39 protein-coding genes, 2 tRNA genes, 1 rRNA gene and 1 pseudogene are annotated in these 47,807 nt (G+C 71.0%); 22 read left to right on the forward strand and 21 right to left on the reverse strand.

Annotated features, from left to right (window positions below):
- Positions 1 to 8 precede the first annotated feature (8 nt).
- Positions 9 to 126, forward strand: a 5S ribosomal RNA gene (gene rrf, locus HQ603_RS16080).
- A gap of 50 nt (positions 127 to 176) precedes the next feature.
- Here the strand turns inward: rrf and HQ603_RS16085 are convergent.
- A complete protein-coding gene (locus HQ603_RS16085; RefSeq protein WP_222685792.1) occupies positions 177 to 995 on the reverse strand; it encodes an Fpg/Nei family DNA glycosylase in 819 nt (272 codons plus the stop codon).
- Positions 996 to 1,025: 30 nt separating this feature from the next.
- Positions 1,026 to 1,793, reverse strand: coding sequence for a hypothetical protein (locus tag HQ603_RS16090; RefSeq protein WP_222685793.1), 768 nt, complete (start codon positions 1,791 to 1,793; stop codon positions 1,026 to 1,028).
- Positions 1,794 to 1,892: 99 nt separating this feature from the next.
- On the opposite strand from HQ603_RS16090, the gene HQ603_RS16095 reads away from it, so the two are divergent.
- Genes HQ603_RS16095 through HQ603_RS16105 form a run of 3 tightly spaced genes read left to right on the forward strand, consistent with a single transcriptional unit; the run spans position 1,893 to position 4,492 of the window.
- Positions 1,893 to 3,443, forward strand: a complete 1,551-nt coding sequence (locus HQ603_RS16095) for an adenylate/guanylate cyclase domain-containing protein (RefSeq protein ID WP_222685794.1) — start codon at positions 1,893 to 1,895, stop codon at positions 3,441 to 3,443.
- Between the two features lie 9 nt (positions 3,444 to 3,452).
- Positions 3,453 to 4,157: an endonuclease NucS gene (gene nucS, locus HQ603_RS16100; protein WP_222685795.1), complete on the forward strand. Its 705-nt coding sequence runs from the start codon at positions 3,453 to 3,455 to the stop codon at positions 4,155 to 4,157.
- A 23-nt stretch (positions 4,158 to 4,180) separates the two neighbouring features.
- Entirely contained in the window at positions 4,181 to 4,492 is a 312-nt protein-coding gene (locus HQ603_RS16105; protein WP_222685796.1) for an ATP/GTP-binding protein, read from the forward strand.
- 12 nt (positions 4,493 to 4,504) lie between these two features.
- Here HQ603_RS16105 and HQ603_RS16110 read toward each other — a convergent pair whose 3' ends face one another.
- Positions 4,505 to 5,494, reverse strand: coding sequence for a hypothetical protein (locus HQ603_RS16110; protein ID WP_261773951.1), 990 nt, complete (start codon positions 5,492 to 5,494; stop codon positions 4,505 to 4,507).
- 57 nt (positions 5,495 to 5,551) lie between these two features.
- Positions 5,552 to 6,022 carry a methylmalonyl-CoA epimerase gene (gene mce / locus HQ603_RS16115; RefSeq protein WP_222685797.1) on the reverse strand — a complete coding sequence of 157 codons (471 nt, stop codon included), beginning with the start codon at positions 6,020 to 6,022 and terminating at the stop codon, positions 5,552 to 5,554.
- Positions 6,023 to 6,143: 121 nt separating this feature from the next.
- Between mce and HQ603_RS16120 the strand changes: the two genes are divergently transcribed.
- On the forward strand, positions 6,144 to 6,560 hold the full coding sequence (locus HQ603_RS16120) for a DUF3817 domain-containing protein (protein ID WP_222685798.1): 417 nt from the start codon (positions 6,144 to 6,146) through the stop codon (positions 6,558 to 6,560).
- 70 nt (positions 6,561 to 6,630) lie between these two features.
- On the forward strand, positions 6,631 to 7,512 hold the full coding sequence (locus tag HQ603_RS16125; RefSeq protein WP_222685819.1) for a tetratricopeptide repeat protein: 882 nt from the start codon (positions 6,631 to 6,633) through the stop codon (positions 7,510 to 7,512).
- A gap of 20 nt (positions 7,513 to 7,532) precedes the next feature.
- Here the strand turns inward: HQ603_RS16125 and HQ603_RS16130 are convergent, their stop codons facing one another.
- Genes HQ603_RS16130 through HQ603_RS16140 form a run of 3 tightly spaced genes read right to left on the reverse strand, consistent with a single transcriptional unit; the run spans position 7,533 to position 13,197 of the window.
- Complete coding sequence (locus tag HQ603_RS16130; RefSeq protein ID WP_222685820.1) at positions 7,533 to 8,984, reverse strand: metallopeptidase; 1,452 nt, start codon at positions 8,982 to 8,984, stop codon at positions 7,533 to 7,535.
- Entirely contained in the window at positions 8,984 to 11,194 is a 2,211-nt protein-coding gene (glgB, locus tag HQ603_RS16135) for a 1,4-alpha-glucan branching protein GlgB (RefSeq protein ID WP_222685799.1), read from the reverse strand. Before glgB ends, HQ603_RS16130 begins: the two co-directional genes overlap by 1 nt.
- Positions 11,191 to 13,197, reverse strand: a complete 2,007-nt coding sequence (locus HQ603_RS16140) for a maltotransferase domain-containing protein (RefSeq protein WP_222685800.1) — start codon at positions 13,195 to 13,197, stop codon at positions 11,191 to 11,193. The genes glgB and HQ603_RS16140 overlap by 4 nt, the downstream gene beginning before the upstream one ends.
- Positions 13,198 to 13,402: 205 nt before the next feature.
- On the opposite strand from HQ603_RS16140, the gene glgP reads away from it, so the two are divergent.
- Positions 13,403 to 15,979, forward strand: a complete 2,577-nt coding sequence (gene glgP, locus HQ603_RS16145; RefSeq protein ID WP_222685801.1) for an alpha-glucan family phosphorylase — start codon at positions 13,403 to 13,405, stop codon at positions 15,977 to 15,979.
- A 7-nt stretch (positions 15,980 to 15,986) separates the two neighbouring features.
- Here the strand turns inward: glgP and HQ603_RS16150 are convergent, their stop codons facing one another.
- From HQ603_RS16150 to HQ603_RS16160, 3 genes are read right to left on the reverse strand one after another with little or no spacing between them, the layout of a single operon-like run.
- Complete coding sequence (locus HQ603_RS16150) at positions 15,987 to 18,032, reverse strand: ATP-dependent DNA helicase (RefSeq protein ID WP_308126574.1); 2,046 nt, start codon at positions 18,030 to 18,032, stop codon at positions 15,987 to 15,989.
- 21 nt (positions 18,033 to 18,053) lie between these two features.
- Positions 18,054 to 18,611: an isochorismatase family protein gene (locus HQ603_RS16155; RefSeq protein WP_222685802.1), complete on the reverse strand. Its 558-nt coding sequence runs from the start codon at positions 18,609 to 18,611 to the stop codon at positions 18,054 to 18,056.
- Between the two features lie 3 nt (positions 18,612 to 18,614).
- Positions 18,615 to 19,916, reverse strand: coding sequence for a nicotinate phosphoribosyltransferase (locus HQ603_RS16160; protein ID WP_308126575.1), 1,302 nt, complete (start codon positions 19,914 to 19,916; stop codon positions 18,615 to 18,617).
- A gap of 89 nt (positions 19,917 to 20,005) precedes the next feature.
- On the opposite strand from HQ603_RS16160, the gene clpS reads away from it, so the two are divergent.
- From clpS to rdgB, 7 genes are all read left to right on the forward strand, one after another.
- On the forward strand, positions 20,006 to 20,341 hold the full coding sequence (gene clpS / locus HQ603_RS16165; protein WP_222685823.1) for an ATP-dependent Clp protease adapter ClpS: 336 nt from the start codon (positions 20,006 to 20,008) through the stop codon (positions 20,339 to 20,341).
- A gap of 102 nt (positions 20,342 to 20,443) precedes the next feature.
- Entirely contained in the window at positions 20,444 to 21,031 is a 588-nt protein-coding gene (gene aosR / locus HQ603_RS16170; protein WP_222685803.1) for an oxidative stress transcriptional regulator AosR, read from the forward strand.
- A complete protein-coding gene (locus HQ603_RS16175; RefSeq protein WP_222685804.1) occupies positions 21,031 to 22,083 on the forward strand; it encodes a P1 family peptidase in 1,053 nt (350 codons plus the stop codon). Before aosR ends, HQ603_RS16175 begins: the two co-directional genes overlap by 1 nt.
- A gap of 53 nt (positions 22,084 to 22,136) precedes the next feature.
- Entirely contained in the window at positions 22,137 to 22,775 is a 639-nt protein-coding gene (locus HQ603_RS16180; protein ID WP_222685805.1) for a rhomboid family intramembrane serine protease, read from the forward strand.
- A gap of 76 nt (positions 22,776 to 22,851) precedes the next feature.
- The gene (locus tag HQ603_RS16185; protein WP_222685824.1) at positions 22,852 to 23,610 is read left to right on the forward strand and encodes a cyclic nucleotide-degrading phosphodiesterase; all 759 of its coding nucleotides are present in this window, start codon (positions 22,852 to 22,854) and stop codon (positions 23,608 to 23,610) included.
- 29 nt (positions 23,611 to 23,639) lie between these two features.
- Positions 23,640 to 24,392, forward strand: a complete 753-nt coding sequence (rph, locus tag HQ603_RS16190) for a ribonuclease PH (protein WP_222685806.1) — start codon at positions 23,640 to 23,642, stop codon at positions 24,390 to 24,392.
- Complete coding sequence (gene rdgB, locus HQ603_RS16195) at positions 24,385 to 24,996, forward strand: RdgB/HAM1 family non-canonical purine NTP pyrophosphatase (protein WP_222685807.1); 612 nt, start codon at positions 24,385 to 24,387, stop codon at positions 24,994 to 24,996. Before rph ends, rdgB begins: the two co-directional genes overlap by 8 nt.
- A 75-nt stretch (positions 24,997 to 25,071) precedes the next feature.
- Here the strand turns inward: rdgB and HQ603_RS16200 are convergent, their stop codons facing one another.
- From HQ603_RS16200 to HQ603_RS16215, 4 genes are all read right to left on the reverse strand, one after another.
- A complete protein-coding gene (locus HQ603_RS16200) occupies positions 25,072 to 25,428 on the reverse strand; it encodes a DUF3817 domain-containing protein (protein WP_222685808.1) in 357 nt (118 codons plus the stop codon).
- Positions 25,425 to 25,826, reverse strand: coding sequence for a transcriptional regulator (locus HQ603_RS16205; RefSeq protein ID WP_222685809.1), 402 nt, complete (start codon positions 25,824 to 25,826; stop codon positions 25,425 to 25,427). The genes HQ603_RS16200 and HQ603_RS16205 overlap by 4 nt, the downstream gene beginning before the upstream one ends.
- Positions 25,827 to 25,891: 65 nt before the next feature.
- Positions 25,892 to 25,976, reverse strand: a tRNA-Leu gene (locus HQ603_RS16210).
- Between the two features lie 58 nt (positions 25,977 to 26,034).
- Complete coding sequence (locus tag HQ603_RS16215) at positions 26,035 to 26,748, reverse strand: hypothetical protein (protein WP_261773952.1); 714 nt, start codon at positions 26,746 to 26,748, stop codon at positions 26,035 to 26,037.
- Between the two features lie 485 nt (positions 26,749 to 27,233).
- Between HQ603_RS16215 and HQ603_RS16220 the strand changes: the two genes are divergently transcribed.
- The gene (locus HQ603_RS16220) at positions 27,234 to 36,443 is read left to right on the forward strand and encodes a polyketide synthase (protein WP_308126576.1); all 9,210 of its coding nucleotides are present in this window, start codon (positions 27,234 to 27,236) and stop codon (positions 36,441 to 36,443) included.
- The gene (gene acpS / locus HQ603_RS16225; protein ID WP_068148466.1) at positions 36,440 to 36,832 is read left to right on the forward strand and encodes a holo-ACP synthase AcpS; all 393 of its coding nucleotides are present in this window, start codon (positions 36,440 to 36,442) and stop codon (positions 36,830 to 36,832) included. The genes HQ603_RS16220 and acpS overlap by 4 nt, the downstream gene beginning before the upstream one ends.
- Before the next feature lie 34 nt (positions 36,833 to 36,866).
- Here acpS and HQ603_RS16230 read toward each other — a convergent pair whose 3' ends face one another.
- Positions 36,867 to 37,532, reverse strand: coding sequence for a TetR/AcrR family transcriptional regulator (locus HQ603_RS16230; RefSeq protein WP_222685826.1), 666 nt, complete (start codon positions 37,530 to 37,532; stop codon positions 36,867 to 36,869).
- 351 nt (positions 37,533 to 37,883) lie between these two features.
- On the opposite strand from HQ603_RS16230, the gene HQ603_RS16235 reads away from it, so the two are divergent.
- The gene (locus HQ603_RS16235) at positions 37,884 to 39,017 is read left to right on the forward strand and encodes a hypothetical protein (protein WP_222685811.1); all 1,134 of its coding nucleotides are present in this window, start codon (positions 37,884 to 37,886) and stop codon (positions 39,015 to 39,017) included.
- A gap of 24 nt (positions 39,018 to 39,041) precedes the next feature.
- Positions 39,042 to 40,400, forward strand: coding sequence for a dipeptidase (locus HQ603_RS16240; RefSeq protein ID WP_222685812.1), 1,359 nt, complete (start codon positions 39,042 to 39,044; stop codon positions 40,398 to 40,400).
- On the opposite strand, the gene bcp is transcribed toward HQ603_RS16240, so the two are convergent.
- Entirely contained in the window at positions 40,378 to 40,848 is a 471-nt protein-coding gene (bcp, locus tag HQ603_RS16245; protein WP_222685813.1) for a thioredoxin-dependent thiol peroxidase, read from the reverse strand. The two genes, HQ603_RS16240 and bcp, sit on opposite strands and share 23 nt — an antisense overlap.
- 85 nt (positions 40,849 to 40,933) lie before the next feature.
- Between bcp and HQ603_RS16250 the strand changes: the two genes are divergently transcribed.
- Both HQ603_RS16250 and HQ603_RS16255 read left to right on the forward strand, forming a co-directional pair.
- A complete protein-coding gene (locus tag HQ603_RS16250) occupies positions 40,934 to 41,155 on the forward strand; it encodes a DUF3618 domain-containing protein (RefSeq protein WP_068105176.1) in 222 nt (73 codons plus the stop codon).
- A 90-nt stretch (positions 41,156 to 41,245) separates the two neighbouring features.
- A tRNA-Lys gene (locus tag HQ603_RS16255) sits at positions 41,246 to 41,318 on the forward strand.
- A gap of 179 nt (positions 41,319 to 41,497) precedes the next feature.
- Here HQ603_RS16255 and HQ603_RS16260 read toward each other — a convergent pair.
- The 4 genes and pseudogenes from HQ603_RS16260 to HQ603_RS16275 all read right to left on the reverse strand — a co-directional run bounded on the left by HQ603_RS16260 (position 41,498) and on the right by HQ603_RS16275 (position 44,689).
- Positions 41,498 to 42,307: a hypothetical protein gene (locus HQ603_RS16260; RefSeq protein ID WP_222685814.1), complete on the reverse strand. Its 810-nt coding sequence runs from the start codon at positions 42,305 to 42,307 to the stop codon at positions 41,498 to 41,500.
- A gap of 145 nt (positions 42,308 to 42,452) precedes the next feature.
- A complete protein-coding gene (locus HQ603_RS16265; RefSeq protein WP_222685815.1) occupies positions 42,453 to 42,836 on the reverse strand; it encodes a hypothetical protein in 384 nt (127 codons plus the stop codon).
- A 145-nt stretch (positions 42,837 to 42,981) separates the two neighbouring features.
- Positions 42,982 to 43,779 carry an SDR family NAD(P)-dependent oxidoreductase gene (locus tag HQ603_RS16270; protein ID WP_222685816.1) on the reverse strand — a complete coding sequence of 266 codons (798 nt, stop codon included), beginning with the start codon at positions 43,777 to 43,779 and terminating at the stop codon, positions 42,982 to 42,984.
- Positions 43,776 to 44,689: pseudogene (locus HQ603_RS16275) on the reverse strand (alpha/beta hydrolase). The gene HQ603_RS16270 and the pseudogene HQ603_RS16275 overlap by 4 nt, the downstream one beginning before the upstream one ends.
- A gap of 94 nt (positions 44,690 to 44,783) precedes the next feature.
- Here HQ603_RS16275 and HQ603_RS16280 point away from each other — a divergent pair.
- Positions 44,784 to 45,329, forward strand: coding sequence for a TetR/AcrR family transcriptional regulator (locus tag HQ603_RS16280; RefSeq protein ID WP_222685817.1), 546 nt, complete (start codon positions 44,784 to 44,786; stop codon positions 45,327 to 45,329).
- A 321-nt stretch (positions 45,330 to 45,650) separates the two neighbouring features.
- On the opposite strand, the gene HQ603_RS19015 is transcribed toward HQ603_RS16280, so the two are convergent.
- Positions 45,651 to 46,259: a cold-shock protein gene (locus HQ603_RS19015; protein ID WP_261773953.1), complete on the reverse strand. Its 609-nt coding sequence runs from the start codon at positions 46,257 to 46,259 to the stop codon at positions 45,651 to 45,653.
- 356 nt (positions 46,260 to 46,615) lie between these two features.
- Between HQ603_RS19015 and HQ603_RS16290 the strand changes: the two genes are divergently transcribed.
- Entirely contained in the window at positions 46,616 to 47,401 is a 786-nt protein-coding gene (locus tag HQ603_RS16290; RefSeq protein ID WP_222685818.1) for a hypothetical protein, read from the forward strand.
- Positions 47,402 to 47,807 lie beyond the last annotated feature (406 nt).

Genomic DNA, 47,807 nt, shown 5'->3' on the forward strand with positions numbered 1-47,807 from the left:
CACAGAGTTACGGCGGCCATAGCGGAGCGGGAAACGCCCGGACCCATTCCGAACCCGGAAGCTAAGCCCTCCAGCGCCGATGGTACTGCACCCGACAGGGTGTGGGAGAGTAGGACACCGCCGAACAACCATTCCACGACACCCCCCGACCACCAGGTCGGGGGGTGTCGTGCGTTTCAGGCCTGTTCGTTCGAGCACCACCAGGTGGTGCGGCCGCCGACCGTTCCCCGCGCCATCGGCGCCCCGCACCGCGGACACGTGGCCTCGGCCTTGCGGAACGGAATGATCTCGCCGGTGTGCACGCCGCCTTTCGCGATCGCGGAGCGGATCGCGCGCCGCAACACCACCCGGAGTTCGTCGACGGTGTCGTCGTCGAGGGTCTTCGACCGTCGGGACGGGGAGATGCTCGCGCGCCACAGCACCTCGTCGGCCAGCAGATTGCCGATGCCGGCCACCACGGACTGGTCCAACAGGCGTGCCTTGATCGGCGCGGTGCTCGCCTGGATCCGCGCCCGGAACTCCTCGCGTCCGATCTCCGCGGCGTCGGGCCCGAGTGCGTGGACGTCGGGGTCGAGCCGGACGCGTCCCAACCGCCGCTTGTCGAACAGTCGCAACTGTCCGCCGTCCTCGAAGGTCAGGGAGAACCGAGTCCACTCGGGCTTGTCGGTCTCGCGCTCACCGACGTGCGGATCGCCGCCGCCGTAACGGGAGGTCGAGTCACCGTCGGGTGCGGTCACGATGATGCGGCCGCCCATGCCCAGGTGGATACCGAGCGCCGGCCCCGCGTTCCCGTCGGCGTCGACCGTGTCGCACCACATGGCCTTGCCACGCCGGTGCGCCGCGACGAGCTGCCCACCCTTCAGCGCGCCGGCGATGTCGCCGGGCAGGTGCGGACGGCACTCGAACTCGTCGCGGTCGTCGACGTCGGTGACGACGCGGTGCAGCGCTTTCTCGACGACCTGACGAGCGTTCTCGACTTCGGGGAGTTCCGGCATGGGGCGGGAGTACCCCGGAGCGGCCTTCCCCTACGCGACGTCGACCGGGCCCGAGCGGAACCAGTGACCGCACGTCCGGCACGCCATGTCCGGCCCCGTCGGGTCGACGACGCATCCGCCGATGGGGACGTCGTCCGGCACCGGACCGGGGGGCATGCCGTAGAGGATCTCGACCGCATCGCGACTTCCGCACCGGGGGCACACGGGTGCGTGGTGGGCCGCGAGCGCGGCGACGGTCGGTCCGAACGGATGATGCAGCGTGTCGTGGCAGCGGTCGCAGACGAAGGACAACGCCGCACCGTCGAGATGGGGGTGTGCAATGGTCGGCCGCCGCCGACAGCACGCGCACCGGCCGGTGTTCGCGACCCCGTCGTCCTCGAGCACCGCTCGCTGGACCCGAGCCGCGTCGGCGCACGCTGACGCGTCGAGAACGGGCCACGGTACGGCCACGAACCGGAGCCGCTCGATGTCGCCGAGCCACCGGTCACCGTCACGCAGGATCACCGACCGAGTGGGGAGGGCGCGACCGGTCGCTCGCCAGAACGCCACTTCCGGGACCGGCCGCGTCAGCAGGCTCTCCCCGGCGTAGTAGGCGGGCTCGCCCGGCCGACGGACGACCGTGGCCACGCTGACCACCGCCGTGCGACGGCCGCGTGCGGCGTGCACGACGACGTCGCCGTCCTCGAGCTGTGCCGGGAAGTGCCAGCCCATCCCGTCGTACGACAGCTCGCCGGTGGCGAGGTCCAGCACCGGCTCGCCCTCGGATGCGTGGGTCAGCAGAACGCGCGGGGTGGTCATGGACCGGATCATGACTCGGGGGTCCGACAACCGGAGATCACGACCGCGTGACTCGCCTGCAACCCCGCCGGGAGGGACTCGGGTTACTCTCACCCCACCATGCCGCAGAAACCCCGACGATCCATCGCCCCGCTAGGGAGCCCACTGTTGGGTCACACCGACGAATCCCCGCGTCGGCGCCGCATTCGGGTGCAGGTCCTGCTGACGGTGTTCCTGCTCGGCGCCAATGCCATCGGCGCCGTGATCGTCGCCGCGCTCATCAGCGTGGTCGTGCCGGGTCCGAACGTGGTGACGCCGCGGGAGTACTGGTGGGTAAACTTCATCCTCATCCCGGTGTATCTGCTCGTCGCGTTCCTCATCGGCGTCGGGTGGGGGACCAAACGCACCGTGCAGGGTCTGCGGTGGGCGATCGAGGACCGGCCGCCGACGCCGAAGGAGCAGCGCCGCACCCTGGCCATGCCGTGGCGGCTGACCCGTCTGCAGATCGGGTTGTGGATCGTCGGGCTGATCCTGGTGACGACGGCCGACGGCATCATCGACCCCAACTCCATTCCGAAGGTCGCGTTCACGATCGCCTTCGGTGGCGCGACCGTGTGCGCGTTCAGCTACCTGCTCACCGAGTTCGCGCTCCGGCCGGCGGCCGCCCGCGCGCTGGAGTACGGCGATCCGCGGCGTATCCGGATCGCCGGCGTCATGGGCCGATCGATTCTCACGTGGATGCTGGGCACGGGCGTTCCGGTGGCCGGCCTGATGGTCATCGCGATCGCGTCGTTCATCCGGCAGGACACGTCGGCCACGCAGTTCGCCGTAGCCATCCTGGCGCTCGGCGGCATCACGTTGGTATTCGGCTTCGCACTCTCGCTGCTCGGTGGTCTGGCGACCACCGCGCCGATCGACAACGTGCGGGCCGCGATGGCCGAGGTCGAACGCGGTGATCTCGATGCGCGCGTCGAGGTCTACGACGGCACCGAGCTCGGCGAGTTGCAGAGCGGGTTCAACCGAATGGCGGAGGGCCTGTCCGAGCGGGACCGTATCCGCGACCTGTTCGGCCGCCACGTGGGCATGGAGGTCGCGGAGGCCGCGTTGGCGAAGAACCCCGAGCTGGGCGGCGAGGAGCGGGACGTCGCCGTGTTCTTCATCGACCTCGTCGGGTCGACGGAGCTCGCGGCGTCGCAGCCACCGAAGCAGGTCGTCGACCTGCTGAACCGCTTCTTCGCCGTCGTGGTGGAGGAGGTCGACCGGCACCGCGGGTTCGTCAACAAGTTCGAGGGCGACGCGGCCCTGGCAGTGTTCGGGGCTCCGGGCGCCCTGGACGATCACTGCGGCGCCGCGTTGCGGGCGGCGCGGGCCATCATGGGCCGGCTCGAGACGGAGGTCCCCGACTGCACCGCGGCCATCGGGATCGCCTCGGGGCGGGCGGTGGCCGGCAACATCGGTGCGAAGGAGCGCTTCGAGTACACGGTGATCGGCGACCCGGTGAACGAGGCGGCCCGGCTGTCGGAGCTGGCCAAGTCCGCCGACGGGCGTCTGGTCGCGTCGGCACGCACGGTGGAGCACGCGACGAGCATCGACGGGGACGACTGGAGCTTCGGCGAGTCGGTGACGCTGCGCGGGCGGGCGGAGGAGACCCGGCTCGCCACCCCTCGATAGGGTGACCCGGTGCGTCTGGTCATTGCTCGGTGTCAGGTCGACTACGTCGGGCGGCTGACCGCCCACCTGCCGTGGGCGACGCGTCTGCTGCTGGTGAAGTCGGACGGGTCGGTCAGCGTCCACGCCGACGACCGTGCCTACAAGCCCCTCAACTGGATGAGCCCGCCCTGTTGGCTCGAGGAGCGCGCGCCGGACCCGTCCACCACCGACGAGGACCTGGTCCCGGCCGACCGCCGTCTGTGGGTGGTGACCAACAAGGCGGGCGAGGAGCTGCGCATCACGCTCGAGGAGATCGAGCTCGACACCAGTCACGACCTGGGGATCGATCCGGGTCTGGTCAAGGACGGGGTCGAGGCGCATCTGCAGGAGCTGCTGGCCGAGCACGTGCACACGTTGGGGGCCGGATGGTCGCTGGTGCGCCGGGAGTACCCGACGGCCATCGGACCGGTCGACCTGCTCTGCCGGGCCGACGACGGCGCCACCGTGGCCGTCGAGGTCAAGCGGCGCGGCGACATCGACGGTGTCGAGCAGCTGACGCGGTACCTCGAGCTGCTCAACCGCGATCCGCTGCTGGCCCCGGTGCACGGCGTCTTCGCCGCGCAGCAGATCAAGCCGCAGGCCAAAACGTTGGCCAATGATCGCGGAATCCGCTGTCTCACACTGGATTACGACGCCCTTCGCGGCGTGGAGACGAGCGAGTTCCGGCTGTTCTGACGCGCGGTCGCTACGCTGGCTCCATGCCTCGTCGCAACCATCACCGATCCGGCCGGCCGGCTCGCCCGTCGCCGACGTTCGGCGGTGCGACGGCGCGCACGGAATCGGGTCCGGCGACGGACGGCGACGAGGACTACGCGGTGCGCTCGATCCCCGGCGCGCGTGCGGTCAAGACCTACCGGTGCCCCGGGTGCGACCACGAGATCGTCCCGGGTGTCCCGCACCTGGTGGTGTGGCCGATCGACCGGCCGGGGGGTGCGGACGACCGGCGCCACTGGCACACCGGATGTTGGTCCGGTCGGCGCAGTCGAGGGCTCACGCGACGCTGGTCGTGACCCCGCGCGTGGTCACCGTCGCGTGTCGGCGGTGTCGCGGGCGGAACCGGTGGTCGCGGCCTCGTCGGCGGGATCGGCCGGCGTGTCCGTCGCGACGACGTTCTCCAGGGACTCGTCGATCTCGAGGTCGTCCGGCGCGAGGGGCGCGTCGAGCAATTCGCTCTCGCGATTGACCGACGCGAGCATGGCCGGCACCGAGTCGAGCTGTCCGCGGATCCCCAGCAACTGCGCGAGCACGCGGCCACGCAGGACGCGCAGTTCCTCGGCCAGTTCCTTGGCGTGGGCGATGCGCCGCTCGGACTGTTCCGTCGCGGCCTGCAGGCGGCGCTTCGCCTCGGCCGTCGCGTCCGCGAGCCGGCGCTCGGCCTCGGCCTTGGAGTCGGCCTCGAGGTCGTCGACCGCCTTCATCACCTTGCTGCGGCGATCGGTCATGGCGATCTCGAAGTCCTCCTGGACCGTGGTGCGCTTCTTCTCCGCTTCGGCGTCGAGGCGGTCCCGCTCGGCCTGCGCCGCTTCGACGATGCGGGCGGCCTCGGTGCGGGCCTCGGCCATGGTCTGCTCGTGCTCGGTCTCGAGCGCGGAGCGTCGATCCTTCAGTTCGGCGAGCAGTCCCTCGTACTCGCCGCGCATGCGCGTCGCGTCCTGCTCGGCGATCGAGACGATCTCGGCGGCGTCGGCCTCGGCCTTCGCGCGGACCTCGGACGCCTCGTCGGAGGCCAGCCGCAGCATCCGCGAGATGCGGTCGCTCATGCCCTCCGCGGTGGTCGGCGGCACGGACAGGCGGTCGATGTCCTTGCGGAGATCGTCGATCTCGTCGCGGGCGTCCTCGAGCTGCACCGCCAGGTCACGGGCCTGGGCGGCCGCGGCGTCACGGTCGGTGGCGATGACGCGCAGTTCGGCGTCGAACCGGTCGAAGTAGCGCTGGACCTCGTCCTTGTCGTAACCCTTGCGGACCACGCTGAACGGTAGGGAGTTGCTGCCGAAGGCGGTGTCGGGGGCCATGGCCGACAACTTACCGGCCGGGACCGCCGATCGAGCGGCAGGACGCCCGGACGCCGGTCAGCGTGCGGGCTCGACCAGTTCCACGAGTACGCCGCCGGCGTCCTTGGGGTGCACGAAGTTGATGCGGGAGTCCGCGGTGCCGCGTCGCGGGGTGTCGTAGAGCAGCCGGGCGCCGCGAGCGCGGAGGAAGTCCGCGACCTCCTCGACGTCGGCCACGCGGAACGCGAGCTGCTGCAGACCGGGACCGTTGCGGTCGAGGAACTTCGCGATGGTCGACGTCTCGTCCAGCGGGGCGAGCAGCTGGATCTGGGCGGCGCCCGCGTCGGCACCGGGGACGGCCAGCATGGCCTCGACGACGCCCTGACTGTCGTTGACCTCGCGGTGGGTGACCTCGAGGCCGAAGTGCGAGCGGTAGAAGTCGATCGCCTCGTCGAGATCGGCCACGGCCACGCCGACGTGATCGATCGCGGTCACGAGGCCGGCGGCCACGGCGTCGGACGTGGGGGTGGCGGCGGCAGCGGTGCTCATAGTTTGACGTTAGACCTTTTTCCGTCCCCGGACGATGGTGTCCTGTGTCACAACGAGCCCCGCCGGGCGTCGTGGTGAACGACACCCCGGGCGACGGCCGGGTGTCGGGCAGAATGCAGGCATGTCCGATTCTCGACCCGACGCAGGGATCGCCGCAGCCCCCGGAACCACCACCGCGCCCACCGCGCGCACCCCTCGACCGGCCATCGTGCGCTGGTTCCGCATCGTGGCCGTCGCCGAGGCCGTCACCTGGGTGGCCCTGCTCGTCGGTATGGCGATCAAGTACATCCCGGAACCGAACATCGACAGCGCGGTGCGCTACCCGGGCGCCGCGCACGGTGCGGTCTTCGTGCTGTACCTGCTCGTCACGGTGGCCACGGCGCTGGCGTTGCGGTGGAGCAAGGGACTGACGGTGATCGCCCTGCTCGCGAGCATCCCGCCGCTCGGCACCGTGGTGTTCGAGATCTGGGCGAACCGGACCGGTCGTCTCGACGTCCAGGACGCCCGGACCGCATCCACGCCGACTCTGCGCAAGTGACAAAATACGGGGCGTGACTCGACCCGGATCCCGCCCGCCTGCTCGTCCGTCCGCCGCCGCGGCTGCCGCCATGTCCGGAGCCGTCGATCTGTCCGCGCTCAAGGCCAAGGCCGAGGCCGCGGCCGCACCGCCCGCGCCCACCGGCGCCGGCGGCGTCCCCGTCGTCGTGACGGTGACCGAGCCCGACTTCGAAGCCGAGGTGCTGGTCCGGTCGAACCAGGTGCCCGTCATCGTGAACCTGCTCTCGCCGCGGTCGCCCGGCTCGCTGCAGCTCACGCGGACCCTCGAGGCGCTGGCCGCCGAGGGCAACGGCACCTGGATCCTGGCCAACGTCGACGTCGACGTCAGTCCGCGGATCGCGCAGGCCTTCGGCGTGCAGGCCGTACCCACCCTCGTGGCCGTCGCCGCGGGTCAGCCGCTGGCCGACCTGCAGGGGCCGCAGCCGGAGGAGAATCTCCGCCAGTGGCTCACGGCGATCGCGCAGGCGGTGGAGGGCAAGCTCACCGGCCCGGTCGGCGAGGCCGGCCCCGCTCCGGAACCCGAGGACCCGCGGTTCGACGCGGCCGAGAACGCCCTCGCCGAGGGCGACCTCGCCCGGGCGGAAGCGGCGTTCCAGGCGATCGTGGACGCCGAACCGCAGAACAAGCAGGCACTGAACGGGGTCCGCCAGGTGCGGTTCCTGGCGCGCACGCAGGCCCTTCCCGACGACGTCCTCGAGCGGGCCGACGCCGATCCGGCCGACGTCGATCTCGGCCTCCAGGCGGCCGACGCGTTGCTCTACCAGCAGCGCACCGAGGAATCCTTCGCGCGGCTGGTCGACCTGGTACGCCGGACCGCCGGCGACGACCGCGCTCGGGTGCGTGCCCGGCTGCTGGAGTTGTTCGAGCTCTTCGACGCGGCCGACCCCGTCGTCGTCGCGGCGCGGCGGAAGCTGGCCTCGGCCCTGTACTAGCGGCAACCCGCCGTGCCGGGTCAGCCGTAGCGGGCGTCGCACGCGGCGCGGCCGCCGAGCACACCCCAGCGGAACGAGTCCACTCGCGCGAATCCGCTGGGGACGGTGCGTCCGTCGACGTCGCTCGCGGCGAGCCCGTCGGTCAGCAGTCCCGACACCGCCTCGTCGAGGTCGCCGGGGGAGAGGGTCACCGCCGCGTTCGGAGTGCCGCCCGACGGGGCGAGTGCCGCGGTGACGACGCCGGCGAGACACGCGGATCGGAGCCCGGCGCGGGCGTCGGTCAGCATCTGCCCGGCCTGCTGCTGCACGGCCAGGACGTAGCGGGAGAGGAACACCACGTACGCGCCGTAGTCGCCGGTGACGTCGACGGGGACGACGCGATCCGCGTCGTCGACCGGTGGTCGGCCGCGCTCGGCGAGCGCGTCGACGGAGACGCCGATGGTGTTGGTGGCGGGGCAGTAGGAGACCGGTTCCGTGGCGGCGGCATCGGGGCAGCCGGTGTCGGCGCCGCCGTAGTCGACGGTCGGCGCCGGTGCGGTCGGCATGATGTCGCCGAACGTCGCGGCGAAGGCCTCGAGGCTGTCGCGGGTCACGGGAAGCTCGCCGGTGTCGAGGGGGTTGTCGAACTCCCGCGGCAGCGTCGACCGACGGGTCTCGACGTCCTGGAGGTCGATGGCGGCGCACGCGGCGACGCCGTCGGTGAAGCCGATCTGCGCCGCGGTGACCCGCTCGAACGCGGAGCCGTGCACCGAGTCGGGGTCTCCCGGGTCCTCGTCGCGCACCGAGACCGTCGCCGCGAGAACGTCGTTCAGCCCGTCCGAGGTGTTCAGCGTGAAGTGGGTGGAGTCGCCCTCGGCGACGTGGCGCATGAACGCGCCCGCATAGCAATCGGCCTGCTGCTCGGCGACGATGGTGGGATCGTCCTCACCGAGCGACCCGGACTGGCTCTGCACGGCGTGGCCGTATTCGTGGGCGAGCACCATCACCACGGACATCGGTCCGAACGCGTCGACCATGGCGGGCATGAGAATGCCGCGGTCCCATCCGATGCTGTCGTCGAGCGAGCAGTACCCGGCGTTGACGAAGCCGTCGGTCGGGTCGCCGCAGAACACCGGTCCGTCGCCCGGTGGCGCCGCGGCGTCCCACGAGACCAGCCGCCGCACCGGGGTGAACTCGCCGCGAAAGAGCGTCGAGTAGTTCCGGCGCCAGAACTTCTGGATGTCGTCGAGGGCGTCGGTCGCCACCACGTCGACGTCGGATCCGGAGAAGCCGACGACGTCCAGCTGCGCGTGCGCGACGCCCGGCCGGGGCCCGGACGGGCCGTCGGTGACCGGCAGCCCGGCCACGGTGAAGGGATCCTCGTAGATGGAGACGGGTGTGCCGACGATCGTCGACCCGCAGGCGGAGAGCAGCAGTCCGCCGACGAGAGCGAGAACGGGGCTCGCGAATCCGTGTCGGCGAGCCCCGTCCATCACTTCTCCAGTCTGAGCCAGATCGCTCCGTAGGCGGGGAGGGCGACCTGCGCCGATGCCGGCCGTCCGTGCCAGGAGTAGTCGGTGGCGGTGACCTCACCGAGGTTGCCCACGCCCGACCCTCCGTAGGCCTCGGCGTCGGTGTTGAGGATCTCCACCCACCGCCCCGGCTCCGGCAGACCCACACGATACGTCCCGTGCACCGCGCCCGAGAAGTTGAACAGGCACGCCGTCACACTGCCGTCGTCGCCGTACCGCAGGAAACTGAGCACGTTGCTCGCGGTGTCGTTGGCGTCGATCCAGGAGAACCCGTCCGGCGTGTGGTCCTGCGTCCAGAACTCCGGGCTCGCGGTGTACGTGCGGTTGAGGTCGCCGACCAGTTGCTGCACGCCGCGGTGCAGGTTGCCGACGCCCTCGGTACCGATCTCCCACCAGTCCAGCCCGCGCTCGTCGGACCACTCGCCGGTCTGACCGAACTCCTGGCCCATGAAGAGCAGCTGCTTGCCGGGGTGTGCCCACATGTAGGCGAGCAGGCCACGCAGGCCCGCCGCCTTCTGCCAGTCGTCGCCCGGCATCCGGGACCACAGGGTGCCCTTGCCGTGGACCACCTCGTCGTGCGAGATGGGCAGCACGAAGTTCTCGCTCCACGCGTAGACGAGGGAGAACGTGACCTCGTGATGGTGGTACGAGCGGTGGATGGGGTCCCGGCCGATGAAGCCGAGGGTGTCGTGCATCCAGCCCATGTTCCACTTCATCGAGAACCCGAGCCCGCCGAGCGAGGTGGGACGCGTGACGCCCGGCCACGACGTGGATTCCTCGGCCACGGTGACGACGCCGCGGTGCAGCTTGTGCACCGTCGCGTTCATCTCCTGCAGGAACGCCACGGCCTCGAGGTTCTCGCGCCCGCCGTGGATGTTGGGCGTCCAGCCGCCCTCGGGACGCGAGTAGTCCAGGTAGAGCATGGAGGCGACGGCGTCGACCCGCAGTCCGTCGATGTGGAACTCGTCGATCCAGTAGAGCGCGTTGGCCACGAGGAAGTTCCGGACCTCGGTGCGGCCGAAGTCGAAGACGTACGTGCCCCAGTCGAGCTGCTCGCCGCGCTTCGGATCGCCGTGTTCGTAGAGCGGCGAACCGTCGAATCGGGCGAGGGCCCACTCGTCCTTCGGGAAGTGCGCCGGCACCCAGTCGACGATGACGCCGATGCCGTCCTGGTGGAGCCGGTCGACGAACGCGCGGAAGTCGTCCGGCGTGCCGAAGCGGGAGGTCGGGGCGTAGTACGAGGTGACCTGGTAGCCCCAGGATCCGCCGAAGGGGTGCTCGGCCACCGGCAGCAGCTCGACGTGCGTGAAGCCCGTCTCCCGCACGTGCGCCGAGAGTTGTTCGGCCAGTTCGGAATACGTCAGTCCCGGCCGCCAGGAGGCGAGATGGACCTCGTAGACGCTCATGGGGGCGCGATGCGGTTCGGAGTCGGCGCGCGTGGCCAGCCAGGCGTCGTCGTTCCAGGTGTAGGCGCTGGTGGTCACGACGGACGCCGTCGACGGCGGCACCTCGGTCCGGAAGGCCATCGGGTCGGCCTTGTCGCGCACCGACCCGTCCTTGCCGTGGACGCGGAACTTGTACAGCGTCCCGTCACCGATGTCGGGGACGAAGAGTTCCCAGACGCCGGTGGATCCGAGAACACGCATCGGCCAGGTCTGGCCGCCCCACCCGTCGAACTCGCCGACGACGGTGACGCCGACGGCGCCGGGCGCCCAGACGGCGAACGACGTGCCGTGCACCTCGCCGTCGGGCAGCGTGTACGAGCGCGGATGGGCGCCGAGGATGTCCCACAGACGCTCGTGGCGCCCCTCGCCGAACAGGTGCAGGTCCAGCTCGCCCAACGTGGGCAGGAAGCGGTACCCGTCGGCGACCGTCACCTCGTGCACGGAGTCGCCGCCGGTGGGGTACCGGACGCGCAGGCGGTAGTCGGACGGGTCCTCGATCGGAACGAGGACGGAGAAGATCCCGTGCGCGACGTGCGTGAGGGGGTACTTCTCGCCGCCGATCAACGCCGTCACCTCGAGGGCGTTGGGACGCAGCGCCCGGATGGCGGTGCCACCGGCCACGGGGTGCGCGCCGAGGACCGCGTGGGGATCGTGGTGGTGGCCGCGAGCGAGCCGCGACAGATCCGCCTCGGACGGGGCGGCGACGGTGTCCTTCGGAGTCGTCATGACGGTTCCTTCCGGAAAGCGAGGGTGGTGCGCTCGGGCTCGCCGATCGGCGGCAGCGCCAGGATGTGGGCGACCTGCCGCCAGGGCTCGAGCTTCACGTAGTTCGCCTGGCCCCACTCGAACTGCTGCCCGCCGACCTCGTCGGTCACGGTGATGCGCTCCTGCCAGTCGCGGCCGATGGCCGGCATGTCCAGCCAGACCGTGCCCTCCTCGGCCCCGAACGGGTTCAGGTTGACCACGACCAGCACGGCGTCACCCGACACGGCGTCGAACTTCGAGTAGGCGATGAGGGCGTCGTTGTCGATGTGGTGGAAGTGGATGTTGCGCAACTGCTGCAGCGCGGGGTGCGCCTTGCGAATGGCGTTCAGCGTGCCCAGCCACGGCTCGAGGGACTCGCCGCGGGCGCGGGCGGACTCGAAGTCGCGAGGACGCAGCTGGTACTTCTCGGAATCGAGGTACTCCTCGCTGCCCTCGCGCACCGGACGGTGTTCGTACAGTTCGTATCCCGAGTACACACCCCACAGCGGCGACAGGGTGGCGGCGAGCGCAGCGCGCAACGCGAACATGCCCGGCCCGCCCGTCTGCAGGCTCTCGTGCAGGATGTCCGGGGTGTTGACGAAGAGGTTCGGTCGACCCAGATCGGCCTTCGCGGCGATCTCCGTGCCGAACTCCGTGAGCTCCCACTTGGCGACGCGCCACGTGAAGTACGTGTAGGACTGCGTGAACCCGCGTCGGGCCAGGCCGTACAGTCGGGCGGGCCGCGTGAACGCCTCGGCCAGGAACAGCACGTCCGGATCCGTCTTCTTGACCTCGGCGATCAGCCACTCCCAGAAGTCCGGCGGCTTGGTGTGCGGGTTGTCCACTCGGAACGTCTTGACGCCCAGCGACACCCAGTGGCGGACCACGCGCAGGACCTCCGCGTAGATGCCCTTGCGGTCGTTGTCGAAGTTGACCGGGTAGATGTCCTGGTACTTCTTGGGCGGGTTCTCCGCGTAGGCGATGGTGCCGTCGGGCAGCACGGTGAACCACTCGGGGTGCTCCTCGGCCCAGGGGTGGTCCGGGGCGCACTGCAGCGCGAGGTCCAGGGCGACCTCGAGGCCCAGTTTCTCGGCGGCACGGACCAACTCGACGAAGTCCGCCTCGGTGCCCAGCTCGGGATGCACCGCGTCGTGACCGCCCTCGGCCGCACCGATCGCCCACGGCGAGCCGACGTCGGTCGGGCCGGGGGTCAGCGTGTTGTTGGGGCCCTTGCGGTTGACCCGGCCGATCGGATGGATCGGCGGGAAGTAGACGACGTCGAAACCCATGGCGGCGACCCGCGGGAGGGCACCGATCGTGGTCTTGAACGTGCCGTGGCGGGGCGTGCCGTCCTCGTTCCACCCGCCCGTCGAGCGCGGGAACAGCTCGTACCAGGAGCCGACCAGGGCGGCGCGGCGATCCACCCAGACGTTGATCGCCTCGCCGCGAGTGACGAGTTCGCGCAGCGGTGACTCCCGCAGGATGCGACGGACGTCGTCGGTGAACGCGGGGGCGACTCGCGACGGCAGGTGCGCGTCGCTGCGCAGGGCGGCGGCGACGGCGGTCAGGGCCGGGCGGTCGGCGGCAGGAGCCTTGGCGGCGGCACGGTCGAACAGCCGGGCACCGACCTCGAGGTCGTTCGCCAGATCGGCGGCGCTCTGGCCGACACCGAGCTTGGCCTCCACGGCGTGCATCCACGTCGCGATCGGATCGCCCCAGCCCTCGACGCGGGCGATCCAGTAGCCCTCGCGGTCGGGGGTGAACACCGCGTGGAAGATGTCCGGTTCCGTGCCCGGGGTCATCGGGACGTGGACCGACGACCGGGCGCCGGGGGCCCGTACGGCGAGTGTGGCGTTCACCGCGTCGTGGCCCTCGCGCCACACGGCCGCGGTGATCGGGAATGCTTCGCCGACAACGGCTTTCGCGGGATACTTTCCGGACGATGTGTTGGGTGATACGTCGTCGATGCCGATACGGCCTGTCACCGGATCCCCTTTTCTGACGGATGTCGCTGGTGCACGGGCTGAGCGGGTCCAACCGTAGACGAGCGAGCGCATGCCGGACACCCGAGCCATCACGGTCCCGCCCCAGCGTTACCCGTCCGGCCCATCGGCAAACGCGGGCCGACCCGGCGAGCGGACCCGGCCGAACCGACGTGCGGGACCGCCCGCGCCGCTAGGCTTCGGAATCGTGAAAGCTCTCCGTCGATTCACCGTGCGCGCGCAGCTTCCGTCCCGACTCTCCGGGTTGGCCGAACTGTCGGTCAACCTGCGCTGGTCCTGGCACACCCCCACGCTCGAGCTGTTCGAGAGCATCGACCCCGCGCTGTGGGTGAGCGGCGAGCGGGACCCCGGCCGCGTTCTCGGCGAGGTCGATCCCGATCGGCTCGCGGCGCTCGCCGAGGACGACGTGTTCGTCCGTCGGGTCGACGAGCTGGTCGAGGATCTGCACTCGTACCTGGCGCAGCCGCGGTGGTTCCAGAAGCAGGTGGACGCGGGGGCCGACCTCCCGGCCGGCATCGCCTACTTCTCGATGGAGTTCGGCGTCTCCGAGGTGCTGCCGAACTACTCCGGCGGCCTCGGCATCCTGGCGGGCGACCACCTCAAGGCCGCCTCCGACCTCGGTCTGCCGCTCGTCGGCGTCGGCCTGCTCTACCGCTCCGGTTACTTCCGCCAGTCCCTCACCGCCGACGGCTGGCAGGCCGAGCGGTACCCGTCGCTGGACCCGCAGGGACTGCCGCTGCGTCTGCTCTCCGACGAGGCGGGCTCGGCCGTGCTCGTGCACGTCGCCATGCCGGGCGGACGCGTGCTGCGGGCGCGGATCTGGATCGCCCAGGTGGGCCGGATCCCGTTGCTGCTGCTCGACTCGGACATCGCCGACAACGACGTCGACCTGCGCGGGGTGACCGACCGTCTGTACGGCGGCGATCAGGACCACCGCATCAAGCAGGAGATCCTCGCCGGTGTCGGCGGTGTCCGGGCGGTGCGGGCGTTCACGCGGTACGAGAACCTGCCGGACCCGTCGGTCTTCCACATGAACGAGGGGCACGCGGGCTTCCTGGGGCTCGAGCGCATCCGCGAGCTGCGGTCGGAGGGTCTCGACTTCGACGACGCCCTGGCCGCCGTGCGGGCGTCGACCGTCTTCACCACGCACACCCCCGTTCCCGCCGGCATCGACCGTTTCCCGGCCGACCTGGTGCAGCGCTACTTCGGCGACGGCGGCACCGGCTCGTCCCTGCTGCCGGGGCTCGACATGGACCGGATCCTCGCCCTCGGCCGCGAGAGCGACCCCGCGCTGTTCAACATGGCGCACATGGGCCTGCGGTCCGCCCAGCGGGCCAACGGGGTCTCGCTGCTGCACGGCCGGGTCAGCCGGGGCATGTTCGACGAGCTCTGGCCCGGGTTCGACGCCGACGAGGTACCCATCGGTTCGGTGACCAACGGCGTCCACGCACCCACCTGGGCGTCGCCGCGATGGCTGGATCTGGCCGAACGCGTCGCCGGCCGCGAGATGGTGGAGGAAGCGCGGGGGTGGGAGAAGCTGCACGACGTCTCCGCCGACGAGCTCTGGGCCACCCGCAACGCCCTGCGCGCCGAACTGGTCACCGAGATCCGGCGTCGGCTGCGGGCGTCGTGCCTCGAGCGCGGGTCGACCGAAGCGGAACTGGCGTGGACGGACGAGGCCTTCTCGCCCGACGTGCTCACCGTCGGATTCGCCCGACGCGTGCCGACCTACAAGCGGTTGACGCTGATGCTGCGGGACCCCGAGCGGCTGCGGGCCCTCCTGCTCGATCCCGAGCGGCCCGTGCAACTGGTGGTGGCCGGCAAGTCGCACCCCGCGGACGACGCCGGCAAGGCGCTGATCCAGCAGATCGTCCGGTTCGCGGACCGGCACGACGTGCGGCACCGCATCGTCTTCCTGCCCGATTACGACATGTCGATGGCCCGCTACCTCTACTGGGGATGCGACGTCTGGTTGAACAATCCGCTCCGGCCCCTCGAGGCCTGCGGGACCTCGGGCATGAAGTCCGCGCTCAACGGCGGGCTGAATCTCTCCATCCGCGACGGGTGGTGGGACGAGATGTACGACGGCCGGAACGGATGGGCCATTCCGACGGCCGACGGGGTCGACGACGTCCGCCGCGACGACCTCGAAGCCGCTGCGCTCTACGAGTTGCTCGAGAAGTCGGTCCTGCCGGCGTTCCACGATCGCGGGGACGACGGCGTCCCGCACCGGTGGGTCGACATGGTGCGGCACACGCTCGAGACGTTGGGACCGAAGGTGCTGGCGTCCCGCATGGTGCGCGACTACACCGTCCGGTACTACGGCCCGGCTTCGCGGGCGGGTCGCACTGTCGCCGCCGACGGGTGGGCGGGAGCGAAGGCCCTCGCCGGATACCGACGACGGGTCGACGCGGCGTGGCCGGCGGTCACGGTGCGCGACGTCGAGGCCGACGGCCTGCCGGACATTCCGGTGCTCGGCTCCGAGCTGACCCTCGCCGCGACCGTCGATCTGGGCGGACTGACGCCCGCGGACGTCACCGTGCAGGCGGTGTTCGGCCGCGTCGGATCCGACGAGGAGCTGCACGACGTCACCACCGTGCCGATGACGCACCGCGGCCCCGCGGACGGCAGTGACCGTTTCGCCGTCGAGACGACGCTGCCGCTCTCCGGCGCCGTCGGCTACACCGTGCGGGTGCTCCCGCACCACGAGCTGCTCGCCGGGGACGCCGAACTGGGCAAGGTGGCCGGCCCGGCTCTGGTGTAGGAGCGGGTCAGCGTTCGGCGAGTCGCCGCAGCGAGCGACGGACGACGTCGGGGTCGGTGGTCTCCCAGAAGGGCGGTAGCGACGCCCGCAGGTAGCCGCCGTACCCCGCCGTCGCCAACCGCGGATCGAGGACGGCGACCACACCGCGGTCGTTCGTGCTGCGAAGCAGCCGGCCGACTCCCTGCGCCAGCAGCAACGCCGCGTGGTTGGCGGCGACGGCGAGGAAGCCGTTGCCGCCCCGCGATTCGATGGCCCGTTGACGCGCGACCATCAGCGGGTCGTCGGGCCGCGGGAACGGGATGCGGTCGATGAGCACCAGGGTCAACGACGGGCCCGGCACGTCGACGCCCTGCCAGAGCGAGAGGGTGCCGAACAGGGACGTCGCCTCGTCCGCGGCGAAGCGGTCGACGAGGGCCCCGGTGGCGTCGTCGCCCTGGCAGAGGACGGGGGTGTCCAGCCGGTCGCGCATCTCGGCGGCGGCGGCCTTCGCCGCCCGCATCGAGGAGAACAGGCCGAGCGTCCGCCCACCGGCGGCGGACACCAGCTGAGCGATCTCGTCGAGTTGCGCGGGGGCCGCGCCGTCCCGACCGGGTGCGGACAGGTGCTTGGCGATGTAAAGGATGCCGGCGCGTCCGTGGTCGAACGGCGAGCCCACGTCCAGGGAGTTCCACCGCACGGTGGCGGTGTCCGACGGCGCCTCGCTGCCCGTGGCCAGCGCGGCGTCGACCCGCGACGGATTCGCCGCCGGCAGACCCCACGTCACCGCCAGACCGTCGAAGCTGCCGCCGACCGTGAGCGTGGCGGAGGTGAGGATCACGGTGGAGTCGGCGAACAGTCGCGTCCGCAGCAGGCCGCCGACCGACAGCGGCGCCACCCGCACCACGCGGCGCGTCACGCCGCGGAACTCGTCGACCGAGAGCCAGACGACGTCCCGACGCGCGGCGGGGTCCGTCTCCTGGAAGGTCTCGAGGATGCGGACGGCGGTGTCGTGGACGTCGTCGATCGCCGCGAGGGCGGCGGTGCGTGCGGCGGCCGCGTCCGGATCGGTTGCCGCCGAACCACGTTCGGCGGGGCCGATGGCGGTGCGCACCGCCCACGCCGCGTCTCGCACGGACGCGAGAACCGGACCCGCGCCGCCGGGCAGTTCCTCCCACCGACCGCCGCGCAGATCCTCGATCAGGTCGGCCAGGCCGTCGCCGGCCCCGGCGAGACGATCCAGCGTCTCCTCCTCGACCAGCTTCCCGCACCGGCGCAGCGCGGCGCTCACCGAGGACGACGACAGTTCCGCCGTGGCCGCGGAGGTCACTCGATCGACCAGTTCGTGCGCCTCGTCGATCACCACGACGTCGTGCTCGGGCAGCACGGCGATCCCGGTGATCGCGTCGATGGCGAGCATGGCGTGGTTGGTCACGACGACGTCCGACTTCGCCGCGTCGACCCGCGCGCGCTCGGCGAAGCAGTCCTCGCCGTACGGGCAGCGGGCCTTGCCGAGGCATTCGCGCGAGGTGACCGACATCTGCCGCCACGCCTGGTCGGACACGCCCGGCGTCAGCTCGTCGCGGTCCCCGGTCTCGGTGTCCGAGGACCACTCGGTGATCCGCTTGACCTCACGGCCGAGCCGGGAGACCGCGAAGGCGTCGAACAGTTCCTCCGCGGGGTCGTCGACCGGCGCGCCGTGGAGCTTGTTCAGGCACAGGTAGTTGCCGCGGCCCTTGAGAATCGCGAACCGCGGCTCCTGCTTCAGGGCAGGCGTGAGCGCCTTGGCCAGGCGCGGCAGGTCGCGATCGACGAGCTGGCGTTGCAGCGCGATGGTGGCGGTGGAGACCACCACGGTGCGCCCGGACTCGACGGCGTGCCGCAGCGAGGGAACGAGGTAGGCGAGGGACTTGCCGGTGCCCGTTCCGGCTTGCACGGCCAGGTGCTCACCGGTGTCGATGCTGTGGGCCACGGCCGAGGCCATGGTGAGCTGCGCCGTCCGTTCCGTCCCGCCGAGCGCCGTGACCGCCGTGCCGAGCAACGACGGGACGGTGGGCAGTTCGGTCTTGGGTGGCACCGAGAAAGGTTACGACGGCGACTACCGACGGGTGGTGCGGCCACCCGCCTCGGTGAGGGCGGCGAGGACTCCGGGGACGTTCTCCGGGGTGACGGCGGCCGTGTAGTCCACGAGCACCGTGACGTCGAAGCCCTCGCGGAGTCCGTCGAGCGCGGTGGCGCGAACGCAGAAATCCGTGGTCAGGCCGACCACGTGGAGCGCGTCGACGTCGTGGGCGCGCAACCAGTCCGCCAGGGGCGTTCCCGACTCGTCGACACCCTCGAAACCGGAGTAGGCGGCGTCGTACTCGCCCTTGGAGAAGACGGCCGCGAACGCGGAGGTGTCCAGATCGGGGTGGAACTCGCACCCCGTGGTGCCCGCGACGCAGTGCCGCGGCCAGCTGTCGACGTAGTCCGGCGTGTCCGAGAAGTGCTCGCCCGGGTCGATGTGGTGGTCACGGGTGGCCAGGACGACGTCGTACGTCGACCCCTGGATCAGGGTGCTGATCGCGGACGCCACGCGGGCGCCGCCCTGCACCGCGAGGGAGCCGCCCTCGCAGAAATCGTTCTGGACGTCGACGACGACGAGCGCAGTGGTCACGAGTCAGGAGAATACCGTCGGAACGGCCGCGTCTCCGCGGGACAGACCCAGTCCCTCCCACGGCAACGACGTCAGGCCCGACGCGACGAGCTCCCGGGCGTCGGCGACGGTCCCGGTGTCGACGACGTCGCCGCCGCGCACCAGGGGGACGGACACCTCGCGCGCGACGTACGGATCCGTCGGCGCGACGGGAGCGTCGGCCGCCGTCACCAGCTCCTCGACCACCGTTCCCGTGCGGCGTGCCAACCGCAGCGCCCGCTTGCGCCCACCGCGAGACTCCTTGTGCGCGCTGCGTTTCGCGACGGGCAGGCCGTCCACCTCGACGAGTTTGTAGACCATCCCGGCCGTGGGTGCGCCGGACCCGGTGACCACGGACGTCCCGACGCCGTAGACGTCGACGGGCTCGGCGCGCAGCGAGGCGATCGCGTATTCGTCGAGGTCGCCCGACACCACGATGCGCGTGGTGGGTGCGCCGAGGGAGTCCAACTGGGCCCGCACCTGCCGGGCGAGAACCCCGAGATCGCCGGAATCGATACGGACACCGCCGAGTTCGGGTCCGGCGACGGCCACCGCGGTCTCGACGCCCGCCGTGATGTCGTAGGTGTCGACCAGCAGGGTGGTTCCGACGCCGAGGGCGTCGACCTGGGCGCGGAAGGCGGCGGCCTCGTCCGGCCCGTCGGCGTCGGTGTGCAGGAGGGTGAAAGCGTGCGCGCTGGTGCCGGCGCCCGGAATGCCGTGTCGCCGAGTGGCTTCGAGATTGGACGTCGCCGAGAAGCCGGCGATGTACGCCGCCCGCGACGCGGCGACGGCGGCTTCCTCGTGGGCGCGTCGGGACCCCATCTCGATCAGCGGGCGACCGTCCGACGCGCTCACCATGCGCGCCGCCGCCGAGGCGACCGCACTGTCGTGGTTGTAGATCGAGAGGACCAGCGTCTCGAGGATCACGCACTCGGCGAAGGTGCCGCGGACCGAGAGCACCGGCGAGCCGGGGAAGTACAGCTCGCCCTCCCGGTAGCCGTCGATGTCACCGGAGAAGCGGTAGTCGCGCAACCAGTCGAGGGTCTCGTCGGTCAGGAACTCCGCCACGGACGCCACCTCCGCGTCGGTGAAGCGGAACCGGGTGAGGGCCTCGAGCAGTCGACCCGTGCCCGCCACGACGCCGTACCGGCGCCCACCGGGCAGACGCCGCGCGAACACCTCGAACGCGCACGAGCGGTGGGCCGTCCCGTCGCGCAGGGCGGCCGAGAGCATCGTCAGCTCGTAGCGGTCGGTGAAGAGCGCGGTGGAGGCGGTGTGGGGGCTCACACCCCGGAACAGTAGGGCGTGCGGCGTCGCCGGTGGGTGAACCGCGCCCGACGGGCCCGTATCCTGGGGCCATGGTCGCCGTCACTGACATGCCGTACGCCGGTGTCCCGACCGCCGGTCCGGCGCCGCTCTCGACGCTGCCGCAGGCCAGCCCGGAGGAGAGCGTCGCCGTCGCGGAGGACACCGCCGCGGACACACCGTGGGTCACCATCGTCTGGGACGACCCGGTCAACCTCATGCACTACGTGACCTACGTGTTCCAGAAGGTCTTCGGCTACAGCAAGGACAAGGCCACCGAGCTGATGATGCAGGTGCACTCGGAGGGCAAGGCCGTGGTGTCGAGCGGGCCACGGGAGAAGATGGAGACCGACGTCGCCAAACTGCACGCGGCGGGTCTCTGGGCCACCATGCAGCACGACGTCTGACGTTCCACGATGCCGTTCGCCCTCGGCGGACGCCGCCCCCACGGCGGACGCCGTTCCCCACGACGGACGCCGTTCCCCACGACAGAGCAGGGAGACAGTTCGGTGCGAGTGTGGACCCGGAAATCCGCGTTGGGCGGGGTCAAGTTCCGGTCCGAGATGGACGCGCGAGAGGTCGCCGTGCTCCGGTCGCTCGTCGAGTCCGTCGTCGGACTCCTCGACCAGCGCAGCGCCGACGCCCCCACGGACGACCTGGCCGCGATCACCGGCATCCGGTCCGGTCACACCAGCCCGCCGGAGGACGCCACCCTGGCGCGGCTGCTGCCGGACTTCCACCGGCCCGAGGGCGCGGACGCCGCCGACACTCCGGACACGCTCGCGCGACAGGCCGACCTGAACGGTGCGCTGCGCGGCATGCACGAGCCCGAGATCATCGACGCCAAGCGTGCTGCGGGCGCGGCCATCCTGGACTCGCTGCCGGCGGCCGGGGGCAAGGTGACGCTGACCCCCGAGCAGGCGGAGTTGTGGCTGACCGGCCTCAACGACGTCCGCCTCGCGCTCGGCACCACCCTCGGCATCGACGCCGACACACCCGACGAGCTGCCCGCCGACGACCCCCGCGCGCCGCACCTGGACGTCTACCACTGGCTCACCTGGATGCAGGACTCGTTGGTCCAGGTCATGATGGCCTGATGCAGGACCGCCTGACCGACGTCGTCGGTCTGACCGTCGGCCACCACCGCGTGCTGACACCCGACGTCACGGTGGCCACCGAGGACCGCGACGGCGTCGGCTCGGCCACCGGGTGCACCGTCGTGCTGGCCGACGAGCCGGCCGTCGCCGCGGTCGACGTGCGGGGCGGCGGACCGGGCACGCGCGAGACCGATCTCCTCGATCCGGCCCAGTCGGTGCAGCGGGTCGACGCGATCCTGCTCACCGGCGGCAGTGCCTACGGCCTCGCCGCCGCCGACGGCGTCATGCGGTACCTGGAGGAACGAGGTCGCGGCGTGGCGATGGGGCGACCGGACCGCGTCGTCCCGATCGTGCCCGCGGCCGTGATCTTCGACCTGCCGTTGGGGGAGTGGACCGCCCGGCCCGACGCCGCGTTCGGCTACGCCGCGGCGCAGGCGGCGTCCACCGACGTCGAGCAGGGCAGCGTCGGCGCCGGGACCGGGGCGCGGGCCGGCGTGGTCAAGGGCGGCGTGGGCACCGCCTCCGAGACGGCGGTCGACGGGCCCGCCGCCGGACTGACCGTCGGCGCGCTGGTGGTGGCCAACCCCGTCGGATCGGTCTTCGATCCCCGCACCGGTGTCCTGTGGGGAGATCCCGGCGTGCGGCTCCCGGCGCCGACCGCCGAGCAGATCGCGGCCGCCGCCGCCCTCGGCGCCAAGGAGACCACGCTCAACACGACCATCGGCGTCGTCGCCACCGATGCCGACCTCACGGCGTCGGGATGCCGCCGACTGGCCGTCGCGGCACACGACGGCCTGTCGCGCGCCGTTCGCCCCGCGCACACCCCGCTGGACGGGGACACGTTCTTCGCGCTCGCCACCGGGCGGGTCGGGCCGCGGGCCGACGTCGTACCGGTCGATCGCCACATGATGCCCGACCTCGCCGTGCTCGACGCGCTGTGCGCGATGGCCGCCGTCGCCACCGAACGGGCGATCGCACGGGCCGTGCTGACGGCCACGTCGGTGGCCGGCGTTCCGGCCTATCGGGACGTCCTCGTCGGCGCTCGCGCCTGACGTCCGCCGGTACCGTGGTGGGAACCCTCCACCCGACGGACCAGGACGGCGACATGAGCGTTCCCCCTACTCGTACCCCGAGCACGACGCCCTCGGGTGCCCGGTCGCGGTGGAGCGCCGCCGCGGTGGGCATCCTCGGTTTCCTGGCACTGCTGTACGTCGTCGAGGCGGTCGACGTCGCGTCGGGCATGCGACTCGACAACGCCGGCATCCGGCCCCGGGACGTCGACGGGCTGAGCGGGGTGGCCTTCGCTCCGGTGCTGCACGACGGCTGGGATCACCTGTTCGCCAACACCGGTCCGCTGCTGGTGCTGGGCTTCGTTCTGCTGCTGTCCGGCGTCGGCCGCGCGCTCGCCGTCACGGCCGTGATCTGGATCGTCGGCGGGCTCGGAACGTGGCTGACGGGGGCGTCGGGGTCGATTCACATCGGGGCGTCGATCCTGGTGTTCGGGTGGCTCGCCTACCTGATCGTGCGCGGCGTGTTCGCCCGCGACATCGGCCAGATGGCACTGGGGTTCGTCGTTCTGGTGGTGTACGGCGGCCTGCTGTGGGGCGTGCTGCCGACCGAGGAGCGGGTGTCCTGGCAGGGGCATCTGTTCGGTGCGCTCGCGGGGGTGCTGGCGGCGTGGATGTTCGCCTCGCGGCGCCGCCCCTCCGACCCGTCCCGGGCGTTGTCACCGCACAGTCGGTGAGTCCCCGGACCGGACACGACACGACCGGCGACCGATCCTGCTCGGCAGGTCGGGATCGCATGGCAGCATGACGGTCATGCGTCTCACGGTCCTGGGTTGCTCGGGCAGCGTGTCGGGTCCCGACTCGCCCGCATCCGGTTATCTCCTCGAGGCGCCCGACACTCCGCCGCTGGTCCTCGATTTCGGGCCCGGCGTTCTGGGAGCGCTGCAGAAGTACGCCGATCCAGTCGACGTCCACGTCCTGCTCTCGCATCTGCACGCCGATCACTGCCTCGACGTGCCGGGGCTGCTGGTGTGGCGTCGCTACCACCCGGTGCCGGCGCAGGGTCGCGCCGTGGTGTTCGGCCCGTCGGACATGGCGTTCCGGCTCGGGGTCGCGTCCGCCGAGAGCGGCGGCAAGATCGACGACATGTCCGACACCTTGGACCTGCGGTACCTGCGTGACGGCGGCGTGATCGAGTTCGGCACCCTCTCCATCGAGACCCGCCGCGTCTACCACCCGCCGGAGTCCTACGGCATGCGGGTGACCACCGACAGCGGCGCCGTCCTCGCCTACACCGGCGACACCGGCATGTGCGACGCCGTCGAGACGCTGGCCCGCGGTGCGGACGTGCTGCTCGCGGAGGCGTCGTGGACCGACGCGGGGGACCGGCCGCTCGGCGTGCACCTGTCCGGCGCGGAGGCCGGGCGTCTCGCGGCCGGCGCCGGGGTCGGAGAACTGCTGCTCACCCACATTCCGCCGTGGACCTCGCGGGAGGACGTGATCGCCGAGGCCAAACGGGAGTTCGACGGCCCCGTGCACGCGGTGTCGCCCGGGTACGTCGTCGAGATCTGAGCCGCCGTCGCACCCGATAGGGTGGTCCCGTGGCCACACGCGAAGACGGACGAGCTGACGACGAACTGCGCCCCATCACCCTGACGCGCGGGTTCACCTCGCACCCCGCCGGGTCGGTGCTCGTGGAGTTCGGCAACACGCGGGTCATGTGCACCGCGAGCGTCGAGGCAGGGGTGCCGCGCTGGCGCAAGGGTTCCGGGCTCGGCTGGCTCACCGCCGAGTACGCGATGCTGCCCGGCGCCACCCACACACGCAACAGCCGAGAGTCGGTGAAGGGCAAGGTGTCCGGCCGGACGCAGGAGATCAGCCGGCTCGTGGGTCGGTCCCTGCGGGCCTGCATCGACCTCGCCGCGATCGGCGAGAACACCATCGCGCTCGACTGCGATGTCCTGCAGGCCGACGGCGGCACCCGCACCGCGGCCATCACCGGCGCCTACGTGGCGCTGGCCGACGCCGTGACCTACCTCGGTGCGCACGGACGCCTCGCCGACCCGCAGCCCATCTCGTGCGCCATCGCCGCCGTGTCGGTGGGCGTCGTCGACGGCCGGGTGCGACTGGACCTGCCGTACGAGGAGGACTCGCGTGCCGAGGTCGACATGAACATCGTCGCCACCGACACCGGCACGCTCGTCGAGGTCCAGGGCACCGGCGAGGGCGCGACGTTCCCCCGCTCGACCCTCGACGCGATGCTCGACAGCGCGCTGGCCGGATGCGAGCGCATCTTCGACGTGCAGCGTGAGGCCCTGGCCGCGCCGTACCCCGGAGAGCTTCCCGGTGCCTGAACCGGTGCGTCTGCTGGTCGCCAGCCGGAACCCGAAGAAGCTCGCCGAGCTGCGGCGGGTGCTGGACGCCGCGGCCGTCGAGGGCATCGAGCTGGTCGGGCTGGACGAGGTGCCGGAGTATCCGGAGACCCCCGAGACCGGCGCCACCTTCGAGGAGAACGCGCTGATCAAGGCGCGCGACGGCGCCGCGACCACCGGATTGGCTTGTGTTGCAGACGATTCCGGGATCGCCGTCGACGCTCTGAACGGAATGCCGGGCGTGCTGTCGGCGCGCTGGTCCGGGCGGCACGGGGACGACGAGGCCAACACCTCGCTCCTGCTCGCCCAACTCGGCGACGTGCCGGACGAGCGACGCGGCGCGGGGTTCGTCTCCGCCTGTGCGCTGGTGCTGCCGGACGGCACCGAGACGGTCACCCGCGGCGAGTGGCGCGGGGTGGTCGCGCGGGAGCGGGCCGGTGGCGGCGGCTTCGGCTACGACCCCGTGTTCGTGCCCGAGGGGTCCGACCGATCCGCCGCGGAGTTGAGCCCGCAGGAGAAGGACGCGGCCTCGCATCGGGGTATCGCGCTGCGGGCGTTGGTGCCGGCGATCGCTGCGCTGCGGTAGCTGCGCGGTAGCACACAGGCGGGGCGATCGGACGGGTTCCCGGCAGTCGAGGCGACTTGTGGGCCGTGGCGCAGGTCAGACGGCGAAGTCGCGCTTAACCTGCTGAGTGCGCCGGTGCTCGATGACGAAGGAGAGGAACGGCACGGTCCCGGCGAGCAGGGTGCCCACCGTGCGACCGACGGGCCAGCGCACCTTGACGGCCAGGTCCAGGGTCAGGAGGAGGTAGACGAAGTACACCCACCCGTGCACGACGGCGATCCACCCGGGCAGGTCCTGCACGCCGAACCCGTACTTGGCCACCATCTCGGCGGTCAGCACCAGGAGCCAGATACCCGTCGCGTAGGCGAGCACGCGGTACCGCAGCAGGGCGGGCGCGACCCGCGGATCCTTCGCGCGGGTGGGGGCGGCGGATCCGGAATCGGCGATGCTCACGAACTGCTCCTGTCCTCGCGGCCGAGCTCCGCGAGATAGCGGTTGTATTCCTTCAGCGTGTGGGAGTCGGAATCCGACCCGAGGGTGTCCGCCGGCGTCACGGTCGGTCGCTGCGGCAGCAGGTCCGCGGGAATCTCGGTGGGCTCCGCCTCGGCATCGACGGGGGGCTCGTCGGGTGCGTCCTCGAGTTGCACGAAGCGGCGATAGGCGAACACGACGAACGCGGCGAACAGCGGCCACTGCAGCGCGTACCCAAGGTTCTGGCCGGATCCGGTGGAGGACTCGAACCGTTCCCACTGCCACCACCCGAGGGCCAGACAGCCGGCGGCGGCCACGACGACCAGCAGAATCAGCGCCGGTCGACTTCTCGTCCGAGTTCCGTCGCCGCGTCGATCCACACCACCAGGTTACCGGAGCGCCGCCCTCGTCAACGACGTGGCGTCGTAGTTCCCGGTCGGTGCGGTGGTGCGCGAGGGGGGACTCGAACCCCCACGTCCTTCGGACACCAGAACCTAAATCTGGCGCGTCTGCCATTTCGCCACTCGCGCGTGCGGGCCGAGTCTAGACGCCCGCGCCGCCGATGATCGGCGACGCGGACGTCCCGGCTCAGGCCGCGCGCGGCGGCGCGGGGGACCGTCGGCCGGAGACCGTGCGCTGGTGGCGCCAGATCGCGTGGCGGACCGTGGCCACGTCGAGGTCGAGCTCCGCGGCGATCGCGGCGAGGGCGTCGCCGACGTTCGACGCGTCGAACTCCCCGACCGTCTCGGTGACGTCTCCCAGGAAGGTGGCGACGAGCGCGTCGTTCTCCGGGGTGTCGATGCCGAGACTGCCGAGGAAGCACAGCCACGTGCGATTCCCGAGCCCGGGGACGTCGACGACCGCGCGTCGGATCGGCTCGGTGTTCGCGACGTCCGCGGCACCACGAACCCCGACCGCAGTGAGGGCGGCGGCCGCGGCGATCACCGCCGCGGCCTTGGTGGTGCTGTTTCCGGGCACGCGCTGGCGGTTGCCGAGCAACTCCGCCAGCCCGTCGCCGTCGCACGCGGCGAACGCGGCCACGTCGTCCGTCGCACCGTGTCGGTGGGTACGCCAGGCCGAGACGACCCCGCGCACCCCGGTGGTCGGCCCGCCGTAGGACGCGCGCGCGGAGAACACGGCATCGAGAAGTGCGGCCTCGGTGTCGGGCCACCCCGAGAACCAGTAGGGCGAGGTCTCCCGCGGCACCGCGCGGAGGACGGCCGCGGTGAGCGCGGACGGCGCGGCGGCGGCGGTCGCTGCGGTGGCAGCGGTGGTGGTGGTGGTCGGTTCGACTGTGGTCACGAGAATCCCCCCCGGATCTGCGTGCGGCGCGGACGGCGCCGCGATGGTGCACGACGGGCGCCGTGCGACGCGGACGGTAACGCCGAGGTCCGACAGGACTCCCGGTCACAGTTACTCCGTCGCCGTGACTTGCATCACGGACCAGATCGGCCGAAGCCGAGGGTTTCCTCGGGTTTCGGCGGGGAGAGATACCCCCTGGTCTGCGACGACTCGACCTACTCGTCGGTCAGGTCCCGCGTCGGCGTCGGGGGTCCGTCACGACGTACCCGCGGGTAGCACTAGGACGTCAAACAGAACGTGAGGATTTCCTCATGATTTTGTGCCACCCTTGTCCCCACGAGGCGACGGCTCCGCGCCATGGAGCGAGCACGAACCGCCTCACCGGACTCGTACGACCGACCGGATCCACGAGAACCGAGGTCGCCGCCCCCAGCGGCCCCGAACCCCCATCGCCTCGCACCCGAGGTAGGAGAGGACACGCACGCGTGACGATCAACGAGAGCACCCCATCCCGCCCGCGGTCCGGCGACCGCAGCAGCTCGCTCGCCGAGCGCCTGGTCGACGGTGAGGCGTACGCCCTCGCTTTCGGCGGTCAGGGCGCCCCGTGGCTGCCCACGCTGGACGAGCTCACGCGCGACTGCGCGCTCGAGCCGCAGATCACCGACCTGGTGAACTCGGCCGCCCGGGTGCTCGCGCCCGTGGCCGCCGAGCTGCTGGTGGTGCGCCCTCTCGGGTTCGACCCCATCGCGTGGATGCTCGAGCAGGAACTCGCCGAGGATCCGTCCGCCGGCCCGTCGGCGGCGGCGCTGGTCTCGGCCGCCGTGTCGGTGCCCGGTGTGCTGCTCACGCAGATCGCCGCGCTGCGCGCCCTGGCCGTGCAGGGCCTGGACTACACCACCACCGCGCCCGTCGCGGTCATCGGTCACTCGCAGGGTGTCCTCGCCGAGGCCGTCGTCGCCGACCGCGGTGCCGCGGACGTGGAGATGCTCGCGCTCGCCCAGTTGATCGGTGCCGCTGCCGGACTGGTCGGCCGCCGCCGCGGTCTCATCGGTGCCGGCGATCGCGCCCCGATGGTGTCCGTCTCGAACATCGATCCCACCCGTCTGCAGGCCGTCGTCGACGAGTTCGCGGGAACGGAGAACGCCGCCGCCGTCGTCGCCATCCGCAACGGGCGTCGTCGCGTCGTGCTCAGCGGCCCCTACACCGCACTCGTCCGCATCCAGCAGCGCTGCGAAGAGATCGCGGACCGCGAGAGCCGTGAGCGCGAGGCCAAGAAGCGTGGCGGCGACGTGTTCGCGCCCGTCTTCGAGCCCCTCGACATCGAGGTCGGCTTCCACCACCCGCAGCTGGCCGAGGCCGTCGAGATCGTCGAGGGCTGGGCCACGCGATGCGGTCTCGACGTCGACCGCGCGCGTTCGCTCGCCACCGCCATCTTCGTCGAGCCGGTCGACTGGGTCGCCGCTGTGGACTCCGTCGTCGCCGCGGGCGCGACCTGGGTTCTCGACCTCGGCCCCGGTGACGCGCTCACCCGCCTGACCGCGTCGAACATGCGCGGACACGGCGTCGGCGTCGTCGCCGCGTCGACCCGGACCGGTCACCGGAACCTGTTGACGCCGGGCGCCGCTCCCGCCGTCGACCGCCCGTGGACCGACTTCGCACCGCGCGTCGTCACGCTGCCGAACGGCCGCACCGTCGTCGAGACGTCCTTCACGCAGCTCACCGGTCGCTCGCCGATCCTGCTCGCCGGCATGACGCCGACGACGGTCGATCCGGCCATCGTCGCCGCGGCCACCAACGCCGGCCACTGGGCCGAGCTCGCCGGCGGCGGCCAGGTCACCGAGGAGATCTTCGCCGGTCACGTCGACCGTCTGAAGGACCTGCTCGAGCCGGGCCGTTCGGTGCAGTTCAACTCGCTCTTCCTCGATCCGTACCTGTGGAAGCTGCAGCTGGGTGGCAAGCGCCTCGTGCAGAAGGCCCGTACCGCGGGCGCACCCTTCGACGGCGTGGTCGTCACCGCCGGTATCCCCGAACTCGACGAGGCCGTCGCGCTGATCGAGGAGCTGACCGAGGTCGGCATCAGCCACGTCGCGTTCAAGCCCGGCACCGTCGCGCAGATCCGCAGCGTCATCCGTATCGCCACGGAGGTGCCCGACTACCCGGTGATCGTGCACATCGAGGGCGGGCGCGCCGGCGGCCACCACTCGTGGGAGGACCTCGACGACCTGCTCGTCGCCACCTACGCCGAGCTGCGCGCGCACGACAACATCGTCATCTGCGTCGGCGGCGGCATCGGCACCCCGGAGCGGGCCGCCGAGTACCTCACCGGCCAATGGTCCGTGGACGCCGGCTTCCCGGCGATGCCGCTCGACGGCATCCTCGTCGGCACCGCCGCCATGGCGACCCTCGAGGCCACCACGGCCCCCGAGGTCAAGCAGCTCCTGGTCGACACTCCCGGGTGCCCGGACTGGGTGGGCGCCGGAACCGCCACGGGCGGAATGGCATCGGGCCGCAGCCAGCTCGGCGCGGACATCCACGAGATCGACAACGCCGCGTCGCGCACCGGCCGTCTGCTCGACGAGGTCGCCGGTGACGACGACGCCGTCGCGGCGCGTCGCGACGAGATCGTCGCCGCGCTGGACGCCACGGCCAAGCCGTACTTCGGCGACGTCGCCGACATGACGTACCTGCAGTGGCTGAACCGTTACGTCGAGCTCGCCGTGGGCGACGACCCGCGCGTGGAGAACCCGTGGCTCGACATCACCTGGCGCGTGCGCTTCCGGGACATGCTGCAGCGCAGCGAGGCTCGTCTGCACCCGGCCGACCGCGGACCGGTTCCCACGCTGTTCGCGGACGAGGACCTGCTCGAGCGTCCCGCCGACGCCGTTGCGGCGCTGCTGCGGGCGTACCCCGACGCCGAGTCGGTGCGCCTGCATCCCGCCGACGTCCCGTTCTTCGTCGCGCTGTGCCGCCTGCCGGGCAAGCCGGTCAACTTCGTGCCCGTCGTCGACAAGGACGTGCGCCGCTGGTGGCGTAGCGACTCCCTGTGGCAGGCGCACGATCCGCGCTACAGCGCCGATCAGGTCTGCGTCATCCCCGGCACCGTTGCCGTCGCCGGCATCGACCGCGTCGACGAGCCCGTCGGTGATCTGCTGAACCGCTTCGAGAAGGCCACGACGGACCGGCTGCTCGCCGAGGGCGCCGAGCCCGTCGCCGTCGCCACGCGTCGCCACCCCGAGGTCGCCGGTGGCGCCATCGGTGTCGTGCTCGCCGCGCCGGACATCACCTGGGCATCGCGCTTGGCACCCAACCCCGTTCGCCGTCTCGGCGCCGTGAGCGAGTGGGAGGTCACCTCCGACGAGCAGGCGACGCACCCCGGCACCGGAGCCACCCTCACCACGTCCGGCGACGACGCCGTGCTGCTGTCGGTGCCGCTGACCGCGGGCCGCTCGGTCGACATCCGCATCACCGTCCCGGCCTCCGCCGTCGACGGCGGCGCGCCGCTGGTGACCGACGCCGACGCCGAGACCGCCATGTCCGCCCTCCTCGGTGTGGCTGCGGGACAGGACCTTCCGACCGTCAAGAACGGAACCGCGCGTCTCAACATCGCCTGGTCGCCCGACCTGACCGCCGATCACGCCGGGGTCACCGGCTCCGGCCTGCCCGCCGAGTACGGCGTCGGCCAGTCGGTGGTCCCGGACGTGCTCGTCGGGGCCTGCTGGCCCGCCGTCTTCGCCGTGCTGGGCGCCGCCCGCACCGCGGACGCCGGCTCGGTCATCGAGGGCATGCTCGACCTGGTCCACCTCGACCACCGGATCGACCTGGTCGGCGAGCTGCCGGACCACCACAGCATCCTCGTGGTCAAGGCCACCGCCGGTGAAGTGATCGACACCGACCTCGGCCGCGTCGTGGAGGTCTCGGTCGAGATCGGCGCGATGCTGGGCGAGGGCCTCGACGCCCCCGCCGTCGCGACGCTGGTGGAGCGCTTCGCCATTCGTGGCCGCACCGGTGCCGGCACGCTCACCGATCCGCCGCGTGCGGGTGGGTCGCTCACCGACGCCCTGGTGGAGACGCCGCGTCGTCGCCGTCGGGACGTCACCGTCACCGCGCCGCGCCACATGGGTGCCTTCGCCCAGGTGTCCGGCGACCACAACCCGATCCACACCTCCGACGCCGCCGCGCGTCTGGCCGGTCTGGGCAGCCCGATCGTCCACGGCATGTGGCTCTCGGCCGCCGCGCAGCAGGTGGTGACGGCCGTCGACCCGTCGGCCACCACTCCGCCGCGTCGCCTCACCGCGTGGACCACCCGCTTCCTCGGCATGGTGCGCCCCGGCGCGTCGATCGACGTGCGCGTGGATCGCATCGGTTTCGAGGCCGGCCGCGAGGTCGTCGAGGTCTCGTGCAAGGTCGACGGCGACCTGGTCATGCAGGCCACCGGCCGCATCGCGGCGCCGAAGACGGTGTACGCCTTCCCCGGTCAGGGCATCCAGACCCGCGGCATGGGTCTCGACGCGCGGAGCCGGTCCAAGGCCGCACGCGAGATCTGGGAGCGTGCCGACAAGCACACCCGGTCCGCGCTGGGCTTCTCCATCCTCGCGGTGGTGCGGGACAACCCGACCGAGCTGCGCGCTCGCGGCGTCACCCACAAGCACCCCGACGGCGTGCTGCACCTGACGCAGTTCACCCAGGTGGCCATGGCCGTCCTCGGTGTGGTCCAGGTGGCCGAGCTCCGCGAGTCCGGTGCGTTCGTGGAGGACTCGTTCCTCGCGGGCCACTCGGTGGGCGAGTACAACGCCCTCGCGGCGGTCGCCGGTGTGCTGCCGCTCGAGGCCGTTCTCGAGGTGGTCTTCCAGCGCGGGTCCGCCATGCACCAGTTGGTCCCGCGTGATGCGCAGGGCCGCAGCGACTACCGCATGGCCGCCATCCGCCCGTCGCAGATCGGCCTGGCCGACGACGACGTCATCGCCTACGTCGAGTCCATCGGCGCCCGCGTCGGCGAGTTCCTGCAGGTGGTGAACCTCAACCTGCGCGGGTCGCAGTACGCCATCGCCGGCACCGTCGCCGGGCTCGAGGAGCTCGAGCGCGACATCGACCGTCGCCGTGCGGAATTCGGCGGCAAGCGTGCCTTCATCCTGGTGCCCGGCATCGACGTGCCCTTCCACTCCACGGTCCTGCGCGGCGGAGTCGACGACTTCCGCAGCCGTCTGCTGGACCTGCTGCCGGAGACGATCGATCCGTCGATCCTGGTGGGGCGCTACATCCCCAACCTGGTGCCGCGCCTGTTCTCGCTCGAGAAGGCGTTCGTGCAGGAGATCGCCGACCTGGTGCCGTCCGAGCCGCTCGTCGACGTGCTCGGCGCGTGGGACGACTGGGCCGCCCGCCCGTCCGACCTGTGCCGCGTGGTGCTGACCGAGCTGCTCGCCTGGCAGTTCGCCAGCCCGGTGCGGTGGATCGAGACGCAGGACCTGCTGTTCGCCGACACCGCCGACGGCGGGCTGGGCATCGAGCGGTTCGTCGAGGTGGGCCTCGGCGCCATGCCGACGGTCGCCAACCTGGCGACCAACACGCTGAAACTGCCGGGCCGCGTGGGTCATCCGGTGGAGGTGCTCAACATCGAGCGCGACGCCGCCGTGGTGTACTCCACGGACACCGACCCGGAGATCGTCGACGAGCCGGAGGAGACCCCGGCCGCCGACCCGGCCGCCACCGCGCCGGCCGCGGCTCCCGCGGCGCCGGCGCCCGCAGCGGCACCGGCGGGCGGGCCTCGTCCCGACGACATCGCCTTCACCGCGTCGGACGCGACCACCGTGCTCATCGGCCTGTGGACCAAGCTCCGCCTCGACCAGATCGGCCCCGCCGACACCATCGAGGCACTGTGCGACGGCGTGTCCTCGCGTCGGAACCAGCTGCTGGTCGACCTCGGTTCCGAGCTCTCGCTCGGCGCCATCGACGGTGCGGCCGATGCCGACATGGGCGCTCTGGCCGGCACCGTCAACAAGCTCGCCCGCACCTACCGCCCCTACGGCCCGGTGTTGAGCGATTCCATCAACGACCACCTGCGCAAGGTGTTCGGCCCGTCGGGACGTCGTCCCGGCGCGGTCGCCGAGCGGGTGACCAAGGTCTGGCAGCTCGGTGACGGGTGGGCACACCACGTCACCGCCGAGGTCGCCCTCGGCACCCGCGACGGGCAGTCCGTCCGCGGCGGGGCGCTCGGTGGTCTCGGGGAGACCGCTCCGTCGGACGGCGCCGCCGTCGACGCGTTGATCGACGCCGCCGTGACGGCCGTCGGTCAGCGCCGCGGGGTGCAGGTCTCGATGCCGTCCAGTGGGGGCGGCGGCGGTGGGGGCACCGTCGACGCCGCCGCGCTCGGCGAGTTCACCGAGAACATCACCGGCCGGAGCGGCGTGCTCGCCTCGGCGGCCCGTCTGGTGCTCGAGCAGCTCGGGTTCGCGGACGCGGAGACGCTCCCGGAGGCCGACACCGCCGAGTCCGATCTCATCGATCTGGTCTCGTCCGAACTGGGCAGCGACTGGCCGCGTCTCGTGGCGCCGTCGTTCGACGCCCGTCGTGCGGTCCTGATCGACGACCGATGGGCCACGGCGCGTGAGGATCTCGCTCGCCTGTGGATCGGCGACGAGGCCGCTCGCGCCCTGGCGGTCGACGCCTTCACCGGCGCCGGCGAGGCCGTGGCCGCGCAGGCGACGTGGTGGCAGCGCCGTGCCGACGCACAGGGTCTGGCCGACCTGGCGTCGTCGTACGCCGCCATCGCCGCGGCCGCGACCGCGACCGAGACGCCCGGACAGTGGGCCGATCAGGTGGCCGTGGTGACCGGAGCGAGCAAGAACTCGATCGCCGCTGCGGTGACCGGCGAGCTGCTCTCGGGCGGGGCGACGGTCTTCCTGACCACGTCTCGTCTGGACGAGGAGCGCGTCGGGTTCTACCGCGAGCTCTACCGCACGCATGCCGTGGCTGGTGCCGCTCTCTGGGTGGTCCCCGCGAACATGGCGTCGTACGCCGACGTCGACGCGTTCGTCGAGTGGGTGGGTACCGACCGGATCGATTCGGCCGGTGGCGCCAAGAAGCTGGTCAAGCCGGCGATGACGCCGACGATGCTGTTCCCGTTCGCCGCGCCGCGCGTGGCGGGCGAGCTGTCCGACGCCGGCGCTCGCGCCGAGATGGAGATGAAGGTTCTCCTTTGGTCGGTCGAGCGTCTCATCGGCGGACTGTCCACCATCGGGTACGACCGCGACGTCGACAGCCGACTGCACGTGGTGCTGCCGGGCTCGCCGAACCGCGGACTCTTCGGTGGCGACGGCGCGTACGGCGAGGCCAAGGCCGCGCTGGACGCCGTGACCAACCGTTGGAAGGCCGAGCGCAGCTGGGCCGAGCGAGTGACGTTGGCGCACGCCCGCATCGGCTGGGTCCGGGGCACCGGGCTCATGGGCCACAACGACGTGGTCGCCGAGGCCGCGGAGGCGGCCGGCGTGCGGACGTGGTCGACGCAGGAGATGGCCGAGCAGCTGATCGCGCTGTGCGACGAGGAGTCTCGCCGCCGAGCGGTCGACGCTCCGCTCGAGGTCGACCTCACCGGTGGTCTCGCCGAGGCCGGGCTCGATCTGGCCGCGCTGGCCAAGGAGGCCGCCGACGCGGCCGTCGCCGAGGAGGCTCCGGCCCCCGCGCCGGCCACCGTCGACGCGCTGCCCGAGCCGCCGCGCATCACCGGCGAGCTCGACGCTCCGGCGTGGCCGGAGCTCGACGTGGACCCGTCGGAGCTGGTCGTGATCGTCGGTGCCGGCGAGCTCGGACCGTACGGCAGTGCACGGACGCGCTTCGAGATGGAGGTCGACGAGAAGCTCTCGGCGGCAGGCGTTCTCGAGCTCGCGTGGAGCACCGGCCTGGTGGTCTGGGAGAACGATCCCAGGCCGGGGTGGTACGACGTCGAATCCGGTGATCTGGTGCCGGAGGCCGAGATCGCGGATCGCTACCACGACGTGGTGGTCGAGCGGTGCGGCATCCGCCGGTACGAGGACGACGGCGCCATGGTGAACAACACCGCGCCGCTGATGTCCTCGGTGTTCCTCGACCAGGACCTGACCTTCGTGGTGGGTAGCGAGGCCGAGGCCCGCGCGTTCGTCTCGGCGGATCCGGACCGGACCGTGGTGACCACCAACGCCGACGGTGACTGGCAGGTGACGCGCAAGGCGGGCACCGAGATTCGCGTGCCGCGCCGGATGAAGCTGACCCGCAGCGTGGGCGGCCAGATCCCCACCGGCTTCGATCCGGTGAAGTGGGGCATCTCGCCGGACATGGCGAGCTCGGTGGACCGCGTCGCACTGTGGAACATCGTGTGCACCGTCGACGCGTTCATCACCTCGGGCTTCGAGCCGTCGGAGCTCATGCGCTGGACCCACCCGTCTCTGGTGGCGAACACGCAGGGCACGGGCATGGGCGGCATGGAGTCGATGCGCTCGCTGTACATCGACACGCTGCTCGGCGACGCACGGGCGAACGACATCCTGCAGGAAGCCCTGCCGAATGTCGTGGCGGCGCACGTGGTCCAGAGCTACGTCGGCTCGTACGGTGCGATGGTGCACCCGGTGGCGGCCTGCGCCACGGCCGCGGTGTCGGTCGAGGAGGGCGTCGACAAGATCCGTCTCGGCAAGGCCACGTTCGTGGTCGCCGGCGGCTTCGACGACCTGAGCAACGAGGGCATCATCGGCTTCGGCGACATGTCCGCCACGGCGGACACCGAGGCCATGCGGGCCCAGGGCATCAGCGATCGGCGGTTCTCGCGAGCCAACGATCGTCGGCGCGGCGGATTCGTCGAATCGCACGGCGGCGGAACGATTCTGCTCGCCCGCGGCGACCTGGCCCTGGAGATGGGTCTGCCCGTCCTCGGTGTGGTCGGCTGGGCGCAGTCGTTCGGCGACGGTGTCCACACCTCGATTCCCGCCCCGGGCCTCGGCGCCCTCGGCGTGGGTCGCGGGGGCCGGGACTCGGCCATGGCGCTCTCGCTCGCGGCGCTCGGCGTCGCGGCGGACGACATCGCCGTGATCTCCAAGCACGACACGTCCACCAACGCCAACGACCCCAACGAGGCCGAACTGCACACGCGTCTGGCGCGGGCACTCGGCCGCAGCGAGGGCAACCCGCTGTTCGTGGTGTCGCAGAAGTCGCTGACGGGTCACAGCAAGGGCGGCGCCGCCGCCTTCCAGCTGATCGGTCTGTGCCAGGTGCTGGCGCAGGGCGTCGTGCCGCCGAACCGCAGCCTCGACTGCGTCGACGACAAGATGGCCGAGTTCGAGCACCTGGTGTGGGCACGCCGGCCGCTGACGTTCGGAAACTCGTTGCCGCTCAGAGCCGGTCTGCTGACCAGCCTCGGGTTCGGCCACGTGTCCGGGCTGATCGCGGTGGTGCACCCGCAGGCGTTCGTCGCCGCGATTCCGGCCGATCGACGCGAGGAGTACCTGCGCACGTCGCGGGAGCGCGTCGTCGCCGGGCGCCGACGCCTCGCCGACGCCATGTGCGGCGGAGACGCGCTGTATCGGCGTCCGGAGGATCGCCGGTTGGGTCACGACGGCACCCCGTCGGCCGTCAAGCATCAGCTCGAGGCCGACCTGCTGCTCAGCGAGGCCACCCGACTCGGTGCGGACGACGTCTACCGCGTCGCCGCGCAGGATGGCACGGTGACCGAATGAGCATCCTCGGAGTCGGACTGGACCTGGTGTCGGTGTCGGAGTTCGCCGAGCAGATGGAGCGCGTCGGGACCACCATGGTCCGCGACAGCTTCACTGCCGGCGAGCGCCGCCACGCCGCCACCAAGAGCAGCGATCCCGCGCGGCACTACGCCGCGCGGTGGGCCGCCAAGGAAGCAGTGCTGAAGGCATGGGCCGGGTCCCGCTTCGCCCGCGCACCGCAGATCGGCGACAACCCCTACCCGTTGATCGAGGTGGTCAACGACGCCTGGGGTCGCCCGTCGATCAAGCTGCACGGCATGGCGGCGGAGTTCCTGCCGTCGGTGAAGATCCACCTGTCGCTGACGCACGACGGCGACATGGCCGCCGCGGTGGCGATTCTGGAGGAGTGAGTACGGAGTGACTCGGGGGAGAGAGCCGGCGCGATCAGCGCCGGCTCTCTTTTTCTGCCAGTGACAGGTATGCGGCCATGATGCGCTTGAGTTCGACCACGGCGTCGGCGTGCGTCTGGCCGTCCTGGACGGAGAAGTTCAGCATCGAGTAGACGACGTGAACCAGCACCTCGGCCATGAGGTTGCGGCGCGCCCGCGGCGTCCGCGGGGTGAGCGGCGCGAGCATCCGCTCGATCTGCGCGGCGAACGCCCGCTCGTGGATGACGCCCGTCGCCCGCGTGGCCGGTGTGCTCTGCATCGCCAGCCACACCTCTCGACGGGACGGGTCGGACGACCACAGACCGGACATGTGGTCGAGGAAGTCGTCGAGGAATCGCAACCAGTCGATCGACGGGATCTCGCCGTCGAATTCCGCCAGCTCGCGCTGGACGCCCTTGAGGTCCTCGCGGTTGAGCTCGCAGACGATCACGTACTTGTTGGCGAAGAACTGGTAGAGCGTGCCGATCGGCAGGCCCGCGCGGGACGCCACTTCCTCGCAGGTGAACGATTCGAACCCCACGTCGACCAGGAGCTCGCGGGACGCGGTGAGCAGGGCGTCGAACTTGCGCTTGCTCCGCTCCTGCGTGGGACGACGCCGGGGGAGCAGCTCCACGGGTTCGTTGGTGTCGGCGTTCTCGCTGGTGTCGGCGCCGTCGCGCACGTCCGACTCGTCGAGGGTGTCGGGGTCGTCGGGTGTGCTCGGCTGGTGCGGCCACGGTGACCCGGCGGTGGACTCCACGTCATCGAGACTATCGGTCCGGCGCGTCGCCACCACCGAGCATCCCCGATCGGGCCCGCCGTTTGTGCACATCCGGTATGTTTGGAGAGAGTTGAGAGGGAGATGGACCGAAAAGGTCCGCCTCGTTCGCCCTTGCGCCCCGGATCGACGGGGGTGGTTCGGACTGCGTGAGGTTCCGGGTGCGCTGCGCCCGCGTCGCTCGTCCCTGCGGATGGCGGCGCGGCCCTGCGGCGGCACCGCCCCGACACGCGTCGAGACCAGGGAGGGCTCGCCATGAAGGACTCCACGCCGGCTGCAGTGCTGGCCTACCACGTACAGGGCAGCACGGTGACCGCCGAGTTGCTCGCCGCGGCCGACGGATCGGTCGTCGGCCCGCCGGCCGTCGTCACGCTGGGCGACCTCACCGCCGAGCAGATCGGCCTCTCCGTGCCCTCGCTGTGGCGCCTGATCGACGACGCGGACGTCACGGTCACCTGCGTCGTCGTCACCGGACTCGCGGCCGACGTCGACGCCGCACCACCGATCCTCGAACTCGCCTTGGACGTGCCCGTTCACCGCGCGCCGTCGCCGACGGTCGTCGTCGACTCCCGCGGGTCCGCCCCGTGGGATCGCAGCGCGCCGCAGCGGTTGCGTCCCGCGCGTCCCGTCCCCGCGGCACCCGGCCGTCGATCCGCCGAGCCGACGCGGGAGTCCGTGCCGGCGTCCGATGCGTCCCGGCCCGGCCGGGTGGCGTCCGCCGCGCTCACGCAGGCGGGCGAGACCGTGCCGACACCGCCGGCCGACGCCCGTCCGGCACCGGCGGACGACGACGCGCCGGCACCGAACGTCGCCGGTCCCGCATCGTCGGACGACGTGACCGAAGCGTTCGCTGTCGTCGTCGACGACGAGCCCGCTCCCGCCCCCGTGTCGACGACGGACGGACGCCGGACCCGACGCGCGGGCACGCTGGTCGCCGCGTCGGCCGCCGCGATCCTGGTGGCTGCGGGCATCGCGGGGGCTGCCGTCGTCGTCGGCAAGCCGGGGGACGAGCCGGCCCGCACGGCGTCGGCGACCGACGCCGCCCCCGAGACGGCGCAGCCCGTTGCCGATGTGCCGGCGGCGGGTACCGGCGCCGCGGCCGTTCCGGCGCCTGCTCCGCCGGTGCCGATCGTCGCACCTACCACCGAGACCGCGGAGCCGGAGCCGGAGCTGACCGAGGAGTCGTGGTCCACGCCGGCGTCACCGAGCGTCCCGCCGCAGACCACGTGGTCCCCGCCGCCCCGCACCTCCACCGTGCCGCCTCCGGTGTTCGCGGTGCCGGTGCCGGACCAGGATCCGAACAAGTCTCCGCAGCAGCTGCAGGACGAGGCCTGGGCCCGGCACTGGGAGCAGACCGGGGAGTGGCTGAACCAGGAGTTCGGCGGCTGACCGTGTGAGGCAGACTCGGGTGCCATGACTGCCTCTCTCGACCGCTTCCGCGCGTCCGTGTTCGCCGACATGCCTCGGGTGCGGGAGGAACTGGCCGCGCTGGTCGCGTTCCGGTCCGTGGCCGACGATGCCTCGGTCGCCGGAGACAACCGCGATGCCGCCGACTGGGTGCGTCGGGCGTTGGTCGACGCGGGAATTCCGGACGTCGACCTGCACGAGACGTCGGACGGGTCGCTGGCGGTGATCGGTCGTCGGCCCGCGCGCGAGGGCGCCCCCACGGTGTTGCTCTACTCGCACTACGACGTGCAACCCGCCGGTCCCGAATCCGCCTGGGCCAGTGACCCGTTCACGCTCACCGAGCGTGACGGTCGCTGGTACGGCCGGGGTGCGGCCGACTGCAAGGGCAACCTGGTGATGCATCTCGCCGCGCTGCGCGCCGTGGGGGAGTCACCGGTGGGCGTCGTCGTGGTGTGCGAGGGATCCGAGGAAACCGGCACCGGCGGACTCGAGCACCTGGTGGCCGAGCGTCCCGACCTGGTGGCGGCCGATGCCGTCGTTATCGCCGACGCGGGGAACGTCGCGGTGGGCGAGCCGACGGTCACGACGTCGTTGCGCGGCATGGCCATCGTGCGTGTCGACGTCGAGACCCTCGGCGGCGCCGTGCATTCCGGCATGTACGGCGGTCCGGCACCCGATGCCCTGGTGGCGTTGATCGGCATGCTCGCGACGCTGCACGACGACGCCGGAAACACCACGATCGACGGGGTCGACGCGTCCGGAACGTGGTCCGGCGCCGACTATCCCGAGGATCGGTTCCGTGCCGACGCCGGAGTCCTCGACGGGGTCGGGCTCGCCGGCGACGGGTCCATCGCCGACCGGTTGTGGGCGCGGCCGTCCGTGACGGTCATGGGGATGGACTGCCCGCCCGTCGTCGGGAGTGCGGCGGCCGTCGTACCGAGGGCGTCGGCGCGGCTGGGCCTGCGCGTCCCGCCGGGCGCCGACGCCGACGCGGTCCGGGTTGCTCTGATCGCGCACCTGCGTGCGCGGGTGCCCTGGTCCGCACGAATCACCGTCGCGGAGGAAGCCGTCGGGCAGCCGTTCGCGGCACGTACCGACGGGCCGGCCTACGCCGCCCTCACCGAGTCCCTACAGGAGGTCTACGGGCGAGAGGTGGCCGTCGCCGGGCAGGGCGGGTCGATTCCGCTGTGCACCGCCCTGCAGGAGGCGCTCCCCGACGCCGAGATCGTGCTCATGGGCGTCGAGGAACCCCTGTGCCGCATCCACGCGCCGAACGAGAGCGTGGACCCGTCGGAGATCGAGAATCTCGCCGTCGCGGAAGCGCTGTTCCTCGAGCGGGTGGTCAGAGCTTCAGATCGCGGATGAGCTTGGCGACGTGGCCGGTCGCGCGCACGTTGTACTGCGCGACCTCCACGGCCCCGTCCGGATCGATCACGAACGTCGAGCGGATGACGCCGCGAACGGTCTTGCCGTACATGGTCTTCTCGCCGAACGCGCCCCACGCCTCCAGCGTCGTCTTGTCCGGGTCGGACAGCAGCGGGAAGGTCAGCCCCTCCTCGTCCCGGAACTTCGCCAGCTTGGCGGGCTTGTCCGGCGAGACGCCGAGAACCTCGAGACCGGCATCGTTCAACTGCGCCAGGCTGTCGCGGAAATCGCAGGCCTGCTTGGTGCAGCCGGGCGTGCCGGCGGCCGGGTAGAAGTACACGACGACCCGCTTGCCCCGGTAGTCCGCCAACGACACCGTCGTGCCGTCGGCGTCGGGCAGCGAGAGTGCGGGCGCGGGATCACCGGGGGAGAGTCTCGAGTCGGTCACACCGGCAAACCTAGTCGAGAAGGGCGCGGCAGCCGTGCTCTAGGCTCGAGGTTCGACCGCGCAACGATCACCTGTGGAGGGCCACGTGGCACGCAACACCGACAACATCGAGCGGGACATCGAGGCCGCACGCGACCAGCTGGCCGCCACCCTCGACGAACTGAGCGTGCGGGTGGATCCGAAGCGCCTCGCGGAGAACACCAAGCGCAGCGCCGTCGCCACCCTCAACGAGCCGGCCGTGAAGTTCTCCCTCATCGGAGTCGGCGTGGTCGTCGCCATCCTCGTGGTCCGCAAGATCGTCAGCTGACCCGTTTCGCCTGATCAGGGCGTCGATTTCACTCCGCGCGCCCGCAGGTGTTAGGGTCTTTCTCGCACCACGGAGCGGGCAACCGCTTCGGCGCCTATAGCTCAGTTGGTAGAGCAAGTGACTCTTAATCACTGGGTCCGGGGTTCGAGTCCCTGTGGGCGCACAGGCAAAGCCCCCCATCGCTGATGGGGGGCTTTTCTGTTGTCGGGATGTGGTCCTGCTGGTGTGCGGTGCTGGGTGCGCAGCGCCCGCCGGTGCGCGCGGGTTGCAGCATGCGCGCGGTGGGCGGCGCTGCGCCGCGAGGCGGAGACGGGCTGTCGGAGCGAGTGCTCACCCGCGCGCTCATCTGTGCCGCATTCGGCGCAGCACGGTCCATTCGTAGTCCCGCGGCAGTGCCATCCAGGCGGTGCTGACAGTGGACCAGTCGCCGACTCCGGCCCGCGGCCCGCTCTGGCTGTGGCTGTATCCGTTGGCACCGTCTGCCGGGTGTACTTCGGACAATCGGGGATGCGCGGTGAGCAGACCGGCCAGCGAGAGGTGCACGGCGTTACAGTCGTGTGCCACCGAGACCCAGTCCGGGCGCAGTGTGCCGGAACCGGCGCGGGGGTGCGTGGTGATCAGGCGCCGCCAGTCGTCGCTGCTGTCGATCCTCAGGACCTTCACCGTCGGCGGCGAGAAGTGCAGTTCGTAGACGAACTCAGGGTTGTTCGACCGACTCCGAGTCCAGGTGTCCACGTCGCCCTCGAGGGGTGTCGCTGTCCACAGGGCGCCGTCGGGGAGGACCTCGGCCGGACTCGACCTGTTGTGGACTCTCGGCCGCACGAGCACCTCCACTCGACCCGAGTGTCGTTGGGGGGACGTGAAGGTATCTCGGGTGGGTGAGCCGAGTTCGTCGGCGACCGCTTCTGCCGTCGCGACGATTGCCGGGTCGCGAACATCCACCTGCAGTGCCTTGTCCATGCCGTTGCCGTAGAGGTAGGAGCTGATGTCGGTCCGGGCGTCGCTGATGAGGCTGAGCGTGGTCAAGCTGCGCAGGAAGGTGTTGCGACACCGGTTATCTCCGTGCATGGCGACATCGCGAGTGAGTCTGGCGACGAAGAGCCGGCCGGGCACGGTGTCGAGAAGGTCGGAACCCCGGAGTCGGCTGGACATGGGGGCAGGCTACCGAGAACGGGTGCTGTGGAGCAGTGTCGGAGGCGCTTGCGCTCCGACGTCGCCCCCTATGGGGGAGTCGACCGCCGGTGGGCGGTGTCACCCGGAGGTCCGACAATGCCCGGACGCCGGGGTCGCGGAGGCCTCAGGTCGGTGCGAAGCCCCCGATGTCGAGTGACACGACGAAGAATGCGAACGGGAGGTACCCGACGAGAAAAGTCAGGGCCGCGACGAAGGCGACCCAGCGAATCCGCCCGGCGCACAGCATGGTTGCGCCGGCAACCGCTGCGACGACGAGCGGCGGAGCGCACCAGGTGACCCAGTAACCGGTCGGCGGCGGCGGTAGCTCTGCGTGACGCCGAAGGTCGGAAGGTACGGCGTAACCGGGGGCGAGGTCCGGCGCGAAACCAGCCGCGCACATCGCCGCGAAGAATCCAAGGACGAGCATCCCGAGAACCGCCGCAATCGCAGCGAGGGGTCCGATGACGTCACCGCGCCGGGTGAACTTCGGTGTTTCGGACCCTGTCATCAGGTCACCGTAGCGCCGCGAGGCACAGGGTCGTTGTCGAAGTGCCCGGACATATTGCGGTTCTAAAAAATTGCGCCGTGAGCGCTATGACGACGAGCATTCCAGCGCACCAGACAAGCCAGTCGCGCCCGTGCTGCCCGTCCTGCTATTTGAACGGGTTCAGGGTGCGGCCGAGGAGGTATCCGATGCGTCCGGGGATGGGGCGCATGGCTGCTGCCGAGACCTTGTTGACGACGCCCGTGATGCAGACCGGCTTGCCGGCGCGAACAGCGTTCCAGCCTTCGCGGACGACGTCTTCCGGCTGCTGCCACAGGAATCCGGGCAGGCGGTCGGCGACGTCGCGGGTGCCCATGACGTCGTGGAACTCGCTGCGCGTGAAGCCGGGGCACAGCGCGGTGACGTGAATGCCGTGCGGCTTCAGCTCCATGTCGAGCGACTGGGACATGTTCAGGACGTAGGACTTGATGCCGGTGTAGAGCAGTCCGGCCCCGGGAGGGGAGACCGCGGCCACGGACGACAGGTTGACGATGCGTCCCCATCGGCGGGCCTTCATGCCGGGAAGCACGCGATGGGTCAACTCGGTCACCGCGGTGATCATCAGCTGGAGTTCGGCGGCGAGCGTGTCCCAGTCGGTGTCGGAGAACATGGTCTTCGACGACAGCCCAGCATTGTTGACGAGGACGTCGACGGCCATACCCAGCTCGTCGACGCGATCCACGATCGCGGCGGGAGCAGAGCGGTCGGTCAGGTCGGCCGTCACCGTCTCGGCGCGCACCCCGTGATCACGGCGGAGTTCGGTGGCCAGCGTCTCGAGTCGGTCGGATCGCCGCGCCACCAGGATCAGGTCGTGACCATCGGCGGCGAGATGCCGGGCGAAGGCGGCGCCGATCCCGGCGGAGGCGCCGGTGACGAGGGCGGTACGGCGGGGCTGGGGTGTGCTCATCGTGCGTCTCCTACGTGGCGGTCGAGGAAGTGGATCTGGTCGGCGACGATCGTGTCGAAGAACGGATCGAGATAGGGCTCGAAGTGGCCGCACTCGTAGGTGCGCACCTCACCCTTCGGTATGCGCCGGGCGACGGCCCGGGCCGTGTCGATCGGCGTGACGTCGTCGTGGGCGCGAGTTGGGCGAGAACGGGCACGTCGATGGCGGTGGCGTGGCGTCCGGGGGAGTAGAACGGCACACGAACTGCGACGCGGGCGGCGACGTCGTTCTCGGCGAGCAGTTCCTCGCGCATGTCTCCCATGCGTTCGACCAGTTCGTAGGCGCCTGGCGAGGTCATCATGGCGTTGTCACCCGGTCGTCCCACGGCGGCGAGGCGGTACGGCGACCGGCCCGTCCAGGCACGAATCTGGTCGTACACCCCGGCGGCGATCAGCCGTGCGACCGCTCTCGGGTTCCGAGCGAACGCCGACGCGGGTCCACTCACGTGGGGGACCTGCACGATGGCGGCGGCGAGGCGCCGATCCCGGGCGGCCAACCGGAGGACGTGTCCGCCGCCGAAGGAGGACCCCCAGGCCACGACCCGCGTGGTGTCGACGCCGTCGATGCTGCGGGCGAACTCGATCGCGGCCTCCCAGTCCGCCTGTTGCTTGCCGATGTCGAGGATGCGTCGAGGTAGTCCTGCGCTGGCACTCCAATGGCGGTAGTCGAAGACGAGTGCTGCGTAGCCGGCTTCGGCGAATCGCGCGGCGTACGCGTCGAGACGGAGTTCTCGGAACGCGGCGAATCCATGTGCGAGCACGACGATCGGTGGGTTCGCGACGTCACTCGGCCGGTACAGCCACGCTGCGCACCGGGTACCGCTGGAATCGAACGTGACGTCGGACCGCACGTAATCGAACTGACGTGTCATGGCCGGGACCTCCACCAGGTATCTTGAATGACGTTCAACAAGCTAGCAGCGTCTTGAATGACATTCAAGACCTGGAGGTGGAGGTGACGGTGTCGTGGCGCGGAACAAGAGGCCACAGGCCGCCGACGAGAAGCGTGACGAGATCGTCGCGGCCGCACGAAAGTTGTTCGTCGAGGGCGGGTTCGAGGGGACGTCGATGAGCAAGCTGGCCAAGGAAGCCGGCGTGGCGCCCAACACGATCTACTGGTACTTCGGCGACAAGGACGATGTGCTCGTGGCCGTCGTGTCCGCGGTGCTGGCCGACGTCCTTCCGGAGTACGACGCCATCGCGGACGAGCCGGTCGCTGCCCGCGTTCTGTGGGTCGTTCGGCGCTTGACCGAGCTGACCGGACTGGTCACGACGGTGCACGCGCGTGTGCCCCATTCGCCTGCGGTCGCCGAGTGGCACACCTTTTTCCACTGGCTCACCGGCAGCATGTTCCGCGCGGAGTTGGAGGCAGTCGGCGTGTCTTCGGACACGGTCGATGCGGAAGTGGCGATCGCCGTGTTCACCGTCGAAGGACTGCTGATGCACACGAGCGACGAGCGCGAGCAGCAGGCGATCTGCGAGGCCCTCGCTTCTCGGTGGCCGTCGACCTAGGTCGTTCATCGCGCTCGGGGTCGGCACGAGCAGAGTTCAACGTTCGAAGACGATCCTTCCTCGGACGATCGACATTGTCTCGCAGCGGAATGCGCCGCTCGGCCGCGATGACCAACTGCAGTTCGGGCACCGTGGGCGGCGCTGCGCCGCGAGGCGGAGATGGGCTGTCGGCTCGAGGCGCCCGGTCAGTGGCCGGTCCCCGATCGCGGGCAATGGCACGCTGCACTCGCAACACATGCCAGCACTATCGCGGCGATTTTCCGTGCTGGGGACCTCCCGGGACGCGACATCGGTGGATCAACCGATGCGAGAAATAGCTGCTCACGATGCCCGGACCCTCACGGCTCGGAACCGAAACCCGTCCTGGATCGCAGGCTCGTAATCGAACTCGACCCGCTGTCCGGGCTCCAGTCTTCGAAAGCCCCCGCCGACAATCGTGGAGAAGTGCGCCCAGGCGCCGCCGGGGGTGCTGTCGGCATCGAGTACACCCCACCCCTGCTCGTCGTGCCAGAGGCGCACCGTCCCGATTGCGGTGAGGAAGGGCCGCGGTTCGATCGCCGCGGTCTTCATGCTGTCGCGGGATGACTCTTCCCGCATGACGGTGAGGCCATCGGGGCCCGGGGCGTCGACGCTGTGCCAGAAGCTCGTATGGAACGCCCCTTCTCGCGCAGACGGCGCGGTCGCCCCCCGCGGCCATACGCACTCGACGTGATAGTGCATTCCCCGGATGGGCTCGTGTGCGGTGGTCCATTCGAAATAGACTTCTGTGCCGGGGCGCAAGCCCCGAATCGGGGACCGTTCGAGGTCGGCGACGCCCTCGACGCGCACCGCGTGGGGCCTCGCGTAGGCGCCGCCCGGGGTGTCATCAGAGTCGATGACTCCCCACCGGCCGTCGAAGTGCCACTCGCGGACAACACCCGTCGACACCATCGCATCAGAGTAAGACGTATGGCGCCGGGGAGGGGCGCCGATCGAACTCGCTGCTGCGCGGAGGGCCTAGGATTGCGGAATGACATCCGAGAGAAAGCATGCTGCACACTGACGGTCCTGCCAACGCTGCCGATGTCGCAGCGCGTATCCGAACCCGTCATCCCGGCCCGATCGCGTTGCTGCAGCACGATATTCGATCGGCAGTGACGTCCGAGGGGCGGTCGGACATCCGGCCGCGACCCGACCAACGCCTCTACGGCCCATCCGTGTGCGACGACGCCACACGCATCGTCGTCGGCCACAGCTTTCACCCGTACACCGCTGATCTCGGGACCTTCCCGACGGATAGCGTCCCGATGTCCGTTCGCGTCGTGGTGTCTGCGTATCGACTGGCGCCGTCCGCGCCGCCGTTGCGTCTGCAGTCGGACCCGACGGCGGAGGTGTCCCTTGTCGAGGCCGAGGGTTGGTTTCGTGCCGGTGTGGGCGAGGAGTGGGCCGACTACGCATACCTGCGGGCCGCGAACGACGTGATACCGGCGCGTGCGGGCTTGTACCGGTTCGGACTCATCCTGGACGCGACGGGTGCCCCGATGCTGGCGCCGACCAATTTCGAGTGGTCTCGGGTGGACCGCCGGGCCGAGCGTGGGATACACAAACTGGCACCCTCCGATGCGAACACTGTGCTGCGCGAACGAATTCTGCGTGAGGGTCCGTTCGCCGACCCCAGCCCCTACCTCGATCCACGAACCACTCCTGACGGTCGGTGGCGCATCGAGACGAGCGCGCGCGACGCCGACGACGACACGGCCGCGACGTTTCGGATGCTCACCGACCTGCTTCGGGTTCGCGGCGGGGTGCACACGCGGTTCGTTCCCGTCGCCTTCCATCTGGTGGGGCGGTCGGCAACGCTGACCTACCGCCTCGTCGGTCGCCCCGGGATCTACGACGCCACGGTGCCCATTCCCTCGCCTGCCGACCTCGCGAGCCCACCGCCGCCCGGAGACCACGTCGGACGGTACGGGTACCACCCGCCCGTGTTTCCGATGACCGCCGGGCAATGGGCGCACGGCCTCTGCGCGTTCTGGATGGAGATGGTCGCCTACGGGCGCATCGGAGACGTGAGACCGCCTTGGGCGCGTTAGCGAGGACGAGGGAGTCCCTGTCGTCTCCGACGTCGACCCCAAGAAGCGGACGTCGAAGATCACCACCCCGCTGTCGTGCGAAGTGCGCCGGGACCGAGTGTGGTTCTGTTGCAACATGCTGCGGCTGATTGGAGCGATGACACTCGTGGGCGCCGTGATTGGACTCGTCTTCTTCGGGGCCGAGTGCTGGACGGTGCAACGCGAATTGAGCGGTGTCGTCATCGGCGCGGGATACGAACCGTTGGTCGGTGTCGAGTCTTCTACTGGATACAGTTCCAGGGAGCTTGACCCGGTTCTCCGGACACCTGATCTGTAGCGTTGCTGCTGCAGGAGAGGAGTCCGAGCCATGCCCGCTGCACATCCAGAGGAGTTCCGCCGGCGCGCGGTCGACCTGACACGTCAGCCG

Source organism: Rhodococcoides corynebacterioides (assembly GCF_019834675.1).
In the GTDB taxonomy this organism is placed as follows: domain Bacteria; phylum Actinomycetota; class Actinomycetes; order Mycobacteriales; family Mycobacteriaceae; genus Rhodococcoides; species Rhodococcoides corynebacterioides_A.

Coding starts and splice junctions, on each gene's coding strand:
- HQ603_RS16085 (WP_222685792.1), bottom strand. CDS start 995: ATGCCGGAACTCCCCGAAGTCGAGAACGCTCGTCAGGTCGTCGAGAAA.
- HQ603_RS16090 (WP_222685793.1), bottom strand. CDS start 1,793: ATGACCACCCCGCGCGTTCTGCTGACCCACGCATCCGAGGGCGAGCCG.
- HQ603_RS16095 (WP_222685794.1), top strand. CDS start 1,893: ATGCCGCAGAAACCCCGACGATCCATCGCCCCGCTAGGGAGCCCACTG.
- HQ603_RS16105 (WP_222685796.1), top strand. CDS start 4,181: ATGCCTCGTCGCAACCATCACCGATCCGGCCGGCCGGCTCGCCCGTCG.
- HQ603_RS16110 (WP_261773951.1), bottom strand. CDS start 5,494: ATGGCCCCCGACACCGCCTTCGGCAGCAACTCCCTACCGTTCAGCGTG.
- mce (WP_222685797.1), bottom strand. CDS start 6,022: ATGAGCACCGCTGCCGCCGCCACCCCCACGTCCGACGCCGTGGCCGCC.
- HQ603_RS16120 (WP_222685798.1), top strand. CDS start 6,144: ATGTCCGATTCTCGACCCGACGCAGGGATCGCCGCAGCCCCCGGAACC.
- HQ603_RS16125 (WP_222685819.1), top strand. CDS start 6,631: ATGTCCGGAGCCGTCGATCTGTCCGCGCTCAAGGCCAAGGCCGAGGCC.
- HQ603_RS16130 (WP_222685820.1), bottom strand. CDS start 8,984: ATGGACGGGGCTCGCCGACACGGATTCGCGAGCCCCGTTCTCGCTCTC.
- glgB (WP_222685799.1), bottom strand. CDS start 11,194: ATGACGACTCCGAAGGACACCGTCGCCGCCCCGTCCGAGGCGGATCTG.
- clpS (WP_222685823.1), top strand. CDS start 20,006: ATGCCGTACGCCGGTGTCCCGACCGCCGGTCCGGCGCCGCTCTCGACG.
- HQ603_RS16175 (WP_222685804.1), top strand. CDS start 21,031: ATGCAGGACCGCCTGACCGACGTCGTCGGTCTGACCGTCGGCCACCAC.
- HQ603_RS16180 (WP_222685805.1), top strand. CDS start 22,137: ATGAGCGTTCCCCCTACTCGTACCCCGAGCACGACGCCCTCGGGTGCC.
- HQ603_RS16185 (WP_222685824.1), top strand. CDS start 22,852: ATGCGTCTCACGGTCCTGGGTTGCTCGGGCAGCGTGTCGGGTCCCGAC.
- acpS (WP_068148466.1), top strand. CDS start 36,440: ATGAGCATCCTCGGAGTCGGACTGGACCTGGTGTCGGTGTCGGAGTTC.
- HQ603_RS16235 (WP_222685811.1), top strand. CDS start 37,884: ATGAAGGACTCCACGCCGGCTGCAGTGCTGGCCTACCACGTACAGGGC.
- HQ603_RS16240 (WP_222685812.1), top strand. CDS start 39,042: ATGACTGCCTCTCTCGACCGCTTCCGCGCGTCCGTGTTCGCCGACATG.
- HQ603_RS16260 (WP_222685814.1), bottom strand. CDS start 42,307: ATGTCCAGCCGACTCCGGGGTTCCGACCTTCTCGACACCGTGCCCGGC.
- HQ603_RS16265 (WP_222685815.1), bottom strand. CDS start 42,836: ATGACAGGGTCCGAAACACCGAAGTTCACCCGGCGCGGTGACGTCATC.
- HQ603_RS16270 (WP_222685816.1), bottom strand. CDS start 43,779: ATGAGCACACCCCAGCCCCGCCGTACCGCCCTCGTCACCGGCGCCTCC.
- HQ603_RS19015 (WP_261773953.1), bottom strand. CDS start 46,259: ATGGTGTCGACGGGTGTTGTCCGCGAGTGGCACTTCGACGGCCGGTGG.
- HQ603_RS16290 (WP_222685818.1), top strand. CDS start 46,616: ATGTCCGTTCGCGTCGTGGTGTCTGCGTATCGACTGGCGCCGTCCGCG.